49 protein-coding genes and 1 tRNA gene are annotated in these 48521 nt (G+C 67.2%); 32 read left to right on the forward strand and 18 right to left on the reverse strand.

Annotated features, from left to right (window positions below; all coding sequences use genetic code 11):
- Positions 1-54: 54 nt before the first annotated feature.
- A tRNA-Leu gene (locus UC32_RS11055) sits at positions 55-137 on the forward strand.
- Between the two features lie 153 nt (positions 138-290).
- On the opposite strand, the gene UC32_RS11060 is transcribed toward UC32_RS11055, so the two are convergent.
- Positions 291-1241, reverse strand: coding sequence for a 2-hydroxyacid dehydrogenase (locus UC32_RS11060; protein ID WP_082072067.1), 951 nt, complete (start codon positions 1239-1241; stop codon positions 291-293).
- Positions 1242-1548: 307 nt separating this feature from the next.
- On the opposite strand from UC32_RS11060, the gene UC32_RS11065 reads away from it, so the two are divergent.
- Genes UC32_RS11065 through UC32_RS11090 form a run of 6 tightly spaced genes read left to right on the forward strand, consistent with a single transcriptional unit; the run spans position 1549 to position 7971 of the window.
- Complete coding sequence (locus tag UC32_RS11065; RefSeq protein WP_052690566.1) at positions 1549-3111, forward strand: ABC transporter substrate-binding protein; 1563 nt, start codon at positions 1549-1551, stop codon at positions 3109-3111.
- A 38-nt stretch (positions 3112-3149) separates the two neighbouring features.
- A complete protein-coding gene (locus tag UC32_RS11070) occupies positions 3150-4067 on the forward strand; it encodes an ABC transporter permease (protein WP_235423645.1) in 918 nt (305 codons plus the stop codon).
- An 8-nt stretch (positions 4068-4075) separates the two neighbouring features.
- On the forward strand, positions 4076-5080 hold the full coding sequence (locus UC32_RS11075) for an ABC transporter permease (protein WP_045731273.1): 1005 nt from the start codon (positions 4076-4078) through the stop codon (positions 5078-5080).
- Positions 5077-6216, forward strand: a complete 1140-nt coding sequence (locus tag UC32_RS11080) for an ABC transporter ATP-binding protein (RefSeq protein WP_200896370.1) — start codon at positions 5077-5079, stop codon at positions 6214-6216. The genes UC32_RS11075 and UC32_RS11080 overlap by 4 nt, the downstream gene beginning before the upstream one ends.
- Positions 6209-7249 carry an ABC transporter ATP-binding protein gene (locus UC32_RS11085; protein ID WP_045731274.1) on the forward strand — a complete coding sequence of 347 codons (1041 nt, stop codon included), beginning with the start codon at positions 6209-6211 and terminating at the stop codon, positions 7247-7249. Before UC32_RS11080 ends, UC32_RS11085 begins: the two co-directional genes overlap by 8 nt.
- Positions 7246-7971 carry a sulfite exporter TauE/SafE family protein gene (locus UC32_RS11090; protein ID WP_045731275.1) on the forward strand — a complete coding sequence of 242 codons (726 nt, stop codon included), beginning with the start codon at positions 7246-7248 and terminating at the stop codon, positions 7969-7971. The genes UC32_RS11085 and UC32_RS11090 overlap by 4 nt, the downstream gene beginning before the upstream one ends.
- On the opposite strand, the gene UC32_RS11095 is transcribed toward UC32_RS11090, so the two are convergent.
- Both UC32_RS11095 and UC32_RS11100 read right to left on the reverse strand, forming a co-directional pair.
- Positions 7943-8971 carry a 2-hydroxyacid dehydrogenase gene (locus UC32_RS11095; protein ID WP_045731276.1) on the reverse strand — a complete coding sequence of 343 codons (1029 nt, stop codon included), beginning with the start codon at positions 8969-8971 and terminating at the stop codon, positions 7943-7945. The genes UC32_RS11090 and UC32_RS11095 overlap by 29 nt on opposite strands.
- Positions 8968-10269 (reverse strand): glucarate dehydratase family protein, encoded by a 1302-nt coding sequence (locus UC32_RS11100; RefSeq protein WP_045731277.1) that lies wholly within the window; start codon positions 10267-10269, stop codon positions 8968-8970. The genes UC32_RS11095 and UC32_RS11100 overlap by 4 nt, the downstream gene beginning before the upstream one ends.
- A gap of 123 nt (positions 10270-10392) precedes the next feature.
- Here UC32_RS11100 and UC32_RS11105 point away from each other — a divergent pair, with 123 nt between their 5' ends.
- Positions 10393-11331: a LysR family transcriptional regulator gene (locus tag UC32_RS11105; RefSeq protein ID WP_045731278.1), complete on the forward strand. Its 939-nt coding sequence runs from the start codon at positions 10393-10395 to the stop codon at positions 11329-11331.
- Positions 11332-11394: 63 nt separating this feature from the next.
- Here UC32_RS11105 and UC32_RS11110 read toward each other — a convergent pair whose 3' ends face one another.
- The 3 genes from UC32_RS11110 to UC32_RS11120 form a co-directional block, all read right to left on the reverse strand.
- Entirely contained in the window at positions 11395-12123 is a 729-nt protein-coding gene (locus tag UC32_RS11110) for a FadR/GntR family transcriptional regulator (protein ID WP_045731279.1), read from the reverse strand.
- A gap of 23 nt (positions 12124-12146) precedes the next feature.
- Positions 12147-13274, reverse strand: a complete 1128-nt coding sequence (locus UC32_RS11115; protein ID WP_045731280.1) for an L-talarate/galactarate dehydratase — start codon at positions 13272-13274, stop codon at positions 12147-12149.
- A 108-nt stretch (positions 13275-13382) separates the two neighbouring features.
- Positions 13383-14156, reverse strand: a complete 774-nt coding sequence (locus UC32_RS11120; protein WP_045731281.1) for a TetR/AcrR family transcriptional regulator — start codon at positions 14154-14156, stop codon at positions 13383-13385.
- Positions 14157-14208: 52 nt separating this feature from the next.
- Between UC32_RS11120 and UC32_RS11125 the strand changes: the two genes are divergently transcribed.
- From UC32_RS11125 to UC32_RS11145, 5 genes are all read left to right on the forward strand, one after another.
- On the forward strand, positions 14209-15654 hold the full coding sequence (locus tag UC32_RS11125) for a flavin monoamine oxidase family protein (protein ID WP_082072070.1): 1446 nt from the start codon (positions 14209-14211) through the stop codon (positions 15652-15654).
- Positions 15655-15732: 78 nt separating this feature from the next.
- Positions 15733-16215: a pyridoxamine 5'-phosphate oxidase family protein gene (locus UC32_RS11130; protein WP_045731282.1), complete on the forward strand. Its 483-nt coding sequence runs from the start codon at positions 15733-15735 to the stop codon at positions 16213-16215.
- A 182-nt stretch (positions 16216-16397) separates the two neighbouring features.
- Positions 16398-16865, forward strand: coding sequence for a nuclear transport factor 2 family protein (locus UC32_RS11135; protein ID WP_045731283.1), 468 nt, complete (start codon positions 16398-16400; stop codon positions 16863-16865).
- Entirely contained in the window at positions 16865-17449 is a 585-nt protein-coding gene (locus tag UC32_RS11140) for a TetR/AcrR family transcriptional regulator (RefSeq protein WP_045731284.1), read from the forward strand. Before UC32_RS11135 ends, UC32_RS11140 begins: the two co-directional genes overlap by 1 nt.
- Positions 17449-17922, forward strand: a complete 474-nt coding sequence (locus UC32_RS11145; RefSeq protein WP_045731285.1) for a hypothetical protein — start codon at positions 17449-17451, stop codon at positions 17920-17922. The genes UC32_RS11140 and UC32_RS11145 overlap by 1 nt, the downstream gene beginning before the upstream one ends.
- 24 nt (positions 17923-17946) lie before the next feature.
- On the opposite strand, the gene UC32_RS11150 is transcribed toward UC32_RS11145, so the two are convergent.
- Both UC32_RS11150 and UC32_RS11155 read right to left on the reverse strand, forming a co-directional pair.
- Complete coding sequence (locus UC32_RS11150) at positions 17947-18549, reverse strand: DUF6919 domain-containing protein (RefSeq protein WP_045731286.1); 603 nt, start codon at positions 18547-18549, stop codon at positions 17947-17949.
- A gap of 54 nt (positions 18550-18603) precedes the next feature.
- The gene (locus UC32_RS11155; RefSeq protein WP_235423647.1) at positions 18604-19242 is read right to left on the reverse strand and encodes a hypothetical protein; all 639 of its coding nucleotides are present in this window, start codon (positions 19240-19242) and stop codon (positions 18604-18606) included.
- A gap of 208 nt (positions 19243-19450) precedes the next feature.
- Between UC32_RS11155 and UC32_RS11160 the strand changes: the two genes are divergently transcribed.
- Genes UC32_RS11160 through UC32_RS11170 form a run of 3 tightly spaced genes read left to right on the forward strand, consistent with a single transcriptional unit; the run spans position 19451 to position 22851 of the window.
- Positions 19451-21964, forward strand: coding sequence for a molybdopterin oxidoreductase family protein (locus UC32_RS11160; RefSeq protein ID WP_045731324.1), 2514 nt, complete (start codon positions 19451-19453; stop codon positions 21962-21964).
- Positions 21961-22443, forward strand: a complete 483-nt coding sequence (locus UC32_RS11165; protein ID WP_045731288.1) for a hypothetical protein — start codon at positions 21961-21963, stop codon at positions 22441-22443. The genes UC32_RS11160 and UC32_RS11165 overlap by 4 nt, the downstream gene beginning before the upstream one ends.
- Before the next feature lie 27 nt (positions 22444-22470).
- Entirely contained in the window at positions 22471-22851 is a 381-nt protein-coding gene (locus UC32_RS11170) for a VOC family protein (protein ID WP_045731289.1), read from the forward strand.
- A 107-nt stretch (positions 22852-22958) separates the two neighbouring features.
- Here UC32_RS11170 and UC32_RS11175 read toward each other — a convergent pair whose 3' ends face one another.
- Positions 22959-23357: a DUF5997 family protein gene (locus UC32_RS11175; protein WP_043793645.1), complete on the reverse strand. Its 399-nt coding sequence runs from the start codon at positions 23355-23357 to the stop codon at positions 22959-22961.
- Here UC32_RS11175 and UC32_RS11180 point away from each other — a divergent pair.
- Positions 23320-24153 carry a LysR substrate-binding domain-containing protein gene (locus UC32_RS11180; RefSeq protein ID WP_200896371.1) on the forward strand — a complete coding sequence of 278 codons (834 nt, stop codon included), beginning with the start codon at positions 23320-23322 and terminating at the stop codon, positions 24151-24153. The two genes, UC32_RS11175 and UC32_RS11180, sit on opposite strands and share 38 nt — an antisense overlap.
- Positions 24154-24379: 226 nt before the next feature.
- Here UC32_RS11180 and UC32_RS11185 read toward each other — a convergent pair whose 3' ends face one another.
- Genes UC32_RS11185 through UC32_RS11195 form a run of 3 tightly spaced genes read right to left on the reverse strand, consistent with a single transcriptional unit; the run spans position 24380 to position 26486 of the window.
- Entirely contained in the window at positions 24380-25054 is a 675-nt protein-coding gene (locus UC32_RS11185) for a DUF3618 domain-containing protein (protein ID WP_045731290.1), read from the reverse strand.
- Positions 25051-25479 carry a phage holin family protein gene (locus tag UC32_RS11190; RefSeq protein WP_045731291.1) on the reverse strand — a complete coding sequence of 143 codons (429 nt, stop codon included), beginning with the start codon at positions 25477-25479 and terminating at the stop codon, positions 25051-25053. Before UC32_RS11190 ends, UC32_RS11185 begins: the two co-directional genes overlap by 4 nt.
- A complete protein-coding gene (locus UC32_RS11195; RefSeq protein ID WP_045731292.1) occupies positions 25479-26486 on the reverse strand; it encodes a hypothetical protein in 1008 nt (335 codons plus the stop codon). The genes UC32_RS11190 and UC32_RS11195 overlap by 1 nt, the downstream gene beginning before the upstream one ends.
- A 186-nt stretch (positions 26487-26672) precedes the next feature.
- On the opposite strand from UC32_RS11195, the gene UC32_RS20060 reads away from it, so the two are divergent.
- Complete coding sequence (locus UC32_RS20060) at positions 26673-27557, forward strand: hypothetical protein (protein ID WP_052690567.1); 885 nt, start codon at positions 26673-26675, stop codon at positions 27555-27557.
- A gap of 20 nt (positions 27558-27577) precedes the next feature.
- Here the strand turns inward: UC32_RS20060 and UC32_RS11205 are convergent, their stop codons facing one another.
- Entirely contained in the window at positions 27578-28621 is a 1044-nt protein-coding gene (locus UC32_RS11205; RefSeq protein WP_045731293.1) for an NAD-dependent epimerase/dehydratase family protein, read from the reverse strand.
- Positions 28622-28767: 146 nt separating this feature from the next.
- Between UC32_RS11205 and UC32_RS11210 the strand changes: the two genes are divergently transcribed.
- From UC32_RS11210 to UC32_RS11260, 11 genes are all read left to right on the forward strand, one after another.
- Positions 28768-29673 (forward strand): sigma-70 family RNA polymerase sigma factor, encoded by a 906-nt coding sequence (locus UC32_RS11210; RefSeq protein ID WP_045731294.1) that lies wholly within the window; start codon positions 28768-28770, stop codon positions 29671-29673.
- A gap of 164 nt (positions 29674-29837) precedes the next feature.
- Complete coding sequence (locus UC32_RS11215) at positions 29838-30374, forward strand: D-glycero-alpha-D-manno-heptose-1,7-bisphosphate 7-phosphatase (RefSeq protein WP_045731295.1); 537 nt, start codon at positions 29838-29840, stop codon at positions 30372-30374.
- Positions 30374-31462, forward strand: coding sequence for a glycosyltransferase family 9 protein (locus UC32_RS11220; RefSeq protein WP_045731296.1), 1089 nt, complete (start codon positions 30374-30376; stop codon positions 31460-31462). Before UC32_RS11215 ends, UC32_RS11220 begins: the two co-directional genes overlap by 1 nt.
- Positions 31459-32487 carry a glycosyltransferase gene (locus UC32_RS11225; protein ID WP_045731297.1) on the forward strand — a complete coding sequence of 343 codons (1029 nt, stop codon included), beginning with the start codon at positions 31459-31461 and terminating at the stop codon, positions 32485-32487. The genes UC32_RS11220 and UC32_RS11225 overlap by 4 nt, the downstream gene beginning before the upstream one ends.
- On the forward strand, positions 32484-33752 hold the full coding sequence (locus UC32_RS11230; protein WP_045731298.1) for a glycosyltransferase: 1269 nt from the start codon (positions 32484-32486) through the stop codon (positions 33750-33752). Before UC32_RS11225 ends, UC32_RS11230 begins: the two co-directional genes overlap by 4 nt.
- Complete coding sequence (locus tag UC32_RS11235; RefSeq protein ID WP_045731299.1) at positions 33749-34453, forward strand: D-sedoheptulose-7-phosphate isomerase; 705 nt, start codon at positions 33749-33751, stop codon at positions 34451-34453. Before UC32_RS11230 ends, UC32_RS11235 begins: the two co-directional genes overlap by 4 nt.
- A complete protein-coding gene (locus UC32_RS11240) occupies positions 34450-35910 on the forward strand; it encodes a PfkB family carbohydrate kinase (protein ID WP_045731300.1) in 1461 nt (486 codons plus the stop codon). Before UC32_RS11235 ends, UC32_RS11240 begins: the two co-directional genes overlap by 4 nt.
- An 81-nt stretch (positions 35911-35991) precedes the next feature.
- The gene (locus tag UC32_RS11245) at positions 35992-36693 is read left to right on the forward strand and encodes an SDR family oxidoreductase (protein WP_045731301.1); all 702 of its coding nucleotides are present in this window, start codon (positions 35992-35994) and stop codon (positions 36691-36693) included.
- 62 nt (positions 36694-36755) lie between these two features.
- On the forward strand, positions 36756-38189 hold the full coding sequence (locus tag UC32_RS11250; protein WP_045731302.1) for an aldehyde dehydrogenase family protein: 1434 nt from the start codon (positions 36756-36758) through the stop codon (positions 38187-38189).
- The gene (gene rfaE2, locus UC32_RS11255; protein WP_045731303.1) at positions 38180-39730 is read left to right on the forward strand and encodes a D-glycero-beta-D-manno-heptose 1-phosphate adenylyltransferase; all 1551 of its coding nucleotides are present in this window, start codon (positions 38180-38182) and stop codon (positions 39728-39730) included. The genes UC32_RS11250 and rfaE2 overlap by 10 nt, the downstream gene beginning before the upstream one ends.
- A gap of 53 nt (positions 39731-39783) precedes the next feature.
- Positions 39784-40722 carry a spermidine synthase gene (locus UC32_RS11260; RefSeq protein WP_045731304.1) on the forward strand — a complete coding sequence of 313 codons (939 nt, stop codon included), beginning with the start codon at positions 39784-39786 and terminating at the stop codon, positions 40720-40722.
- A gap of 26 nt (positions 40723-40748) precedes the next feature.
- Here UC32_RS11260 and UC32_RS11265 read toward each other — a convergent pair whose 3' ends face one another.
- Positions 40749-41645 (reverse strand): LysR family transcriptional regulator, encoded by an 897-nt coding sequence (locus tag UC32_RS11265; RefSeq protein WP_045731305.1) that lies wholly within the window; start codon positions 41643-41645, stop codon positions 40749-40751.
- Positions 41646-41776: 131 nt separating this feature from the next.
- On the opposite strand from UC32_RS11265, the gene UC32_RS11270 reads away from it, so the two are divergent.
- Both UC32_RS11270 and UC32_RS11275 read left to right on the forward strand, forming a co-directional pair.
- Entirely contained in the window at positions 41777-43159 is a 1383-nt protein-coding gene (locus UC32_RS11270; RefSeq protein WP_045731306.1) for an MFS transporter, read from the forward strand.
- Between the two features lie 46 nt (positions 43160-43205).
- Entirely contained in the window at positions 43206-43955 is a 750-nt protein-coding gene (locus tag UC32_RS11275) for a 3-hydroxybutyrate dehydrogenase (protein WP_045731307.1), read from the forward strand.
- A gap of 67 nt (positions 43956-44022) precedes the next feature.
- Here UC32_RS11275 and UC32_RS11280 read toward each other — a convergent pair whose 3' ends face one another.
- Both UC32_RS11280 and UC32_RS11285 read right to left on the reverse strand, forming a co-directional pair.
- A complete protein-coding gene (locus tag UC32_RS11280) occupies positions 44023-44286 on the reverse strand; it encodes a hypothetical protein (RefSeq protein WP_045731308.1) in 264 nt (87 codons plus the stop codon).
- Between the two features lie 261 nt (positions 44287-44547).
- On the reverse strand, positions 44548-44925 hold the full coding sequence (locus tag UC32_RS11285; RefSeq protein ID WP_045731309.1) for a winged helix-turn-helix transcriptional regulator: 378 nt from the start codon (positions 44923-44925) through the stop codon (positions 44548-44550).
- Between the two features lie 140 nt (positions 44926-45065).
- Between UC32_RS11285 and UC32_RS11290 the strand changes: the two genes are divergently transcribed.
- Complete coding sequence (locus tag UC32_RS11290; protein WP_045731310.1) at positions 45066-45932, forward strand: SDR family oxidoreductase; 867 nt, start codon at positions 45066-45068, stop codon at positions 45930-45932.
- A 127-nt stretch (positions 45933-46059) separates the two neighbouring features.
- On the opposite strand, the gene UC32_RS11295 is transcribed toward UC32_RS11290, so the two are convergent.
- Both UC32_RS11295 and UC32_RS11300 read right to left on the reverse strand, forming a co-directional pair.
- Entirely contained in the window at positions 46060-46695 is a 636-nt protein-coding gene (locus UC32_RS11295; RefSeq protein WP_045731311.1) for a LysE family translocator, read from the reverse strand.
- A gap of 74 nt (positions 46696-46769) precedes the next feature.
- Positions 46770-48257, reverse strand: a complete 1488-nt coding sequence (locus tag UC32_RS11300; protein ID WP_200896372.1) for an amino acid permease — start codon at positions 48255-48257, stop codon at positions 46770-46772.
- Positions 48258-48521 lie beyond the last annotated feature (264 nt).

A 48521-nucleotide genomic window follows, 5' to 3' on the forward strand; every position in this document is an offset into this window, starting at 1 on the left:
CTTTTACAAGACTGCGAACCGGGAAACCGGCGGCAGTGGCGTAGGAGAAGTTGCGCGCGAGTGGCGGAACGGCAGACGCGCTGGCTTCAGGTGCCAGTGTCCGAAAGGGCGTGGGGGTTCAAATCCCCCCTCGCGCACGCAATGGAGAAGGGCCCCGATCTAAAGATCGGGGCCCTTCTCGTTTAAGCCCTGCCGGGGTTTCCCCGGGATGCCCCATCAGTTTTCGCTGCCAAACCCGGGTCTTAAGGGCTTTAACTGATAGGGCAACCGGGGGCCGGCGTGTACCGTCGCTACGGATGGACCGGGGTTACCGCGGAACCAGTCTCCGCGTAGGAGCGAAGGTTGGCCAGGGTCAGGTCCGCCATCGCTGCCCGGGTTTCGTTGGTGCCGCTTCCCAGGTGCGGCAGGAGGACCACGTTGTCCAGCTCCAGCAGGTCCTGCGGAACCTTGGGCTCGTCAACGAAGACGTCCAGCCCCGCCCCGCCCAGCCTGCCGGACAGCAGGGCCTGAACCAGGGCGTCCTGGTCCACCACCGATCCGCGGGCAATGTTAATGAGGTAACCCCGCGGGCCGAGGGCTTCAATGACGCCCGAGTCCACCAGGCCCGTCGAACCCGGGCCACCGGCCGCGGCCACGATGAGTACCTCGCAGCCTGCGGCGAGTTCACGCGGCGAGGCCGCGTACCGGTAATCGACTCCGGCTACCGGGTTCCGGCTGTGGTAGCTGATCTCGCAGTCGAAGCCTTCCAAGCGCCTGGCAATGACTTTTCCAATCCGCCCCAGGCCAAGGATGCCCACCTTCCGGCCGCTGGCCCTGGTGGCGAGCGGGAAGTTGCCTTTGCTGATCCAGTCGCCCCGCCGGACGAACCGGTCCGCGGCGCTGATGCCCCGCAGCACATCGACGTAAAGCGCGACGGCGGTGTCCGCGACGCAGTCATTCAGGACATCCGGGGTGTTGCTGACGATGATGCCGCGCTCGAATGCCTGTGCGACGTCGGTGGTGTCATAGCCGACGCCGAAATTGATGACTGCGCGCAGGTTGGGCAGGGCGCGCATCAGGTCCGTCCCCACCCCGAACTTCCCGGACGTCACCGCGACGTCGAAGGTGCCGCCGTGCTGGCTCAGGAATTCCGCCCGTTCCTCCTGCTCGTCGGGGAGGCGGACCGCGCCGTAATCCTTGGTGATGGATTCCTGGACGACTGGCATGAGGGGCCCCACCTGGAGGACAGCGATGTTCTTCATACACAGCACCCTAGGATTGCGACCCATACAGGTCCAACATGTAAATGGCATGGATCCATGCCTGGACTGTATTGATGGGCCAGCTCCGGCGGAATGACGCGGATCCCCCGCATCAGTGGTGCGCATCACAACCGCCAAAAGCGCCCATGGCCTCCGTAACGGCGCGGGAGGCCGGTGCCAAATCCCTTGTGAGCCACCATCGCCTCAATTAGCTTGAGTCGAGCGCGGCCCCGCAAAGCACCTGTTCAGCGATTGGATCAGAACAGCGGGGGCGGTGCGCATCAAGTTTTCCAACCGGAGGAACCCAATGACGTCTTCTTCAAAGTTTCCCTTCCAGGCCACCGCACTGAGGTGGCCTGCCCTCGCAGCCGTCGCAGTGTTCGGCCTCAGCGCCTGCAGCGTGGCCAACTCCGACAGCGCCGGAGGCGGCGCGGCGGACACTGTCCGTGTAGTGCTGGGCCAGGAACCGCCCACGCTGGAGGCCTGTGAGTCCAACCTGACCTCCACCGGCGTCGTGGTCCGTTCGAACGTGACCGAGCCCCTGATCGAACGCAATCCGCAGAGCGGTGAACTCGAACCCAAGCTCGCCACCGAGTGGAAGGCCACCAGTGACACCGAATGGACACTCAAGCTCCGCGAGGGAGTCAACTTCCAGGACGGAACTCCTTTCAACGCCGAGGCAGCAGCCTTCACGATTGACCGTGCCGTGAACTCCAAACTAGGGTGCAACGTTGAAGGCTACGTCTTCGGCGACGCCGACCTCGACGTCAAGGCCGTTGATGCCACCACCCTGACCGTGACCACCCCGGAACCGGATCCCATCCTTCCGTTGCGGCTCTCCTTCCTGGAAGTGGTGCCGACGTCCACCAGCACCACGGAAAAGGTCCGCGAACCGATTGGCACCGGCCCCTACAAGATCGACAGCTGGGACGCCGGCCAGAAGATCTCGCTCAGCAGCTGGGACGGCTACTGGGGTGACAAGCCCGCCTATGCCAAGGCGGAGTACCAGTGGCGCTCCGAAAGCTCGGTTCGTGCCGCCATGATCACCAGCGGCGAAGCCGACATAGCCATGGGACTGAGCCCTGATGACAACATTGGCGACCTCGGCGTGGACTACCCCAACAACGAAACAGTGGCGCTTCGCATGGACGCGAACGAAGCACCGCTCAACGACATCCGGATCCGCCAGGCCGTCAACTACGCCATCGATAAGGAAGGCATCGTCAACTCCCTCTACCAGGGAAAGCACCAGGTAGCTGCACAGTTGGTCCCCGAGGGAATCGTTGGCCACAACGACGCCCTGAAGGGTTGGCCCTTCGACCTCGATAAGGCGAAGTCGCTGGTTGCCGAGGCCAAGGCCGACGGCGTGGACACCTCCAAGCAGATTTCCCTGGTGGTCCGCAGTGCCCAGTTCCCCAAGATCACTGAACTGGCCCAGGTATTGCAGGAACAGCTCAGCCAGGCAGGCCTGAACGTGAAACTGAAGATGCTCGAAACCAGCCAGCACCTGACCTACCAGGTGCGCCCGTTTGCCGAGGATGAGGGCGCAGTTGCCCTGATGACCCAGCACGGCAACCAGGCAGGCGACGCGGCCTTCACCGTAGACCAGTACATGCTCTCCACCGGTGCCCAGAGCTACTTCGGCACCCCCGAGTTCGACGCCATGATCAAGAAGGCGGACGCTGCCTCCGGCGATGCCCGCAAGAAGGCGTTCGAGGAGATCTTCGCCTACCAGAACGACAAGGTGGTCCAGTTCGCCCACATCTCGCACCAGACCGGCATCCTGGGCAAGGCCAAGTCGGTCACCTACACGCCCAACTCGTCCAGCGGTGACGAGCTGCGCATCTCCGAGATGACCCCGGCCAGCTAACCGCCCCTCCCACAGAAAGGGCGGCCATGCTGACCTACTTGAGAAAGCGCATCATCTCCAGCGCCCTGCCGCTGGTGGTGGTAGTGGTGGGCGTCTTCGCGCTGGCCAGGATGACCGGCAACCCGGCCGCCCTGTACCTGCCGCTGAACGCCACCCAGCAGATGCGGGACGACTTCACGGCCCGCAACGGCCTGGACCAGCCGCTCCTGGTGCAGATGGCCGACTACTTCGGCGGCGTCCTCCGGCTCGACTTCGGGCAGTCCCTCCGGACCGGGCAGGATGCGGCCGCCATGGCCCTGCGCGCCTTCCCGGCCACCCTCCAGCTCGCGGCCACCACCATGGTGCTGGCCGTGGTGCTGGCGGTCATTGTGGGCTGCTGGGCTGCGCTGAAGCCAAACGGCATCGCGGACAGGATCTCAAGCTTCATCTCCATGGCCGCCGCATCGATCCCGGACTTCTGGCTGGCCATTGTGGGCATCTGGATTTTCGCGATCACCCTGGGCTGGGTGCCCACATCCGGTGTGTCGGGGGCCAGCGCCTGGGTGTTGCCCATCGCCACGCTGCTGCTGCGGCCGTTTGGTGTGCTGGTGCAGATTGTCCGCGGCTCCATGGTGTCCGCGCTGTCCGAGCCGTACATCAAACTGGCCCGCAGCCGCGGCGCCGGCGAGCTGCGGGTGGTCACCCACCACGCCCTGCGGAACGCCGCGGCGCCAGCCCTGACCGTCGCCGGTGACCTGACCGTAGGACTCGTCAACGGCGCCGTGGTGGTGGAGACGATCTTCGGCTGGCCGGGCATCGGCAAGCTGATGATCGATTCGATCCTCCAGCGCGACTTCGCCGTCCTGCAGGCGGCCGTGCTGCTGACCGCCGTTGCAATCTTTGCCCTGAACATCCTTATCGACATGGGGTACGCGCTGCTGGATGCGCGCGTGCGTCCCGTAACGGTCAAGGCCTAGGAGGAACCATGACGAGTTCATTGACCGACGGCGCCGCCCGGGAGGGGCAGGACGGGCAGCAACCGGCCAACCAGCCGCCCACCAGGAACGCCCCTCCCAGGGACGGGCAGCCCGGACTGTTCCGCCTCCTGCTCAAGGACCGCTTCGCCACCGTCGCAGCCTTCGTCCTGCTGCTGGTGGGCTTGACCGCCCTGGTGGGGCCGGCCCTCATGGGCGACCTTGCCACCAAGCAGAACCTGCTGTTCGCCAACAAGGCACCCTTCACCATGGCGCACGGCTGGGAGTACTTCCTGGGCAGCGACTCCCTGGGGCGCAGCATGCTGGCGCGCCTGGTGGTGGCCAGCAGGACCACCCTGTCCGTGGCACTTCCCGCCGTTGCCGTGGCACTGCTGATCGGCTCCCTGTGGGGTGTCTGGGCCGGGTACCACCGCGGCTGGCGGGAGAACGTCTCCATGAGGATCGCCGATGTGATCATGAGCTTCCCCTCCCTGCTGCTCGCCGTCGTCGTCCTCTACGTCTTCAACCCCTCAGCTGCCAATATCGTCCTGATCCTGGCGCTGACCCGCATTCCGATCTACCTCCGCACCGCCCGCGCAGAATCGGCCGAACTGCAAAGCCGCACCTTCGTGGACGCGGCCCGGACCTTCGGTGCCAAACCCAACGCCATCATCGTCCGGCACGTCATCCCGGTGGTGCTGCCGACCCTGCTGACCCTGGCCACCCTGGAATTCTGCTATGTCATGCTGGCCGAATCCTCGCTGAGCTTCCTGGGCATCGGCATCCAGCCCCCTGACGTGAGCTGGGGCCTGATGGTCTCGCAGGGGCGGCAGTACCTGCAGACCGCCTGGTGGCTGTCCATCTTCCCGGGCGTCGCCATCGTGGTTACCACCATCGCCGCCAACGTGCTGGCAGCCTGGCTCCGGATCGCCACCGACCCCGCGCAGCGCTGGCGCCTGGCCCTTCCCCGCAAACGGCTGATCGCCCGTATTCCAGTCAAGGAGGCACAGCCGTGAAAACAGCTGCCGACCCATCGACCCTCCGGCGCACCCGCGGAAACGCTGCGACGGAGAGCCAGGCCCACGACGTCGTCCTGCAGGTCAGTGGCCTCGCCGTGGACATCAGGACCCACCGCGGCACCGTCCGTGCCGTCAACAGCGTGGGCTTCGAAGCCCGGGCAGGCGAGACCCTGGCCCTGCTGGGTGAATCCGGCTGCGGAAAATCCATGACCGCAAAAGCACTGGCAGGCATCATGGACCCGGTCTGCGACCTGGCCGACGGACAGATAGTCCTGAACGGGACGGACCTGGCCGCGCTGACCCCGAAGGAACGGCTGAAGTTCGCCGGGCCGGAGCTGGGCATCGTTTTCCAGGACGCCCTCACCGCACTGAATCCCGTATATACAGTCGGCACGCAGCTGGGGGAGGCATTCCGGATCCACCGCGGCCTGAACGCCAAGCAGGCCAAGGCTGAAGCCATTGAGCTGATGAAGCGTGTGGGGATCCCGGAACCAGAATCAAGGGTCAACTCCTACCCGCACCAGTTTTCCGGGGGCATGCGCCAGCGCATCCTCATCGCCATGGCCGTGGCGCTGAATCCGCGGCTGCTGATCGCCGATGAGCCCACCACTGCCCTGGACGTCACGGTCCAGGCACAGATCATGCAGCTGCTGCGCAAGCTCCGCGAAGAGGGCCAGATGGCCGTCATCCTCATCACCCACGACCTTGCGGTGGTGGCCGAGGAAGCCGATTCTGTGGCCGTGATGTACGCCGGAAACGTGGTGGAGAGCGGGCCGGTGGCCGAGGTCTTCGCCGATCCCCGCCACCCCTACACCAAGGGTCTTCTGGAATCCGTGCCCGTGCACCTGGAACGCGGCGACCAGCTCAAATCCATCCCTGGCAGCCCGCCGGAGCTCCACGACATCCCGTCCGGCTGCGTCTACCAGTCCCGCTGCCCCATGGTGCAGGACATCTGCCGTGCCGAGCGCCCGGCACTGCGCCCGGCAGGCCGCCGTCGTACGCAAAGCGGTGCCGCCACCGCTGAAGCGGACCTGGAACAGGCCACGTCCGCAGGAACCAACGACGGCGGCGCAACAGACCGTCCCGTGCGCACGGCAGCGTGCCACTTCAGCGAGGAGATCACCAATGCCTGAACCGCTCCTGAGCATTGAAGGCCTGACCAAGACGTTCCACGTGGCCAAGAGCGCCAGCGGGAACACCCGGCTCAAGGCCCTGGACGGCATCAGCCTTACCGTAGGCCGCGGCGAAACCCTGGGCCTGGTGGGTGAATCCGGCTGCGGCAAATCCACCCTGGCGCGCACGCTGATGATGCTGGAAACTCCGGACGAGGGGACCGTCAGCTTTGAGGGGACCAACCCGTTCGGCCTCAAGGGCAAGGAACTGCTGGCCTGGCGCCGGCGGGTCCAGATGGTCTTCCAGGACCCCTTCGCATCCCTCAACGCCCGGATGAGCGCGGGCGACATCATCGCTGAACCCTGGGCCACCCACCGGAGCCTCTATCCCACGTCCCGGGAGCGGGATGAACGGGTGAAGGAGCTGCTGCAGATGGTGGGGCTGCGGGCATCCGACGCCCGGAAGTCGCCGCAGGAGTTCTCCGGCGGCCAGCGCCAGCGCATCGGCATTGCCCGGGCGCTTGCCCTGAAGCCGGACGTGATCATCCTGGATGAGCCGGTATCTGCGCTGGACCTTTCGGTCCAGGCGCAGGTCCTCAATCTGCTCAACGAACTGCAGAAGGAACTGGGCGTCTCCTACATCTTTATCTCCCACGACCTCACCGTGGTCCGGCACGTCGCCGACCGGGTGGCCGTCATGTACCTGGGCAGGATCATCGAGACAGGGGAGACGGAGGAGGTCTTCGACCACCCCCGGCACCCCTACACTGCGGCGCTGATGTCCGCTTCGCCCAAGCTCGACGTCACCGGCGCCAAGCGGGACAGGATCGTCCTCCAGGGCGAGCTGCCCTCCCCGCTGGATCCGCCGTCGGGCTGCCGTTTCCGCACCAGGTGCTGGAAGGCCCAGGACATTTGTGCCGAGGTGGCCCCTGAGCCGCAGGTTGTGACAGCCCCGGACGGCCGGCGGCACCTGGCTGAATGCCACTTCCCGCTCGACACCATCATGGGACTCACCGGCGCCGCGGCCGCAGCTGCAACCGCCAACGCCTTGTGACCGGCGCCGAATACGCCATCATCGCCGGAGCCATCTTCCTGGCAGCCTGCCTGCAGGCCTCGAGTGGCTTCGGCATGGGCATGCTGGCGGCCCCGGTCATTGCCATCATCGATCCCGAGCTGCTGCCCGCCACCCTGATCCTGCTCGCCCTGCTGGTCACCGTCATGGTGACGGTGACCGAGCGGCAAAGCCTGGACCTGCGCGGTACAGGCTGGGCGCTGATTGGCAGGGTGCCGGGCAGCCTCGTCGGAGCCTGGCTGGTGGCGGCCTCCTCCCGGGAGGGGATGGCCTGGGTGGTGGTGGCCGTGGTGCTCGCCGGGCTGGTCCTGGCGGGCCGGGGCTGGGCGCCGCGGCCCCGGCGGGCCAACCTGGTGGCGGCGGGAGCCGCCTCCGGCATCATGGGCACTGCCACGTCCATCGGCGGCCCGCCCATGGCACTGATCTGGCAGGGCCATGAGGGGCCGCGGCTGCGCGGCACCATGAGTGCCTTCTTCATGGTGGGATCGGCTCTGTCCATGGCCATGCTGTGGCTGGCGGGTACCGTCACCGAGCACATGCTGGTCCTGGCCCTGTGGATGGTTCCGGCGGTGATAGCCGGCTATGCGGCGTCGCGCTACGTCAACAGGTTCCTCAGCCCGGTACGGCTGAAGAAGCTGGCCTTTGCCGCGTCCGCACTGGGAAGTGCGCTGCTGGTCACGCAGCTGGTACTGGGCCTGTCCTGACCACGTTGCGCAGCGGCAGTCCGCTGGCCAGCCGCCCGATGTTTGCGGCGATATCCGCCGCCCGGCGCTCGAACGTCACCCGCGCATGGCCCGAATGGTGCGGAGTGAGGATGGCATTCTCGAGTTCCGTGAACGGCCATTCGGCGGGCGGGATCACGCCTTCGGCAGGCGTACCCCACCACACGTCCAGGCCGGCGCCGGCGATCCGCCGCTCCGCGAGGGCGGCATAAAGCGCCGCCTGGTCCACCACCGCGCCCCGTGCCACGTTAATGAGGACCGCCGAGGACTTCATGGCTCCCAGCTCCGCAGCGCCGATCATGCCGCGGGTGTCCTCACCCAGCGGCACGGTGACTACCACGACGTCGGACCCAGCCAGCAGGGCCGGAAGGTCGGCGTTGCCGCCCACCCAGTCCAGCTGTACCCCGGCGGGCAGCGGCGCGGCCGGGTTGCGGCGGACAGCCCGGACCGTCATTCCCATGGCCGCGGCCACGCGGGCCACCTCGGCCCCAATGGACCCCAGTCCCACCACGCCGAGCACCAGGTCGCTGAGCACGGGATGGAACGGGACGTCCGGGGCGGTGGCGATGGTCCGCCAGAGACCGTCCCTTACCTCCCGGTCCGCCCGGACGACGTTCCGCTGAAGCATGAGGGTCACCATGAGGACATGCTCGGCGATGGGCCGGGCATGGTGGAAGGTGTTGGCCACCGCCGCTCTGGGATTCAGGTGCGGGAAGGAAATCTTGTCGTAGCCGGCCCCGGTGACGTGGACCAGCCGGACGTTGGCCGCGGCTTCGGCTTCAGACGGGGGTAATGCGGAACAAACGACGACGTCGGCACCGGCAAGTGCCGCGGCCCGCCTGTCCGCGGACCAGGCCGCAGCCATGTCCCAGCGGTGCGCGCCGCCGTCGGACCTTAACGCCTCCTCGAACCGGCTGATGATGGGGTCGGTGACGACGATCCGCAGGGACTGTGCGCTGTCCGGGTGCGTCCGAGCGCTCACCAGCGCGGGCTCTGCAGCTGGTAGGAGGGGTGGAGGCGCTGCATGTAGCCGGTGTCGTCACGGCTGCGCAGCCCGCAGTCCAGGTACTGCCGGTGCAGGCGCTCCAGGGCGTCGCGGTCCACCGTGACGCCCAGCCCGGGTGCCGTGGGAACCCCCACGGCACCGTCCGTGAACCGGAGGACTCCGCCCTCGATGACGTCCTCGGCCGGGTCCTTCCACGGCCAGTGCGTGTCGCAGGCGTAGTCGAGGTTGGGGGTGGCCGCAGCAAGGTGGACCATGGCTGCCAGGCTGATCCCCAGGTGGGAATTGGAGTGCATGGACAGGCCCAACCCGAAGGTTTCCGTAATCCCGGCGAGGAATTGGCTGCGGCGCAGCCCGCCCCAGAAATGGTGGTCGGAGAGAATGACGTCCACGGCGCCCGCCGCGAGGGCGGGGGCCACGTCCGCGAAGCTGACAACGCACATGTTGGTGGCCAGCGGCATGCCCACTTCCCTGCGGACCGCAGCCATGCCCTCGATCCCCGGCGTGGGGTCTTCCAGGTACTCCAGCACCCCGTCCAGCTCCTTGCCCACCCGGATGGAGGTCTCCACTGTCCAGGCGGCGTTGGGGTCGATGCGAAGCGGCAGGTCCGGGAACTCCGCGCGGAGGGCGTGGATGGCGGCGATCTCCTCTTCCGGAGGGAACACGCCGGCTTTCAGCTTCAAGGCGCCGAACCCGTAACCGTCCACCATGGTCCGGGCCTGCCGGACGATGCCTTCAGGGTCCAGCGCGGCGCCCCAGGCGTCGTCGTCTTGGCCGGGATGCCCCGCCCATTTGTAGAACAGGTAGCCGCTGAACTGCACGGAATCCCGGACTGCCCCGCCCAGCAGGTCGCTGACGGGACGGCCCAGGAGCTTTCCCTGGATATCCAGTGCAGCGACGTCGAACGCGGACAGGACGCGGTCCGCCGTGCTGGAGCCGGTGACCATGCCGCTCATGCCGTGGCCACCCTCGATGGTGTCCTCGCTGAGGGCCTGGGCGATGCGGCCGCGGATGGTGTTGATGTTGAAAACGTCCACGCCCGTCAGCGAGTCCGCCGCGAGCTGCAGCCGGGCGAGGTGGCCGGCGTCGCCGTAGGTCTCGCCGAAGCCTGAGACGCCGGAATCCGTGAGGACTTCGATGACGGCGCGCAGGGCGAAGGGTTCATGAACGCCCACAGTGTTGAGGAGAGGCGGGTCCTTGAACGCGACAGGCGTGATGGTCACGCCGGTGATTCGTACCTGGCCGAGGTGGTGGGAGGGGTCGAATGCCGTGGTCACTGCGTTGTGCTCCTCGAGTGGGCGAAGGGGTTGCTTTGTGTGGTCCTGTTCACAGACGATATGGGAAGCAATCGATACAGGTCCAAGCTAATTTCTGCACTCGACAATCCAGTAAAGGTATTGATGTTTTCGCTGCCCCAGTTAGAAGCCTTCGTCGCCGTCGCCGAGGAACTGCATTTCGGCGCCGCCGCCGAACGGCTCAACATGACCCAGCCGCCGCTCAGCCGGCAGATCCAGATGCTGGAAAAGAAGCTCAACACCACGCTATTCAGCCGGACAAGCCGCAAGGTGGAGCTGACCGCGGCCGGTGCCACCCTGCTGCCCAGGGCCCGCCAGATCCTGGACATGTGCATCAAGACGGATATGGACGTCCGCCGGGTTTCCTCCGGACAGGCGGGGACCATCACCGTGGGCTACACGGCGATTGCCGGCCAGAGCGCGCTGCCCATGATGCTGCGGAAGGCGGCCGAGGGGATGCCGGGGGTGTCCTTTGTGCTCCGGGAGCTGGTGTCCACTGACCAGATGGACGGGCTGGTAAAGGGCAGCGTGGACATCGGCTTGCTGCGGCCCATCGTGGCCCGGCCGGGGGTGGTGTTCAGGCCGCTGATGCAGGACAGGCTGGTGGTGGCGGTGCCGGAGGGAAGCCCCATGCTCGGCAATACCGGGATCCCCGAAGGCCATTCGCTGCCGCTGGGGTCCCTGGACCGCCGCCCGCTGCTGATGTACTCCACCAAGGAGGCCCGGTATTTCCACGACCTGGTGCTGCGCCTGTTCGCCAGCGCCGGTGCCCATGCCAACATCACCCAGTACGCCAGCCAGGTCCCGGCGCTGCTGGCGTTCGTCCAGGCAGGGCTGGGCGTCACTCTGGTTCCTGCCTCGGCCATGGCGTTTGCCCCGCCGGGCGTGGAGTTCCATGAGATCGATGGCCGCCATGGCATGCAGGAACTGAACCGGGTGGACCTGGAACTGGCATGGAACGAGGAGACGGCAAATCCTGCCGTGCTGCGGCTCCTGGAGCTGATTGGGGAGACCATGCCGGCCACGGGGTCGCCGGCTGGGTGACCCACGCCCGTCAGGATCTTGTTCGCCGATCCATGCCCTGAAGGCGCGGATCAGCGAACAGGATTAGGACTCGGGCCGGGGACCAGGCTCGCTGGACGGCCGTGCGGATGCCTTGAACCGGCGTCGGGAGTTGGCCAGGTGGCTGCGCATCGCGGCGGCGGCGGCAGCCTCGTCTCCGTCGGCGATGGCGTCCAGGATGGACCGGTGCTCCTGGACCACCTGGTCGAAGTGGTCCCGGGCGTAATGCTCGACGCCGGTCATCAGCCGGGTGCGCGGCATGGCGATCATCGTCTGGCCCAGTGCCGCGAGGCAGTCGGAGTAGTACGGGTTGCCGGAGGCCGCCGCCACCGCCCGGTGGAAGTCGAAGTCTGATTTCATGGCATGCGACGGGTGGCCCGCACTCTCGGTGAAGGCCTCCAGCGCAGTGCCCACCGCCCGCAGTTGCCGCTCGGTGTGGTTGCGCGCCGCCAGGGCCGCGGCCTCCGTCTCGACACCCATCCGGAACTCCAGGAGGTGCAGCCGGTCCTCGGTGGTGGCCACCGGACGGGCCCCGGGTACTGCCTGGGGCCCGTCCGACGGCGGGGTGAGGGCGAAGCTGCCGCGCCCCCGTTCGGTTTCCACAAGTCCCTCGGCCTGGAGCCTCGTCAGCGCGGCACGGACCACTGTCCGGCTCACGCCGAAGTCGCTGATCAGGGTGTTTTCGCTGGGAAGCTTCTCACCCGGCTGGATGATGCCGTCAACGATGCGGTTGCGAAGGTCGGCGGCGAGGTCAGCGGTGAGGTTCCGGCTCATGGCTCAAGGTTACGGCTTCAGCGTTACGCGCCGAACTCCACTGAATCGGTGGTCCAGGCGCGGGCCTGGTCGCTGAGCGTGACGCCGAGGCCCGGGCGGTCCGGAACGATCATGCGGCCGTCCTTGGTTTCCAGGCGCTCGTTGAACAGCGGGTCCAGCCAGTCGAAGTGCTCCACCCACGGTTCGCGGGGGTAGGCCGCGGCGAGGTGCAGGTGGATTTCCATGGCGAAGTGCGGTGCAAGGCCCAGTCCGCGTTCGTCCGCGAGGGCGGCGAGGCGGAGGAACTGGGTGATGCCGCCGACGCGAGGGGCGTCAGGCTGGATGATGTCGCAGCCGTTGGCGGCGATGAGGCCCTTGTGCTCTGCCACCGAGGCAAGCATTTCACCGGTGGCAATGGGGGTGTCCAAAACCTGGGCCAGGTGGGCGTGGCCTTCGAAGTCGTAGGCATCCAGCGGCTCTTCGATCCAGATGAGGTTGAATTCCTCGAGGCGGCGGCCCATGCGCAGGGCCGTGGCGCGGTCCCACTGCTGGTTGGCGTCCACCATCAGCGGAACATCCCAGCCGATGTGTTCGCGGATGCCCGCCACGCGGCGCAGGTCCTCGGCGGAGTCCGGCAGGCCCACCTTGATTTTGATGCCGCCAATGCCTTCCTCGATGGATTGGGTGGCCCGGGCCTTGACCTCGTCCAGGGAGGCGTTGAGGAAGCCGCCGGAGGTGTTGTAGGTCTGGACGGAATCGCGGTAGGAGCCCAGGAACTTGGCCAGTGGGAGGCCCGCTCGCTTGGCCTTGAGGTCGTAGAGGGCAATGTCGATGGCGGCAAGTGCCTGGGTGGCGACGCCGGACCGGCCCACGGAAGCCCCGGCCCACAGGAGCTTGGTGTAGATCTTGGCGATGTCATTGGGGTCCTCGCCAATGATGCCCTCGGCTACCTCTTTGGCGTGGGCGTACTGGGCCGGGCCGCCGGCGCGCTTGGAGTAGCTGAAACCGATGCCTGAGTGACCCAGTTCGGTGGTGATTTCGGCGAAGAGGAAGACCACCTCGGTCATGGGCTTCTGCCGGCCGGTGAAGACCTTGGCGTCGCTGATGGGAACGGCGAGGGGAAGGCGGGCGGTGGACAGCTTGACGTGCCGGATGAGGTCGACGGTGCTCATGAGTTCTCCTAAGGGCGGGACTGGGCTCCTTCGCCCACCTTCTTAGGATACAAGTTTAGAACTTGTACTACAAGCATGATTTCGCAACCCTCGATTGTTGCTTTCGGGTCAGTCCGCCTTGCGGAGTCCGCCCAGCCCTGACACCAGGGCGTCCAGGCCCAGTGCAAAGGCGGCATCTGCGGCGCGGAGGGGGCCCGTGGCCGTTCCACTGCCCTCCGGGGCTTGGGGGTGCCCGCGCAGGGCGGCGCCTGCGGATCCGCGGACGGCGGCAGTGAAATACGGCGTGGATTCCGCCATTGTGCCCGGGTCGAAGATGTCCTCCGGCGCTGTGACGTCGTATGCGGAGCCGAAAATGAACGACTCGAGCGCCACGATGGCGGAGATGATCCGCTCCTGGGGGAAGCCGGCGTCGAGGAATCCCTTGCTGACCGTCTCGTACATGGCGAGTGTCTGGGGTGCGTCGGTGACCGGCAGTACGGCAATGACCGGAATCAGCGGTGTGTGCTCGGCGAAGACATTCCGGTAGCTCCAGGCCCACGTGCGGACCGCTTCATCCCAGGGGGCGGCGCCAAAAGAGGAAACATCCACCAGGGACATCAGGTGATCTTCCACCAGCAGCAGTACGTCCTGCTTCGACGACACGTGGTTGTAGAGGGCTGAAGGTGCCACCTCGAGGAGTTTGGCCAGGGCAGCCATGGTCAGCCCGTCGTATCCCTTCCGGCCCACGAGCTCCAGGGCCGCCGAGGTGATGCCCGCCTTGTCCAGTACCGCCGAGGAAGGCCGCCCGGCGCGCCTCCTCCGGATGCCGCCGTCGGTGGCCGGACGTTGCTGTGCTGCTGGTACTGGCGGCAATTTCTGCCCTTTCCTCGGTGTCCTCCGCATTATTGCACCAGGCACTTCCGCTGCCCGGCCGGACGGGCTATAGTTCTACTAAATGAATGCCATTCATTTAGTGGTTTCCATCACCCGGGACCGCAGAGAGGACATCATGCTGAACCTGAACCGCGACGTCGTTGTCGTAGGAGCCGGGCCGTCCGGACTCACGGCCGCCCGCGAACTGAAGAAGGCCGGCCTTAGCGTCGCCGTACTCGAGGCCCGCGACCGGGTGGGTGGACGCACCTGGACCGGAACTGTGGACGGCGCCATGCTGGAAATCGGCGGCCAATGGGTCTCGCCGGACCAGGAGGCCCTCCTGGAACTGCTCCAGGAACTGAACCTGGAGACCTACCCGCGTTACCGTGACGGGGAGTCCGTATATATCGGTGCTGACGGTGAACCCGTGCGCTACACCGGCGACTCGTTCCCCGTGGACCCGGAAACCGCCGTCGAAATGGACCGTCTGGTGGCCATCCTGGATCAGCTCGCGACCGAAATTGGACCCGCCGAGCCGTGGGCGCACCCGAAGGCCCGGGAGCTGGACACCATCTCGTTCCACCACTGGCTGCGGCAGAACTCGGCCAGCGAGGAAGCCTGCAAGAACATTGGCCTCTTCATCGCCGGCGGCATGCTCACCAAGCCTGCACACTCCTTCTCGGCCCTGCAGGCCGTTCTCATGGCAGCTTCCGCCGGTTCTTTCACCAACCTCACGGACGAGGACTTCATCCTGGACCGCCGCGTGGTGGGCGGCATGCAGCAGGTTTCGCAGTTGCTGGCGCGGGACCTGGGTGACGACGTCGTCCTCGAATCCCCGGTGCGGACCATCAATTGGGAATCCGACGCCGAGGGTGGGCACCGGGTGAGCGTTGAATCAGACCGCGCCACCGTGAACGCCCGCTTTGTCATCATGGCCGTTCCGCCCAACCTGTACTCCCGCGTCTCCTTCAACCCGCCGCTGCCGCGCCGCCAGCACCAGATGCACCAGCACCAGTCCTTGGGCCTCGTCATTAAGGTCCACGCCGTGTACGCCACGCCGTTCTGGCGGGACAAGGGACTCTCCGGTACCGGTTTCGGCGCCGATGCCCTGGTCCAGGAGGTCTACGACAACACCAACCACGGCGATACCCGCGGCACCCTGGTGGGGTTCGTGTCCGATGAGAAGGCCGACGCCGTCTTCGAGTTGAGTGCCGAAGAGCGCAGGAAGGCCATTCTTGCGTCCGTCGCCGGGTACCTCGGTGACGAGGCACTCACCCCTGAGGTGTACTACGAATCCGACTGGGGCTCGGAAGAGTGGACCCGCGGCGCCTATGCTGCCAGCTACGATCTCGGCGGCCTGCACCGGTATGGGAAGGACCAGCACGCCCCGGTGGGCCCCATCTACTGGTCTTCCTCCGACCTTGCAGCCGAGGGCTACCAGCATGTGGACGGTGCCATCCGGATGGGCCGCCGCACTGCTGAGCGTATCGCCGAAGTGGCGCGGGTTTCCGTGCCGGTGGGAGCCTAGGCCCGCTGGCAAATAAGCATGCTTACTAATAGGCTGGCGTTGGGGAGCGTCCCCGACTCCAGACGAACGAGGTGAGGCATGACTGACGCCCAGAGCATCAGCAAGGTTACTGAGATCATCAACGATTCCAAGATCGGTATGGTCACCACCATCAACGAAGAAGGCGCGCTCGTCAGCCGGCCGCTGGCCGTGCAGGAGGTCAAGGACGACGGCGACATGTGGTTCTTTACCGGGCTCGGCACCTCGCAGGTTGCGCACGTCCGCGCGGACTCCCGCGTGAACGTCTCCTTTGGCGCGAAGACGGAGTGGGTTTCCGTCGCCGGGACCGCCGAGGTGGTCACAGACCGCGCCAAGATCCACGAAATGTGGAACCAGGTTGTCGAAGCATGGTTCCCGGACGGCCCGGACACTCCTGAGGTTTGCCTCCTGCGGGTGGACTCGGACTCGGCCGAATACTGGACCAGCCCCGGCGGCACGGCAGCCACGGTGCTGCAGTGGGTCAAGTCCAAGGTGACGAACAGCCGGATGAGCGTCGGTGAAAGCGGAACAGTGGAGCTCTAGGTCCGCCTGAACCCGGGGGCGGGGCAGCGATAACGCTGCCCCGCCCCTCTTTTGTGTGCCCCAGAGTGCTTCCAAAGCGCCGTGGGGGCGCGTCGGGGGGTGTTGACACCGGCATTTCGACGACTGTACCTTTAAGTACACTCTGAACCAATCGGTACAAAGTGACGATGAAAGGAACTCCGATGCAGCGACCTCCCCTTCCCCCGTTCAACGAAGCCTCCGCCATCCAGAAGGTGCGCAGCGCAGAGGATGCCTGGAACACCCGGGATCCCGAGCGCATCTCCCTGGCGTACAGAGAGGGCAGCCGGTGGCGGAACCGTTCGGTGTTCCTGACGGGCCGCCCCGCGATCGTGGACTTCCTCTCCGGCAAGTGGGAGCGGGAACTGGACTACCGCCTGATCAAGGAACTCTGGGCGTACACCGGCGATGTGATCGCCGTGCGGCTTGCCTACGAGTATCACGACGCGGCCGGACAGTGGTTCCGCGCCTATGGCAATGAGAACTGGAAATTCGACGATGATGGACTCATGACCCACCGCCACGCGAGCATCAATGACGTTGCCATCGACGAGTCCGGGCGCAAGTTCCACTGGGACACGTCCGGCCCGCGGCCGTCGGACCACCCGGGCCTGACCGAGCTCGGGCTGTAATGCCCCGAACAGTACTTGACCGGGCGGACGCAGTCCGGGCCCTCGCCGGCGTCTTCCGCCGGCGGGGCTTCGAGAGCGGGTCCCTGTCCGTCATCCAGCAGGAAACCGGGATTGGACGGGGAAGCCTCTACCACTTCTTCCCCGACGGAAAAGCGGACATGGCCCGCGCCGTCCTGGCGCAGGTGCGGGCCTGGTTCGACGAGCAGGTGTTTGCGCCGCTCCGCACGGCGGACGATGCCGCCCAGGCGGTGGCCGCCATGTCACAGGTGGTGGAAGAGTATTTTGTCTCCAGGGAGCGGGTTTGCCTGTTCGCAGCCATGACCCTGGGGGAAGAACAGGAAACCTTTGCCCGGGAGGTCCGGGCGTACTTCGCCGACTGGGTGGGCGTGCTCGCAGAGACGCTGCGCCGCGGTGGGATTGTTGAGTCCGAAGCCGCGGACCTCGCAGTGGATGCGGTGGCAGCCATACAGGGTGGATTGATCATGACCCGCGCCCTGGACGACGATGCCGTGTTCACCGGCATCGTGGCCCGCACTGATCGCCGGCTGCAGGCCGCACTGACCCGGAAAGGAATGGGTTCCTGATGATGGACAAGGTGACCTTGGGGAGCTACCCGCGGGATGACGTTTCCTGGGTGAAGGACGGCAAGATCCGGGAAGGCCGCGCCGTGATATCGGTTCGGCAGGCGGACGGGACCCTGAAGCCTTCCGGCGAAGTTAATCTGGGAAACTTCAGCGTTCTGCGTCCTGATGTGGAGGTTGGGGACGAGCTCGTCATAGAGCTTAGGGCCCGTTTCGATTCGGCAATTTTCGAACGCCGGGTGACCTTCATCGCCAGTGGGGACGAAAGCAACGACGTCTTCGTGTCGGCAGTCGGGCCCGGTGCGCACGCTGAACCCAAGGCTGGCGTCTTTAGGCGGACCCGATATTCGGGCTTCGAGTTTGGCGTGCTGGTGATGGGGGCCACGACGGAGCAGGGAACCCGGGTCAGCAGCACGTCAGGCCCGCTCGTCGACCACGGACCCGGCGATGGAGTAGCTGCCCCTTCGTCCTCCTGAAACAGGCAACCGACGTGCGCGCTGCTAGTCCTGCCCGGTCAGCGCACCCAGCACCGCAGGCAGAAGCACGTCGTTGCGGCCCCACACCGGGTCCAGGATCTCCACATACCAGGAATCGGCCAGCAGCAGGGCCAGGGCGTCGTTGGTTTCGTCGGCCCAGGCCTTGATCTGTTCTTCGTCTACAGGGTTCTCGCTGGACCCCAGGACAGTGACCACTTCCGTTCCGTCAAGGGTGACGGGGATGGCCGCGCTGCTCGATTCACCCGGCGCGTGTGCCACCGTCACCAGTTCGGTGCGGGTGGACAATGCCAGCAGTTCGCCCGCGGTGCCGGCGCCGCAGAACCCGGTGACGTACTGCCGCTGGGCTGATGCACCGTCCAGGACGCCGGGCTGGGATTCCTTGGTGAACAGCCCGTTGCGGTTCAGCTCCGCGAGGGCGGGGGCGATCGGGTCCGTCTCGACGTCGAAGCCCGCAGCAAAGTGACCGGGCTGGTAGGAGCTTCCGCCCTCCAGCCAGCGCGCCGTCAGCTCGCCGGCACCCTCAAGGGTGGTGGCCTGCCGCCAGACCCCGCGGTCCTCCAGCAGGCGGCCGTACTGATCACGGGCTGGAATTTCCTCTGGCTTCATTCTGGGATGCTATCCCCGCCGGTGGCGGGCGCTCCACCGTTCCCGACACACCACTTAACTTGACCCCTGTGCCTGGCCTGCCGGAATGCCCGCTGCCCTTTCTGCATTGGCGAGGGAGGCAGCAAGGCTGGTGACGGCGTCGGGATACTCGTTACCTGTGCCGGAGGCGCTGCTGCGGACGGGGTTGTTCCGCAGCTGCTCCGCTGCCCGCATCGCCTTGATGAGTGCGGACGTTTCGGGAAGGCGTACGTCGGTCAGGGCCGGGTACTCGATGCTGCAGGCAGGGTCCAGTTCATAGCGGGTCCATTTGGCCATCAACTCATCATGTTGTGCCCGGGCGGCCAGGTGGGCGGACTCCCGGGCAAGATCATCCCGACGGCGTGAGCGCTTGGACAGGTAGCGCGGGGTCCCGCGGTATGCTCCGATGCCCGCTGCCACCGCGGCACCGGCAAGGAACAGGCCTGTCCAGGGCGAGATCAGTGTGGGGATCAGCAGCGCGGGAAGTGCCACGCAGGAGCCGAGGAAAAGGTCCCAGAAGAGCTGATCCGAACGCTGCCCGCCGGCGTCGGGCGCCAGAAGCGTCCTGCGCCGGACCACGAAGACCGTGGCGGCAACACTGGCCACCAGCACCGGACCGCACAGCACGAGTGCCCAAGCCCCCTCAATGAGTCCCTGCACAAGTCCTTCCGTCACGGCTGCCACCTGGCACCTCCCCTGTGTGCCCGGGCCGCGGAATCCCGGGCTGGTCCTTCCATTGCACCCTGTTCCGGGAGCCTGGTCAATGCCGGCGTTTTGGTGCAGTACGGAAGGGTACGTATCCACTGACGGGCAGGAGTGGCGTTCGCGTGCCGCAGAAAAATGCTCAGCCTGCATGTGCTGCTTCGGGACGGGAGATGAACTGATGGGTCGGATCGACCGGATCGCAGAACCGTGGGGTACCAGGACTCCGTATGGGAGCGGCGGAACATGGCCGGTGCGCGTGGACACCCATCTGGCCGAAGGAGTGGACGCGGAATCGGTGGACCGGTGGGTCCAGACCGCCTCAATCCTTCACTCCAACGGTGATGCCATGGACATTGCCGTCAAGGACAACAGGATTGTCGGCGTGCGGGGCCGGGCGGAGGACCGGGTAAACCACGGCCGGCTGGGCCCTAAGGACCTGTACGGCTGGCAGGCGAACGCATCAAAAGACAGGCTGACCCGGCCGCTAATCCGGGAAGGCGGAAAGCTCGTGGAGACGAACTGGGACACCGCGATGGACCGGGTGGTGTCCCGCTCCAAGGCCCTGCTGGCAGAGCAGGGGCCCAGTGCGCTGGGTTTCTACACCACGGGCCAGCTGTTCGCCGAGGAGTATTACACGCTGGGCACCATTGCGCACGGCGGGATCGGTACCAACCATGTGGACGGCAACACCAGGCTCTGCACGGCCACCGCAGCGGAGGCCCTGAAGGAGTCCTTCGGCTGCGACGGCCAGCCCGGTTCCTACACGGACGTGGACCATGCGGACGTCATCGCACTCTACGGGCACAACGTCGCCGAAACACAGACCGTCCTCTGGACCCGGATGCTGGACCGGCTGGCCGGCCCCAATCCGCCCGCGATCATCTGCGTGGACCCACGGATGACTGAGGTTGCCCGCGCCGCCACCGTGCACCTCGCGCCCCGGCCAGGCACCAACGTGGCACTGATGAACGCCATCCTCCATGACATCATCGCCAACGGCTGGGTGGACCAGGACTACATCCAGGCACACACGGTGGGTTACCAGGAGCTGGAGAAGGAGGTGGCGAAGTACGCGCCTGCCCTGGTAGCGGAGATCACCGGGGTGCCTGCCGAAAAGATCGAGGAAGCGGCGCGGATCCTTGGCCATGCGGAGCGGCTCCTGTCCACGGTGCTGCAGGGCTTCTATCAGTCCAACCAGGGCACCGCCGCCGCCGTCCAGGTGAACAACATCAATATTATCCGCGGCATGCTGGGCAGGCCGGGTTGCGGGATCCTGCAGATGAACGGCCAACCGACGGCTGAGAACACCCGCGAATGCGGGGCCGACGGCGACCTCGCCGCCTTCCGGAACTGGTCCAACGACGCCCACATCAAGGACCTGGCCCGGGTCTGGAACGTGGACCCCATGTCCATCCCGCACTATTCGCCGCCCACCCACCTGATGCAGATGATGCGCTACGCCGAGGACGGGTCCATCCGGATGCTCTGGGTCAGCGGCACCAACCCGGCGGTCTCGCTGCCGGAGCTGCCCCGCATCCGGTCCATCCTGGAGCAGGAGCGGCTGTTCCTGGTGGTGCAGGACATCTTCCTGACCGAGACGGCCCAGCTGGCCGACGTGGTTCTCCCTGCCGCTACGTGGGGTGAAAAGACCGGGACGCTCACGAATGTGGACCGAACGGTGCACCTGTCCGAGAAGGCGGTGGACCCGCCGGGGGAGGCCCGCCCGGATCTGGATATCTTCATCGACTATGCCCACCGGATGGGGCTGAAGGACAAGGACGGCCAGCCACTGATCAAGTGGGACAGTCCGGAGTCGGCGTTCGAGGCGTGGAAGGAGTGCACCCGCGGGCGTCCATGCGACTACACCGGCATCACCTACGCCAAACTGCGGGGCGGCTCCGGCATCCAATGGCCGTGCAATGAGGAGAATCCGAACGGGACCGAACGCATTTACGCTGACGGGAAGTTCTGGGCTCACCCGGAGTACTGCGAGACCTACGGCCGCGATCTCATCACCGGCGCCCCCGTGGACCCCACGGAGTACAAGGCCCTGAATCCGGAGGGCCGCGCCATCATCAAAGCCGCCGAATATGTGCCGCCGCACGAGCTTCCCAGCCAGGAGTTCCCGCTGCAGTTGATCACGGGCCGGACCCTCTTCCACTTCCACACCCGGACCAAGACGGCGCGGGCTCCGGAACTGCAGGCAGCGGCACCGGACGTCTGGGTTGAGTTGTCCGCGCACGACGCCGGCACGTACGGAATTGCCGAAGGGGACCTTGCAGAGGTGGCCACCCCTCGCGGGTCAGTGCAGGCGAAAGTGCGGATCGGCGGGATCCGGGATGGCGTGGTGTTCCTGCCGTTCCACTACGGCTATTGGGACACTTCCGGCGGACACCAGCCCGACGGCGCAGGCCGCGCGGCCAACGAACTGACCATCACGGATTGGGATGCCGCCTCCAAACAGCCCATCTTCAAGACGGCGGCTGCCAGGATCTCCAGGGTGGCAGCCGCGGACGGGCCGGCTCCGGCGCCCACCAACACCGCGTCCGCTCCCTCTGGCGATTTTCCGGCAGGACTCCTGACCAGGGGCCTGCCGTCCGCACTGGTTGACGAGGAAGTCGTCCCGAACGGCACCGGCCCGGCGGGCGGCCGCGGCGGCAGCGGCACCGACGACAGGGAGGCATCGCTGTGAAGACCGGACTGGTACTGGAACAGCTGCATCGGGACGAGAACGATCTCGCCCAGCACCTTCTCCGCATCTCGGAGCGGCACAAAGTGGACCACGAGATTTACCACCTGGCCCGTGACCTGGCGAAATGGTCCCGGCAGCACGTCCGGGAGATCGCCGCCATCGCGGGCCGCTACGGCCAGGAACTGGATCCCGAACCCAAGGGTGAAAACACACTTCTCGAGAAAATCCGCGAGAAGGGCAGCGAACTGGCGGGCCGTGACGCCGAGGCCGGCCTGCTGCTCCTGCGCGACCTCCGGGAGGCCTACATCAAGGCTTGCGGCGTTTCCGCGGACTGGGAACTCGTGGCCCAGGCAGCCCAGGGCATTAAGCACACCGACCTGCTGGAGGTGGCGGAGCGCTGCCACGCCCAGAACCTCCGGCAGATGAAGTGGGCCAACGGAAAACTCAAGGAATCTGCCACCCAGATCCTTGTCAGCTGAGCGCGCGGCGAGGGTAGGTTGGGGTCCATGCGAATCAAAATGTGCAGCATCCACGTTAAAGACCCGGCCCTCGCGCATGATTTCTACACCAAGACGCTGGGCTTCGACACCCTTATGGCCATGCCGGAGTACAACTTGTACATCATCAAGGACCCGGGGGCCCCGGACAACTCAGCGGGACTCCTCCTGGAGCCCAGCGACAACCCCATCGGGGCGGACTACATGAACGCGGTCCATGAGGCAGGGCTTCCGGCCATCGTCTTCGGCGTCCCGGACGTCCAGGCCGAATACGACCGTCTGGTGGCCGCGGGCGTCAGCTTCAAGAGCCCGCCGGCCGAGGACCCGTCCGGCATCAGTGCCGTCTTCGACGACGGCTGCGGGAACTACATCCAGCTGCACCAGGACTGAGCCGCCCGAACACGGAGCGCGCAGAAACAACAGAAGCCTGTCCGCAGATCCGGGTCTTCAAGGTTCGGATCTGAGGACAAGCTTCTGATTAGCTTGGAGCGTTCACGTCAGTTGGCGCGGGCCCGCTTGGCTTCCTTCTTGGCGGCCTCGTCTTTTACCCGCTGCGCCTCGGCGCGGACGGCTGCGTGCGTGGAGCGTTCGGTGACCAGCCACTGCGGCGGGGCCTGCAGCAGCGCGGTGATCTCCGCCGTCGTCAGCGCGTCCTCGACGCCGCCGCGGGCCAGGCCGCTGATGGAGACGTTCAGCTTCTGCGCCACCACCGGACGGGGGTGCGGGCCGTTGCGGCGCAGCTCGGCGAGCCACTCCGGCGGGTTCGCCTGGAGTTCGGCGAATTCCTCGCGCGTGATGGTCGAATCCTGGAACTCCTGCGGTGTTGCGGGCAGGTAGATGCCAAGTTTCTTGGCAACGGTGGCCGGCTTCATGGACTGGGAGTTTGCAGAGGTCATGCTTCAAGGGTATCCGGGCGGCGGGTACTGTGAAGACGTGCCCTCCACAACCTCCTCCCCAGACGACGCCGTTTCCGCCGGCGACATTCCCGCCGACGCGCCGCGCGAGCTGCGCATCGCGTATGTTCCGGGCGTGACGCCGGGCAAATGGATCCGCCGCTGGGAAGAGCGCATGCCGCACATTCCCCTTCACGCGCAGATGCACGACGGCGGCACAGCGGCTGAGGCGGTCCGTGGCGGTTCGGCGGACATGGCCTTCGTCAGGCTCCCGATCGGCCGCGAAGGCTTGAGCGTGATTCCCCTGTACGAGGAGCAGGCCGTGGTGGTGGCTCCCAAGGGCCACGAAATTTCGGTGTTCGAGGACGTGGCGCTGGCGGACCTGGATCAGGAATCCTTCCTGGACGTGGCGGCCCTGGGCGGCCCCGAGCCGGCCCTGCAGGTGGTGGCTTCCGGCGCCGGTCTGATTGTCCTGCCCATGTCAGTGGCCCGTCATTTCAACGTCAAGGACACTGTGGCCCGCCGCGCCACCGATGCGCCCGGCACCGAGATCGCCCTGGTCTGGGCCACGGACAGCACCGATGAGGTCCTGGAAGAGTTCATCGGCATCGTCCGCGGCCGGACGGCACAGAGTTCACGGCAGCCCTCCGCGCAGCCGGTCAAGGAAAAGAAGGCCCCGAAACCCGACCGGCGTGGCGGTTCCGGCGCCAAGAAGGCAGCGCCCAAGGTGGCACAGAGGTATGCCCCCAACCCGGACAAGGGCAGGGGCAAGGGCTCCCGTAAGAAGGGCAAGCGCTAGGCGCACCTCCGTTACGGCCTGTGGGTCAGTACCGGTTCCTCGGCGGGACCTGGCCGGCGCCCGTTTGCCGGGCTTTCCTGGCCCGCAGGATGCGGCCGATGATGGCGGGCAAAAAGGCGAAGAGCAACTTCTTCATGGCAGATCCTTTGCTGTGGCGGATGGAGTCGCCGGGGCCGCCCTTCCGAAATGGAACGACGGCCCCTGCTGCCGACGATTTGGCGCCTGGCTAGGTGTTTTGGATGGTGTCTTTGGCGTTGGTGGCGTGGTCTTTGACGTCGGTGGCGGCGTGTTGGCTGTCGGTTTTGACGTGTTCGATGCCGTCGGTGGCGGTGGTTTTGACGTTGTCCATGGCGTGTTGGGCTGGTTCTTTGAGGTCCTGGACCATGTCTTTGGCGGCGTCGGTGAGTTCGGTGGTGAGGGGTTCGGCGGCGGTTTTGAGCTGGTCGGCTGCCTGGCGTTCCTTCTCGCTGGCGGGGATCAGGGAGGAGATCAGCATTCCTGCGCCGAAGGCGATGAGGCCGGCGGCGAGGGGGTTGCCCTGGGTTTTGGCTTTGACCCGGACCGGTGTGGCGGCGACGGTGTGGCCGGCGTCGGAGAGGGTGGAGGCGACGTTGTCTTTGGCGTCGTGGAGGGTGTCGCCGGTGCTGTGGAGTGCGTTGGTGGTGTGTCCGGCACTGCTTTGTGCACCGTGGTGCAACGTGTCCTGGATTCGGGTGGTGGTGTGGTCTGCTGCTCCCATGATTTTCTCCTTGACGCCGGTGGCGGCGTCTTTGAGTTTGTCGGTTTGGCGGTGGACGATGTTGGACGGTGTGACTTTGTCCGCGACGGCGTCGACGTTGGTGCCCAGGCGTGCCCGGGTGGCTTCGATGTCGGCGCGGATTGCGTCGGGGTTTTCGCTCATCGGTTTACCTCGCCTGGTTTGAGGGTGGGGGGAATTTCGGAGAGTGTTTCGCCTGTTTGGGGCAGGCCCTTGATCTGTTTGAGTTCCTTGCGGCCGATGCTGGCCAGGATGGCGGCTGCGATGCCCCAGATCACGGCGACGATCACGGCGGCCCAGCCCAGGGGCATGAGCGCGCCGAGGGCGAACATCAGGGCCAAGGACAGGAAAATCAGGACGAAGTGGCCTGCGACGCCGGCGCCGGCGAGCATGCCGCCGCCCTTGCCGGCACGGGTGGCGGATTGTTTGAGTTCGGCTTTGGCGAGCTCGACTTCCTGGCGCATCAGGGTGGACAGGTCCCGGGTGACATCACCAAGAAGATCCCCCAGGGAGGCGTTGTCCGCCTTCTGGTGCGCCACATTCGGCGACTCAGGAATCTGGCTACTCATCAGAACCTGCCGGACTCGCCATCCGCGGACCGGTCGCGGGTGCGGGGGTCGTTTGCCATGGGATCATCCGCGAGCTCGCGGTCATAGACGGGGTCTTCGGCGATCCGGTTTCCGGACCAAGGCTCCTCAACCAACTGGGGGCTGTCCAGCCCACTTGCCGGCCGCGCAGGTTCCGGATATCCGCTGCCGGGAGCGCCGCCGTCGTACCCTGCCGTTGTGGTTGCCGGGCCGGGCAGCTGCACCGGCGGAGGCGGGACGGTACCGCCGGCCGGGGGGTAGGACTCGCTGAATTGGTCGCCATAGCCGGTACCCGAATACTGGAGTCCGCCGGAGTGCCTGCCCGGGGTGCCGGACGTGCCGGTGCCGGAGGATGCCTCCGGGGCGCCGGCGGTGAGGCTGCGCGTCAACCTGCCCGCCAGAACGCCTGCGCCTGCCGCAAGCAGCAGGAACGTCCCTGGCTTGTTGCGGGCGAACCGCTGGACGTCTCCCAGCAGGTCGCCGGGTTCCCTACTCTCCAGCCAGGACGCCACGGAAGAGCTGCGCTCGGCCGCCTGCCGGATCAGGTCGCTCGCCACACCCTGCTCCGGGGCGGTGGCCATGCTGTGCAGCTGGTCGGAGATGTTGCGGATCCCCTGCGCGGCCTTCTGCTGCTGAACTCCTGCCTCGCTGGTCAGGCCGCTCTTCGCCTGGTCCATCAGGTCCTTGGCATTGGTCTTTGCCTCCGCTGCGACATTGGCGGCTTCCTCCTTCGCCGTATGCGCCACGTCCTGGGCTGCAGCCGTGGCGTGTCCTGCCACATCCGAGGCCTCCGATTTTGCTGCATCGGTTTTCGAACCACCTGACGGCGTGCCCGCCTGGTAACCGCCTGGAACGTAGTCACCCGTCCCGGGTACAGACGTCTGCGGAGTTGTGGTGGCGGGGAAGGTGGTTGCTGTCCGCTCGCCGGGAATTCCTGTATTGGCCGTGGGAGCCGCGTTGGGGTCCTCGGGCCATTGGTTCTCTGTCATCTTCCATCTCTCTTTCCAAGAAGGCCGGTTGTTGATCAAGAACCAGCAATACTGGCCGTAAAATGATAAGCATGATTACTAATGAAAGGTAAGTACCCTTCGTAAACGAGTTATAACCGAACCCGAAAAGTCAGCCGGACAGCGAGCGCCTGCCCGGTCACAACTCAAGTGGAAGTGGTGGGTAGCGTGGAAACAGCTCCATGGATTTGGATAATCATTGCCGTTGTTGTGGTGTTGCTGATTGTTGTCCTGCTGATGAGCGGGCAGCGCCGCAAGGCCGTCCAGCAAAAACGCGAGCAGGAACACCGCGAAAAGGCAGCAGAAATCCGCAGGGAAGCGGAAACCAAGGAAATCGATGCCCGTGAACGTGAGGCCAAGGCTGCCCGTGCGCGCGCTGACGCCGAGCAGGCGCAGGTCAACGCCGCACGCCTGCGCCAGGAGGCCGATGAGAAGGCCCGCGAGGCAGGTTCGCTCCGCAACGAAGTCGCAGATCACACGCGCAAGGCTGACGAAATAGATCCCGACGTCACCACCGACGCCGGCCGGCGGGGTCGCAGGGCCGACGACGGCGCACAGCGTACGCACCAGGCTGACGTGGCCGGTGGCACAGCAGGCCATGCCCACGATGACCGCGTGCAGGGCGTCCATTCACATGCCACCCAGGATGACCGGGCCGTCGGTAGCCAGGCCGAAGCGGGCCGTGACGGTGCACGCGATGGCCGCGTGCCGAGCGACCATGGCCGCACCACGCATGCGCAGGATGACCGGGCCTTCGGTGGCCAGGCTGACGACCGCCGCGGCAGTACAGGCGATGACAATGCGCACGATGACCGGGCGTATGGCGACCCGGTGTACGGCGACCATGCGGGGAGCGGTCGCGAGGCTGACGCGCGCGGGCCGGTGGCCGGGCGGGGCGCTCCCGGCGCCGACGCCGAGACCCTTGCTGATGAGCGGCGCCCCGGCGAGCAGGATCCGCGCCTGGACGGCCGGGACCGGCAGCCGGGCGGCGCCGTGGACTCCGACGGTGACCAGACACGGCGTGCGGAGCGTAATCCACACGACGGAATCTAGGCCGCGGGGGACCGCAGCGGCTACGAGTGGCTGCGCGGTTTCAGTACGGGGGAGGGAGCTACTCCCTTCCCCGTTCCCATGCCGTCCAACACTTCCCGGACTGCGTCCGCCGCTGAAGTCTTTGCCTCCCACCCCAAAATCCGCTGCGCCCGCCGGGTATCCATCACAGGTGCTCCAGCGGCCATCTCCACCCATCCCGAATCGGTGGGTTGAAGCCGCAGCCGCCACGCCAGCCCGGCGGCCCGGTGAAGCAGCCACATGGGCACGGGGAGGATTCTCCTGGCACCCAGGATCCGGCCCAGCTCCTGGGGATCCAGGACCGGTTCGGCCGCAATGTTGAAGGCGCCGCTGGCCCGCTGGTCCACCACACGCCAATAGGCCTCGGCCACGTCGTCGGCATGCACCGCCTGGAAGACCAGGTTGTCCGGCGCAGGCAGCAGCGGGATCCGCAGCCTGCCGGGGAGCAGCCGCGGAATGACGGGGCCCAGGAAGTACCGGCCGATTTCGCTGCCGGCGTCGCCCTGGAAGATCAGGCCCGGGCGGAGCCTGGCCACGGCAATGCCGGGCTCGGACTCCGCGAACCGGTCCAGCAGCGCTTCCTGCTCAGCTTTGTGCCGGCTGTAATGGGAGCCCTGCATTCCCTCGGCGGGCCAGGATTCATCCCTGCGCCCGTCCTTGGACGACTTGCTGTAAGCGCCCACCGAGGACGCGCAGACCACCTGCTTGACCCCCGCGGTCCTGGCTGCGTCCAGTACGTGCCTGGTCCCGTTGACGTTCGTCCGGTACAGCTGTTCGAGGTCCCGGTTGGGCTGGATCTGCCACGCGAGGTGTACGACGGCGTCAGCTCCTTCCAGCGCTGCTTCCAGCTTTTGGCGGTCCTGCTCCAGCCCCACATCAAGCGTGTGCCAGTCCACCCCTGCGTACGGAGCCTGGCTGGTATCCGGCAGGCGGCGGCTGATGCCGGCGAGCTGGAGGCTTCCCGGCTTCCTGGCGAGCTGGCCCTGCAGGTTCCGCAGGAGGGCCGTGCCGGCGTTTCCGCTGGCACCGGTGATGACAATCCGCATGAGGGTGCTCCTGACACAAGGTGGACGGAACTGCGTACCAGACGAGACTATCGCCAAGAAGGATTGTTTTATAAGCAGGCTTATGATTTGCTGCTTCTAAGTCTTGCCGCAGGCTTTCGGAACCATCCCCGAGGGAACCAACGTCAATGCCAGAATCTTTCTCTCCAGTTGCAGTGGACGCTTCATTCACTCCCGCCCATCAGTCCACGCCAACGCAAGAAACTGCTTCACCCCATGATCTACACGCCAAGTCCGGGCAGTTGCGTGAGACCTTCGAAAACGACCTTGTCCTGGGCTTCCTCGACCTCGCCGAAGCACTGGCGGCGCGCTTCGAAGCCCGCGGCCGTGAACGGGCGGACCTGAATCAAGTGGCCTATCTGGGACTGGTCAAGGCCGCACGGGGCTTCGACAGGTCCAAGGGCGAAAGCTTTCCCGCCTACGCCGCACCCACGATTACCGGGGAACTGAAGAGGTACCTCCGTGACAGGACCTGGGTGGTCCGGCCGCCACGGAACATCCAGGACCTCCGCACCAGGATGTTCAAGGCGGAGCCGGAACTGACCCAGGTGCTGGGCAGGAGTCCCAGCGTGGAGGAGCTCGCCGGGGCACTGGACACAGACCCGGCGGCAGTGCAGGAAGCCATGTCCGCATCCAGCAGCATGCACCCGGACTCCCTGGACGCGGTCAACCCGCACTCGGACGCGCCGTCCATCGGCGATATGCTCGCCTGCCCGGACACGCCCCTGGAACGGCTGGAGGAACTGGCCTGCCTGCGCGAGGCCATGCATGACCTGGAACCGGCCGACAGGGAGCTCCTGTACCGCCGCTACTTCTGCGAGGAAACGCAGGTGCAACTGGGCAAGCGGCTAGGCATGTCGCAAATGCAGGTTTCACGCCGGCTCGCCCGCGTACTGGTGGAACTCCAGCGCCGCCTGGAAAACAGTTCCCGGCTCGACGAACCATCCAGCGAGTGCCGCGGCACCGCGGCTTCCTTGGGCCGGGCCCAGACCCGACGGGCCGGACGCTCCAACCGGAGTCGACGCTGTGATTGACCCGTACTGAACTCAAAACTGCACTGACTTCCGGCCCTGCCGCCGGACGCGCCACACCTTGGATTTCCTATCTTGCCTGTTCAGCGGGCCGGTCACGTTGCTGTCTGACGCCCGGTGCGACGTTGGCCTGTTTAGGAGCAGCAGCAGGAGGGAACAGGACTGACATGGTAAGCACCACAACTGCCAAAATCCGCGCCGTCCTGTTCGACCGGGATGGAACGCTGGTGGTCGATGTTCCCTATAACGGGAACCCGGCCCTGGTACGGCCCATGCCCGGGGCGAGGGAAGTGCTGGACGCCCTCCGGGCCAGCGGCATTGCCACGGGCGTGGTCAGCAACCAATCCGGCATTGCCCGTGGACTCATCAGCGAGGAGGACGTTGCCAGCGTCAATGCCAGGGTGGAGGAGCTCCTGGGCCCCTTCGACGTGTGGGAATTCTGCCCCCATTCGGATCAGGACAAGTGCTCCTGCCGCAAACCGGCACCGGGAATGGTCCACAGCGCCTGCCGGAAGCTGGGCATCGACGAATCCGAAGCTGCCCTGATCGGCGATATCGGCGCCGACGTCTTGGCTGCCGAGGCAGCCGGGGCAACCGGCGTCCTGGTTCCCACCCCGGTGACCAGGGCCGAGGAAGTGGCTGCGGCCCGGCTGGTGGCCCGCGACCTGGCCGGCGCCGTCCGTCTACTCCGGGAGGCACAGTAATGGGCCGGATCCTGGTGGCGCGGCTGGACAGCATGGGCGATGTCCTCCTGGCCGGACCGGCCGTGCGGGCAGCCGCCAACGGCCGGGTCCCGGACGGCAGCGGCGCGAACCATGTGGTGATGCTGTGCGGCCGGCAGGGTGAGGCCGCTGCGGGACTCCTGCCCGGCGCCGCGGAGGTCTACAGCTGGGACAGCCCGTGGATCATGAACCCTGCACCCAAAATGGCGGGCCCCCACGCGGACCGCCTCATCGAATACGTGCGCAACTCCAGGATCACCGAAGCCGTCATCCTCACTTCCTTCCACCAGTCCCCGCTGCCGCTGGCACTCCTGCTCCGGCTGGCCGGCGTCGAGCGGATCACGGGTGCTTCCACGGACTTTGCGGGCTCCCTGCTCGATGTGCGGCTGAAACCCGGCGAGGACTTCCCCGAAGACCAGCCGGAGGCCGAACGTGCGCTGGGCATCGCCGAAGCCGCAGGATTCAGGCTCCCCCTGGGCGATGACGGCAAGCTCCACATCACTCCAGGCCCGGATGTGCATGACCTCGTCGGCGACGGTCCCTACGTAGTGGTCCACCCGGGCGCGGCTGTCCCGGCCAGGGCCTGGCCCCCGCTCCACCACGCCGCCGCCGTCGAACTCCTCCAAGGCGCCGGCCACCGTGTGGTGGTGACCGGCGGTCCCGGCGAAACCTCATTGACGGCAACAGTGGCCGGCCCCTCGGCGCTGGACCTGGGCGGACGCACCGACCTGTCCACGATGGCCGGTGTCATGGCCGGAGCCCAGGCCGTGGTCGCCGGAAACACGGGACCGGCCCACCTGGCCGCGGCCGTCGGCACCCCGGTGGTGAGCCTCTTCTCACCCGTGGTCCCGGCCATCCGGTGGGCACCGTACGGGGTGCCGCTGGAGCTGCTGGGGGACCAGAACGCGGCATGCCGGATGACCCGGGCCCGCATCTGCCCCGTCCCCGGCCACCCCTGCCTGGACTCCGTATCCCCCGAAGAAGTGGTGGCTGCCGTTGAACGCCTGATCAGCGGCGTGAGCTCCTTCAGCACCCACGTCAGCACCCGTAGAAAGGCCCGCAACAGATGAGAATCCTGCTCTGGCATGTCCACGGATCCTGGACGGACGCCTTCGTCCGCGGCAGGCACGAGTACCTGCTCCCAGCCCTGCCCGAAGGCGGCCCGTGGGGCCTGGGCCGCGCCGGCCGCAACTGGCCGGACTCGGTGCGGGAGGTGGACCTGGCGACGCTGGACGCAGGCTCCGTTGACGCCGTCGTGCTTCAACGGCCGGAAGAAATCAGCGAAGTCTCCGGGGTCCTGGGCCGTACCCCCGGAGTGGACCTGCCCGCGGTCTTCGTGGAGCACAACACGCCCAAGGGTGATTTCCCCTTCACCCGGCACCCGCTGGCGGACCAGAACACCATCCCCCTGGTGCACGTAACCCACTTCAACCGGCTCGCCTGGGACAACGGATCGGCCCTGTCCAAGGTCATTGAGCATGGCATCCCGGATCCCGGGCAGCTCTACACGGGGGAGCTGCCGGACCTGGGCGTGGTGGTTAACGAGCCCGTTCGCCGCGGCCGGGTGACGGGCACGGACCTGCTGCCCGCCTTCGCCGAGGTGGCGCCCCTGCAGGTGTTCGGGATGAAGACCGAAGGGCTGGCAGCCGCCGCCGGCATCGGGACGGAACGGCTCACCCCGCGCGGTGACCTGAAGACGCAGGAACTCCACCGCGAGCTGGCACGCTGCCGCGTCTACCTTCACCCCATGCGCTGGACGTCCCTGGGGCTGTCCCTCCTGGAGGCCATGCACCTGGGCATGCCCGTGGTGGTGCTGGCCGCCACCGAAGCCCCGCGGGCGGTCCCGCCGGAAGCCGGAGTGGTATCCGCGGACATCGACGAGCTGCTCCGGTGCGCGCGCAGGCTGGTGGCCGACCCGGAAGAAGCACGACGGCGGGGCGTTGCTGCGCGCGAGGCCGCACTGGCCCGCTACGGCCTGGGCAAATTCCAGGCCAGCTGGGATGGGCTCCTGGCAGATCTCGGGCGCAGGCCCCCTGCCCGCCACCGACCGGAGGAGCAGATCCTTGTTCCGGCGCAAGAAAGGAAGACCGCATGAAGATCGCGATGATTTCCGAGCACGCCAGCCCGCTGGCAGCCCTGGGCGGGGTGGACGCCGGCGGGCAAAATGTCCACGTCGCAGCGCTGTCCGAGGCGCTGGCCAGGCGCGGCCACCAGGTCACCGTGTACACCCGCAGGGACGCGACGGAGCTTCCCGACCGCGTAAAAGTGGGGCCCGGTTTCGACGTGGTCCATGTGGACGCCGGCCCTCCGCAGCACGTTCCCAAGGACGAACTGCTGCCATTCATGGGCGAACTGGCCGACGGCGTGGCCCGGGACTGGGACCGGCGGCCGCCGGATGTGGTCCACGGACACTTCTGGATGTCCGGCCTGGCCGCGCTGGACGCCGGCCGCCGGCCCGGCCCGGGCTACCGGATCCCTGTCATCCAGACCTTCCACGCCCTGGGCACGGTCAAGCGCCGGCACCAGGGCGCCGAGGACACCAGCCCGCAGGAGCGCCGCTGGCTCGAACCCGGCGTCGGAAGGTCCGCAGACCGGATCATCGCCACCTGCTCGGACGAGGTCTTCGAACTCAAGGCCATGGGCATCGACACGGGAAAGATATCCATCGCACCCTGCGGCGTGGACCTTGACGTCTTCGGGCCGGAGGGGCCGGCGGACGCCAAACCCAGGTCCCACCGCATCCTTTCGGTGGGCCGGCTGGTGCCCCGCAAGGGCGTGGACCTGGTGATCCGCGCCCTGCCCCACCTGCGCGCAGCGGGCTTTGCCGACGTCGAACTCCTCATCGTGGGCGGCGGCGGGGACTCCGGTGCCCTTCACTCGGACCCGGAGGTGCGCCGGCTGCTGGGCCTCGCAGAAGAGCTCGGAGTCCAGGACCAGGTGGTGCTGGAAGGCCAGGTGCCCCGGGGGGACATGCCCGGCATCTTCCGCAGTGCCGATGCCGTGGTCTGCGCCCCTTGGTACGAGCCGTTCGGCATTGTGCCCCTCGAAGCCATGGCGTGCGGCGTGCCGGTGGTGGCCGCGGCTGTGGGCGGGCTGCGGGACACGGTGGTGGACCATGCCACCGGCCTGCATGTCCCGCCCCGCGACCCGGAAGCCATCGCGTCAGCCCTGGCCATGCTGCTCGGCAACCCCTCCCTGCGCGCCGAACTCGGCAACGCCGGCCAGCGCCGCGCCCGTGCCCGCTATTCGTGGGACCGGGTGGCCGCGGAATCCGAAAAGGCCTACAAGCTGGCGGTGGCGGGGGCCGCAGCTGGTGCCGCCGGCCCGGCAGCCATCCCCCTGGAAGGAGCGGCACTGTGACTGCTGAATCATCCCTCCGCGACATCGACCTGGCGCACCTGGCCATGGCCCCGGCGCTCCCGGCGGTGCTGCCCGGCGCCGCGTTCGTGGATTCCGCCAGTGCCGACGCCGTCCGGCTGCACCTGGACAACGTGGTTCCCGCCCTGGAATCCCTGCGCAGCCAGTCCGGCCGGCTCGCCGCCTGGGGTGTGGAGCTGGCCCAGCGGATGCTCCGCGGGCAGCGGCTGTTGGCAGCCGGCAACGGCGGGTCCGCCGCCGAGGCCCAGCACCTCACCGCCGAACTGGTGGGGCGGTTCGACGGCGAGCGGGTCCCGTTCTCCGCCATTTCCCTCCACGCAGAAACATCCGCCATCACGGCCATCGCCAATGACTACGGGTACGACGACGTCTTCGCCCGGCAGGTGCGCGCCCACGGCCGCTCCGGTGACGTGCTGGTCCTGCTGTCCACCAGCGGGAAAAGCCCCAACCTGCTGCGGGCCGCGGAGGCCGCGTCCCGGCTGAACATCACCACATGGGCCCTGACCGGTGCAGGGCCCAACCCGCTGGCCGCCGCCTGCGATGAGGCCGTGATGATCGATGCCCTTAACGCGAATGCGCAGGAGGGCCACCTGATTGCCCTGCACGCCGTCTGCCGGGCCTTCGACCTGGAAGTGGGGCGCCGCCACCCGGCCGCCACGCTCCAGCAGGGAGCCCGGCCATGAGGATCGTGGTGGTGGGCGACGTGCTGCTGGACGTTGACCTCTGCGGCGAGGCCACCCGGTTGAGCCCGGATGCACCTGTCCCGGTGGTGGACGTATCCGGGATCCGCAGCCGCGCAGGCGGCGCCGGGCTGGTGGCGCGGATGCTGGCCGGGGAAGGCTGGCCCGTCACGCTGGTGACTGTGTTTGGCGATGACGACGCCGGCCGGCAGCTCCGCGGCCACCTCGCCGGCGTGCGCCTGGTGTCCGGCCCCAGCAGCCACCCCACACCGGTGAAAACCCGGGTCCGGGCCGGCTCCCATGCAGTGGTCCGCTTCGACCAGGGGTGCGGCAAGCCACCGGTACCGGAAATATCGGCCGGCATGCTCCGGGCAGTGGAGGACGCCGGGGCCATCATCGTGGCCGACTACGGCAGGGGAGTGGCGGCCAGCCCGGAGCTGCGGCGCCTGCTTGCCAGGCGGGCGGCCGAAGTGCCCGTCATTTGGGACCCGCATCCGTCCGGGCCGGACCCTGTGCCTGGAGTCGCCGTAGTGACGCCCAACCTGGCGGAGGCCACCAAAGCCGCCACCGCTTACGCGACCCCCGCTTCAGGTGACGGCGACGCCGGTGACCCGGCAGCCGTCGTCGGACGCATCCTGCTTGAACGTTGGCAGAGCACCGCGGTCCTGGTGACCAAGGGCTCGGAAGGGGCCGTGCTGCTGCAGCGGGACAGCGTGTCCCCACTGGATGTTCCGGCGCCGCGGGTGGAAGCCGGGGATCCCTGCGGGGCCGGCGACCGCCTGGTGGCCGGACTGGCAGTCCACCTCCTGGCCGGCAGCACCCTGCCCGAGGCCGCGGAGCAGGCCGTCAATGATGCCGCTGACTTCCTGGGGGCCGGTGGCGTCTCGGCCTTGCCCGACCGGAGCATTGGCCATGGCTTGCTGCGGGAGGACAGCGGGGAGGCGCCGGAACCAGCTGGTGCTCCGGTGGAACGGCCGGCAGACGGCACCACGCCGCTCCGGCGCACCACCGAGCCGCTGCTGCTGGCCCGCGCCGTCCGTGCCAACGGTGGAACGGTGGTGGCCACCGGTGGCTGCTTCGACCTGCTGCATGCCGGGCACGTTCGCTCGCTCGCAGCGGCCCGGAAAATGGGCGACTGCCTCATCGTCTGCCTGAACTCGGACAGCTCGGTCCGGCGGCTCAAGGGCGCGGAACGTCCCATCATCGGCCAGCAGGACCGGGCCGAGCTCCTGCTGGCGATGGAGTGCGTGGACGCAGTGATGGTGTTCGACGAGGACACCCCGGAAGCTGCCCTGGACCGGCTTCGCCCTGACCTCTGGGTCAAAGGCGGGGACTACAAAGGTTCCCGGCTGCCTGAAGCGGAGCTCGTGGAGAGCTGGGGCGGCCGGTGCGTGACTGTTCCCTACCATCCGGCACGGTCCACCACCGGGTTGGCCGATGCCCTCGCGAAAGTGGGCTGACTTTCCTATTGCCCACGGTCCGCATCACACCGTCCAACCACGCAACACCTGAAGATTTGATTCCCCATTGAAAGGAACACCATGACTGCAGATGCCATCAACCCCGGACGCGTACTGGTTACCGGAGGTGCCTCGGGACTGGGGGCCGCCGTCGTCGAAGCCGTCCTGAAGGCCGGGGGAACCCCCGTGGTGCTGGACCGCGATATCAGCAGCGTGTCCAGCGTGAAGGCGTTCGAAGTGGACGTTGCGGACCGGCTGGCCGTGGAAGCGGCAGTCCGGGAGGCCGCTGAAACCGTGGGCGGCCTGGACGGTGTGGTCACCGCAGCCGGCATCGACCGCTGCGGCAAGCTCGCCGACGTGGAGGCCACGGAATGGGAGAAAGTCATCGGGGTGAACCTGATGGGTACCGTCTCCGTGGTGCGCGCCGCGCTGCCCTACCTGAAGGCCAACCACGGCCGCGTCATCACCGTCGCCTCCACGCTGGGCAAGCGCGCCGTGGCCGATGCCACTGCCTATTGCGCCTCCAAGTTCGGTGTGGTGGGTTTCAGCCACGCCCTCGCGGCGGAAACCGGAGGCGAGATCGGCGTGACCACCATCATCCCCGGCGGCATGAAGACCCGGTTCTTCGATGACCGAACCGAACAGTACAAGCCGCAGGACGATTCACGCCTGAACGATCCCGCCAACACCGCTCAGGCCATCCTGTTCGCGCTGAACCAGCCCCGGGGCTGCGAAGTCCGCGAAATGCTGATCTGCCACGAGGAAGAAGGGTCCTGGCCCTAACGCGGGGACCCAATACCGAATCCGGCCACAGGCCACGTCCGCATACGACGGGAGGACCCCCAATGACCACCACAGCGATCGACACACCAGCAGGCCGGGACGCGGCCGGATCCACCGGCCTCACCATCACGGACCCGCGCACCGGAGAGATCCTCTGGACAGTCCCCGAAGCCGCGCCGGAAGCGGTGAACCATGCCCTGGAGGTGGCGCGCCGGGCAGCGCCGGAATGGGCGGCTGCCCCTCCCGCGGACCGCGGGGCCGCGCTCAAGGCTGCGGCCCGGGCCCTGGACACCGCCGCGCAGGAGCTGGCGGGGCTCAATGCCAGCGAAACCGGCCGGCCCGTCGAGGAAGCACTGGCCGGAATCGGAGCGGCTGTTTCCACCCTTGAGCAGTACGCCGAGCTGGCCCCGGTCCACCGGGGGCACAGCCTCCGGGGCAACCGGCTCGCCGCCGACTACACCGTGGCCGAACCACGCGGCGTCGCGGTCCTCCTGACTCCGTGGAACGACCCCGTGGCCGTGGCCTGCGGACTGATCGGCGCCGCCCTGGCCACGGGCAACGCCGTCATCCACAAGCCGAGTGAACGCTGCCCCCGGCTGGGCGAGGCCCTCGGTGAGGTCCTGGCACCGGCCTTCCCGCCCGGCGTGTTCCTCACGGTGTCCGGCGGGGCCGATGTCGGTGCGCTGCTGTCCCAATCCGGGGTGGACGTACTGGCGCACGTGGGCTCAAGCGCATCAGGGGCCCGGATCGCCCGGGCCGGGGCGCTGACCGGCGCACACGTGCTCCGGGAGAACGGCGGCAACGACCCGCTCCTGGTGGACCGCGACGTCGACCCCGCCTGGGCAGCGGAGCAGGCCGCCATCGGCGCCTTCAGCAACAGCGGCCAGATCTGCACGGCGGTGGAGCGGATCTACGTCCACCGGGACATCGCGGAACAATTCACCGCGGCGCTCCAGGCAGAAGCGGCCCGCCGCAACACCGGCGGCTCGGTGGCCCCGCTGGTGGACGGGCGGATGCGTGACGAGGTCCACGCCCAGGTCACCGAAGCCCTCGCGGCCGGCGCCACTGCTGTGGAGGGAGGCGGCCTGCCGGACGGTCCGGGATCCTTCTATCCGGCCACCGTGCTGGTTGGCTGCACCGGACAGATGCAGGTGATGGCGGAGGAAACCTTCGGCCCGGTTGCGCCGGTGCAGGTGGTGGACTCGTTCGACGACGGCCTCCGGCTCGCGTGCAGCGGCAAGTACGGACTCGCGGCCACCGTCCTGAGCAACAACATCGCCCACATCCAGCAGGCCGTGGCGGCCCTGCCGGTGGGCACGGTCAAGGTCAACGCGGTGTTCGGCGGAGCCCCCGGCGGCGCAGCGCAGCCCCGCGGTGACAGCGGAGCCGGGTTCGGCTACGGGCCCGAACTGCTGGACGAGTTCAGCCAGGTCAAGGTGGTCCATATCGCGGCGCCGCCGGCACCCCCAGCCGAACAGGAACGGCCGTGGGCCTGACCCCGGAAACCGCCGACCTTTCCACCCAGCGGGCGCTCGCCGAATGGCTGCCCGGACGCCTGGCGGCAGAGCAACCGAGCGTCCTGGTGATCGGTGACCTCATGCTGGACGGCTGGTGGAGCGGCACCATCGAGCGGCTCTGCAGGGAGGCTCCGGCGCCGGTGGTGGACATCGCCGTCCGGGACTCCTTTCCCGGCGGCGCGGCAAACACCGCCATGAACCTGGCCGCTTTGGGAGCCCGGGTGTCCGTTGCCGGCATCATCGGCACGGACGACGCCGGCGCGGACCTGCGCCGCCAACTCGAGGCGGCGGGCATCGACGTCCGGCACCTGCACACGCACCCGGACATGGTGACCACCACCAAGATCCGGATCAGCAGCGGCGGCCAGGTGATGCTCCGCATCGACGACGCCGCCCGGACCGTGCCCACCGATGCGCTCGCCGGGCTTGCATCGTCGGTGCGCGCCGCCGTCGAACGCCAGGACGCCGTGCTGGTGTGCGACTACGGCAACGGCGTGCTCGCGGACCCCGTGCAGGAAAGCCTGGTGGCAGCACTGGCCACGGTGGGGAACACCGGAAAACGCCGCCCGCTGGTAGTGGTCGATTCCCACGATCCCCGCCCCTGGGCCCCGCTGCGGCCGGACCTGGTGACGCCGAATGCGCAGGAGGCCGCACGGCTGCTCGATGTCCGGCTCCCCGACGGCCCGGACCGGGCGGACACGGTCACCGGGCAGGCGCCGGCGCTGCTGGCAGCCACCGGCGCCGCAGCGGTGGTGGTCACCCTGGACCGGGACGGCACCGTGCTCATCAGGCCCGGCGGCGCCACCCACCGCACGTGGGCACGCCCGGCCGCCGAAAAGCAGGCCTCCGGGGCGGGCGACACCTTCGTGGCGGCGCTGACCCTGGCGCGCTCTGCCGGGCTGCCGCTGACGGCGAGCCTGGACCTTGCCCAGTCCGCCGCCGACGTCGTGGTGCACCAGCCCGGAACCTCGGTGTGCAGCACCAGCCAGCTCAGCCGGTACCTGGCAGCCTTCGCGGACACCGCCCTGGAAGCCGACGAGCTGCAACAGCAACTGGACCTGCACCGGTCCGAGCGCCAGCGCATCGTGCTGACCAACGGCTGCTTCGACGTCCTCCACAGCGGCCACACCCGCTACCTCAACCAGGCCAAGCAACTGGGTGATGTCTTGGTAGTGGCGCTGAACAGCGACGACTCCGTCAGCCGCCTCAAGGGGCCGGGGCGGCCCATCAACGCCGTCGCGGACCGGGCGGCGGTGGTGGCAGCCCTGAGCTGCGTGGACTACGTGACTGTTTTCGACACCCCTACCGCCGAACCACTTATCCGGCAGCTCCGCCCCGACGTCTACGCAAAGGGCGGTGACTACACGCCGGAGATGCTTGCCGAAACACCCGCCGTCGAAGAGTCGGGAGGCAGGGTGGCCATCCTGGACTACGTGGCCGAGCGTTCCACCACGGCAGTGGTCAACCGCATCCGCGGCGGCCAGGGAACTGCCACGGCGCTGCAGGGCTCGGGGGAGTAGCCCCGCTGCAGTTCCACTAGGGTTGAATCCATGACTGAGGCGGGGCACGGGTAATGGCGAAACGCGGAAGGTCGGGAGGCCGCGGGCGTGCTGTGGCCGGTGTGGTGGACAGCCAGGCCCCCGGTTCCAAGGGGCCGGTGGAAGGCGTTTATTACGTCGATACCGGTGACTGCGAGCTGATCGCTGACCAGGACAACTCCACCGGCTGGCTCCTGAAGATCAACGGGGTCATGAGCTCGCACATCGACCTCGCAGACCCCCTGTTCCTGGACTTCGAGTACATGCGGTGGATCGCGGCGCTCATCGAGTCCCGCTGGCCTCCGCAGGACGCTTCGTCCGCCCGGGCCGGCGCCGGTAACCAGGGGAAGCTGCGCGGCCTGCACCTTGGCGGCGGAGCCTGCTCCCTTGCCCGGTACTTCACCGCCGCCTACCCGGACGCGCGGCAGGTAGTGGTGGAACTCGATGGCAAGCTCGCCGGGTACGTCCGCGACTGGTTCGACCTGCCCAAGGCGCCGCTCCTCCGGATCCGGGTGGGGGAGGCCCGGGAAGTCACCGAAACCCTCACCGCGGACACCCGCGACTTCATCATCCGTGACGTCTTCGCCGGCGCTTTCACGCCGCGGCCGCTGACCACCGCCGAATTCAACCAGCACGTCCGCCGGGTCCTGGCCCCGGGCGGACTGTACGTGGTGAACTCCGGCGATGCCCCGGACCTGAAAAATGCCCGCGAGGATGCCGCCACCATCGCCGCGTCCTTCGAGCACACCCTGATCATCGCCGATCCCGCAATGCTCAAGGGGCGGCGCTACGGAAACATGGTGATGGCAGGCAGCGACGTTCCCTTCGGCGACGACCCCAAACTGGCCCGCAGGCTTTTGGGCGGCGCAGTGCCGGCGCACATCTGGGACGACGCCCAGGTCCGGGCCTTCGCTGCCGGCACCCCGGTGCGCCACGATCCTCCGGCGCCGGTGGTTGAGCCCGTCGAAACCTGATTTCGACAGGCTCAATCACCGGAGGGTTAGCCCCGTCCCAGCAGCGCGTCCCGATGCATCGTCACCTGGTCGCGCAGGGCCTGGACGACGGCGGCCACGGCCGGGCGGCGCATCGAATCGGGCCGCAGGACCATCCAGTAGGGGAGCAGCTCGGCGATCCTGTCCGGGAGCAGCCGGACCAGGTCATCGTGCAAGTCGCCCATGAAACAGGGAAGGAAGCCGATGCCAGCGCCGGCGCGCGTCGCTTCGACGTGGACGAAGACGTTGGTGGACGTAAGCCCGTCCCGCATTGCCGGAACCAGGCGCCGCGGGGCGTCCAGGTCGTCCACCTGCAGCATGGAATCCACGAAGTAGACCAGCGGATGCCCGTTGAGGTCAGCCACGGTGGCGGGTGTGCCGTGCTCGGCCAGGTACGCGCGGGAGGCATACATGCCCAGCATGTACGCGCCCAGCCGGACCGCCTCCGCGCGGTGCACCTGCGGCTCGCCCACCACCACTTCGATATCCAGGCCGGAGCGCTGCTGCAGCGCTCGCCGGGTCATGGTGACCACCTCTACGCTCAGTCCCGGATGGGCGCGCCGGAGCCGGGCCACCGCAGGCGCGGCAATGTAGGCGCTGAAACCGTCCGTCGCGGTCATTCGTACGACGCCGGTAATAGGGTCCGGTGCGCGGCCGCCGGGTCCCAGCGTGGCCAGGACCTCCTCTACCTGCTCGGCCACGCGCACCGCCCGCTCGCCCAGTTCGGTCAGCTCCCAGCCGCCCGCCGCCCGCGCCAGGACGCGCCCGCCGAGCGACTTCTCCAGCGCGGCGATCCTGCGCGAGACGGTGGTGTGGTTCAGGCCCAAGGCCTGCGCCGCCGTCGTAAATTTCGCCGAACGTGACACCTCGAGGAGGACTAAAAGGTCATCGGGGTTGGCATTCATATCTGCAATTGTGCACACAGCGGGTGCCGCTTTGGTCATTGAAGGCGCAAGTTTGTGCAGCAATACTCAGGGGAGTCACTTGTGCTGGAGATCACAGCACGTGTCAACGTGGACACTAAAGGAGAAAACCAGTGAGCGTAGGAGAACGCCCGGCCAACCAGGCTGCCGGGACCCCCACCAAGGGTGGGGGACTGAAGAAGATCGTGGCCGCCTCAATGGTGGGCACCGTGGTGGAGTGGTATGAGTTTTTCCTCTACGCCACGGCGGCCACCCTGGTCTTCGGCAAGTACTTCTTTCCCTCCACCGGCAACGAGTTGGACGGCATCATCCAGGCCTTCATCACGTACGCGGTGGGATTCGTGGCCCGCCCGCTGGGCGGCATCGTCTTCGGCCAGATCGGCGACAAGCTGGGCCGCAAGCCCACCCTGCAGCTGACCATCGTCATCATCGGCGTCTCGACGTTCCTGATGGGCTGCCTGCCCGGCTTCGCGGACATCGGCTACCTGGCACCGGCGCTGCTGGTCTTCCTGCGGTTCATCCAGGGCTTCGCCCTCGGCGGAGAGTGGGGCGGCGCCGTCCTGCTTGTGGCAGAGCACAGTCCCAACAAGACGCGCGCGTTCTGGTCGAGCTGGCCGCAGGCCGCGGTCCCGGTGGGCAACCTGCTGGCCACCCTGGTGCTGTACATTATGTCCTCCACCCTCAGCAGTGAAGCTTTCCTCGGCTGGGGCTGGCGCGTGGCATTCTGGCTCTCCGCCGTGATCGTGTTCGTGGGCTACTACATCCGCCGGCACGTTTCCGAAGCCCCCATCTTCCTCGAAGCCAAGGAGCTCGTGGAGAAGGAACAGGCTGTCAGCTACGGCGTGGGCGAGGTCATCCGGAAGTACCCCAAGGGCATCCTGCAGGCCATGGGTCTCCGCTTCGCCGAGAACATCATGTACTACCTGGTGGTCAGCTTTGCCATCGTGTACCTGAAGAGCGTCCACAAGTACGACACCTCCTCCCTCCTCCTGGCGCTGCTGATCGCCCACGTCATCCACTTCCTGGTGATCCCGCAGGTGGGCCGGCTGGTGGACCGCTGGGGCCGCAAGCCCGTCTACCTGGTGGGTGCCATCACCGGCGCCGCCTGGCCGTTCTTCGCCTTCCCCATGTTCGACACCCGCAACGCCGTGATCATCGTGCTCGCCGTGACCATCGGCCTGTGCCTGCACGCTTTCATGTACGCCGGCCAGCCGGCCATCATGGCCGAGCTGTTCCCCACCCGGATGCGGTACGCCGGGGTCTCGCTCGGCTCCCAGGTGACGTCCATCTTCGCCGGGTCGCTGGCGCCGCTGCTGGCCACCCAGTGGCTCAAGGACACCGGCTCCTGGCTCCCCACCGCCATCTACCTGGTGGTTGCCTGCGCCATCACCGCGTTCGCCGTGCTGAGCCTGCGCGAAACCAAGGGGATCGCGCTGCAGGACGTAGACAAGGCCGACGCCGCCCGCGAGGGTCTGCTCAACGCCTCCGCGCGCTGAGCTGCCACGGCCCCACGACAGCCTGCGCGTACGAAGGGATTTTGAGATGGAACACGAACTGAACGGCCTGAAAGCTTTGGTCACCGGTGGTGCCGGCGGCATCGGCGCGGCCTGCGTCCGGGAACTAGCCGCCCGCGGTGCGAAAGTGGTGGTGGCCGACGTCGACGCGGCAGCGGCTGCCGCCCTCGCCGACGAGGTGGGCGGCACCTCCTGGGCCGTGGATCTGCTGGACGTGGACTCGCTCGCCACCCTGAGCCTGGACTGCGACATCCTGGTCAACAACGCCGGAATCCAGCGGATCAGCCCCATCGAGGAGTTCGATCCGGTGCAGTTCCGCCGGATCCTGGCCCTGATGCTGGAGGCGCCGTTCCTTCTTGTCCGCGCCGCTCTGCCGCACATGTACGCCAACAGGTTCGGCCGCATCATCAACCTGTCCTCGGTGCACGGGCTCCGGGCCTCCCCCTTTAAGAGCGCGTACGTTTCCGCCAAGCACGGCCTGGAAGGGCTGAGCAAGGTGACGGCGCTTGAGGGCGGGGAACACGGTGTCACGTCCAACTGCGTCAACCCCGGCTACGTCCGGACGCCGCTGGTGGAAAAGCAGATCGCGGACCAGGCTGCCGTGCACGGCATCCCCGAGTCCGAAGTGCTGGCCAAGGTGATGCTCACGGAGGCGGCCGTCAAGCGCCTGGTGGAGCCCGAGGAAGTGGCGTCATTGGTGGCATGGCTGGCCTCGGACCATGCCGGTATGGTGACCGGCGCCAGCTACACGATGGACGGCGGCTGGTCGGCAAAGTAAGCCTTCCATGGCCCGTGAACCAGTGCGCCAACCACTGGATGCCAGGCTGGGCTGGCCGCTCCGGCGGTCAGTCCAGCCTTCGCAGTTGCCGGTGGTCGTAGAAGAAAAGCCCGCGGACGGTTTTGACGCCAACGGTGGTTCCGTCCTGCGTCACCACAGTCCCCTCGTGCCTGCCGTTAAAGGGATCGTCCCCCAGCACGGCATCCCCGATCCTGTAGGGGCTGCGGGGGCGCAGTGCCTCAACCGCCCTGCCCCAGCCCAGCGCCACCGCCGAGCCAAGGCTGATGGGACGGCCCATGCCGGACAGGTCCTGGACATCATTCGTATCCATGCGTACCAACTCCCAGGCGGCAGCCTGCCGCTCAGTCGCGGTGCCTGGCGCCGGAACGCTCCCCAGCGGAGGATGGTCCTCGTAATCCCGGCGTGCACCTTACGCCAAAGCTATGCGCTAATCACACCAGTCACACCAGTAACAGGTACTCAGTTTTAAAAACAGCACTACCCGAATGAGGGCACGGGAAGGTCACGGTGCGGGCGCCCCGGTGGAAGCGGGCTGCGGGGGAGGCAGGCCAGCCTCTGCCGGTGCGCTGTCTCAGGGCCTGCCGTTGATGATCTCCTCGGCATTATCGAAGGTCCACGCCACCAGCGGCACCAGCAGTGCGCTCAGTTCGTAGCCCTTCTCCGTCAGGCTGTAGTCCACCCGCGGCGGGATGACGGGCTGCGCGTCCCGGCTCACCAGCCCGTCCCGTTCCAGGGTCTTCAGGGTCTGGGCCAGCATCTTCTCACTGATGCCCTCCGCCCTTCGCCGCAGCTCGCTCCAGCGCTGAGACCCCTCGGAAAGGGCAATGAGGATTAGGACGCCCCATTTGCTGGTGACGTGGTCCAGGAGCGTCCGGCTGGGGCATCCGGCCGGGAACACGCCGTCGGAAAAACTGAGCGGAAGGGGAGCGGGCTGCAGGGTTGCGTCCATGTCAGCAGCTTACCGTCTGGGTAGTACCTTGCCGCAAGGTAAGTACCTTACTTCAAAGTGCGTACTCTCTTTCGGGAAGCAATCCCATCAGGGCATGGTTGTGACCTTTGACAGAGCAAACATCCCGAAAGGATCCACCCATGAGCATCGTCGTTACCGGAGCCACCGGACACCTGGGCCGCCACGTCCTCGAAGCACTGCTGGAGCGCGACGTTCCCGCCGGTGACATCGTGGCCGCCGGACGTTCCGTGGACAAGCTGGCAGATTTCGCAGCCAAGGGAGTCCGCGTCGTGTCCGTCGATTACTCGGACGCCGCCTCCGTGGCAGCTGCCCTCAAGGGTGCCACCCGCGTCCTGCTGATCTCCGGCAGTGAAGTGGGCCAGCGGGTGGAGCAGCACCGCACCGTCATCGAGGCCGCCAAGGCCGAGGGCGGCGTGGAACTCCTCGCCTACACCAGCATCGCCAACGCGGACTCCACCGGCATGAAGCTGGCGGACGAGCACAAGGCAACGGAGGAACTCCTGCGCGAATCAGGCGTTCCGTTCGCCCTGCTGCGCAACGGCTGGTACCTGGAAAACTACACAGAGCAGCTGCCCGGCACCCTGGCCCAGGGTGCCATCGCCGGCAGTGCGGGTGATGGCAAGGTCAGCGGCGCGTCGCGGCAGGATTACGCCCAGGCGGCCGCGGCAGTGCTGGTGGCCGACGGCCAGGCCGGCAAGGTCTACGAGCTTGGCGGCGACCATGCCTTCAGCATGGCCGACCTTGCTGCAGAAATTACCGCAGCCACGGGCACTGACATCAGCTACAACAACATGCCCGGGGGCGATTACGCGGGCCTCCTGGCCCAGGTGGGTGTACCCCAGGCGTTCGCTGAGATCCTGGCGGACTCGGACCTGGGCATCGCCCGGGGCGACCTCCTGGTCACCACCGGTGATCTGCAGAAGCTGATCGGACGCCCCACGACGTCCCTCGCGGAGGCGGTCCGGTCCGCCGCAGCTTCGGCGTAGCAAGCGCAAAACGGTGCCCGGTCCCTTTCGAAGGGGCCGGGCACCGTTTGCGTCTCCGGTCCGTTGTGGTTGCTGTGCTTCCATCCGGCCGCTGGTCCGGTAACTAAGCTCAATGGCGGGGTGCCATCTAGGATTTGCTGCCCGTCAGGGCGAGCGTCCCGCCGAGCCCGATCATCAGCGCGCCGCCGGTGGCCTTGACCCTGGAAACCCGGAGCGGCGACCGGGCGAACCATTCCCGGGCGGTTCCGGCCGCCACCGCCCACAGGCTGTCGGAAACCACTGCGATGATGAGGAAGACCGCGCCGAGAATCCCCAGTTGCAGGGGAATCGACCCCGCCGGATAGTCGACGAACTGCGGGAGCACCGCTACGAAGAACACTACGGACTTCGGATTGGTGGCACCCACCACCGCCCCTTCCGCCACCAGCCGCCGCGGGCGGGTGGCGGTTGCGCGGCCTTCGGAACCGGCGGGGACCTTCCGATGCCTGATGGCCTGGACGCCCAGGTAGATAAGGTACGCGGCCCCGGCAAATTTCACTGCGCTGAAGAGCAGCACCGACTGGGCCACCAGCACCCCAACTCCCAGCGCCACAGCGGCCACCTGCAGCAGCTGGCCGCAGGCATTGCCCAGTACTGTCAGGACGCCGCCCCTCCAGCCCAGGGCCAGGGACCGGCCGATGACGAACAGGACGCTGGGGCCGGGGACGGCAATCAGCACCACCGAGGCCAGGGCAAACGCCAGGAGGCTGGAGGCAGGAACCATGCCTGATCTTAGCCCCGGAAGGAGCCCCCTGGCATTGAGCCTGCCGGTGATTGAGCCTGCCGAAACCTGCTGCGTTAGGTGCGCGCGGCCCGCTCCACCACCGGCAGCGGCGACGTTTCGTCGTCAAGGTGGGCCCGCCGTCGTCCGTCACCCTTGACCCACAGGCGGTAGCCGAGGACCAGGAGTCCCAGCCAGGCTGCCCCGACGTAGAGGGCGATCCGGGTGTCCTCGAAGGCGCCCAGCACACCGATGACCAGAACCATGAAAGCGATGGTCAGCACCGATGCTGCGGGCCACCACGGCGAGGGGAATTCCGACGCCGGCAATCCCTTCCGTGCGATCTCCCGCTTCATCGCCACATGGGACGCGAGGATCATGACCCACACCCACACGGTGGCGAAGGTGGCGATCGAGGCGATGACCAGGAAAACGTCCTCGGGGATGACGGCGTTCAGGATCACTCCCACCAGGAGGATCGCGGTCATCATGACCACCGTCATCCACGGAACTCCGTGCCGTGAGACCTTGCCGAATGCGGCGGGTGCATGGCCCTGCCGGGAAAGTCCGAAGAGGATGCGGCCGGCGCCGAAGATGTCGCTGTTGATGGCCGAAAGCGCTGCTGTGATGACCACGGCATTGAGGATATGGGGAGCGGCCGGGATGCCCAGCCCGCTGAAGATCTGGACGAAGGGGCTGCCGTTGGTGCCCACTTCGTTCCACGGGAAGAGGCTCATGAGCACACCGAGGGTAAGGACATAAAACAGCAGGACGCGGACCGGGACGGTGTTCACGGCCTTGGGGATGACCTTCTTGGGGTCGGCCGCTTCGCCTGCAGTGATGCCGAGGGTTTCGATGCCGCCGAACGCGAACATCACCACGGCAAAGGATGCCAGGAGGCCGCCGAACCCGTTGGGGAACAGGCCCCCGTGCTCCACCAGGTTGCCCAGGCCCGGTGCCACGGTGGAACCGCCGGCCTGGAAACCGAAGGCGATGATGGCGGCGCCGCCGGCGATCATCGCGATGATGGCCGCCACCTTGATCAGCGAGAACCAGAACTCGAGCTCGCCGAAGACCTTGACGCTGAGGAGGTTCAGGGCGGCCAGGAAGCAGATGATGGCCAGGACCCAGATCCAGCGGTCAACCTGCGGGAACCAGAAGCCCATGTAGATGCTGAAGGCCGTGACGTCGGCGATGGCCACGATCGCCATCTCGAACACGTAGGTCCAGCCGGTCACGAAACCGGCCAGCGGGCCGAGGTAGCGGCTGGCGTACTGGCCGAAGGAGCCGGATACCGGGTGCCGCACGGCCATTTCGCCCAGCGCCCGCATCACCATGAAGACCGCGGCGCCGCCGATGATGTAGGCCAGCAGGACGGCTGGCCCCGCCTTCTGGATGGCGGAAGCGGAGCCGTAGAAGAGGCCGGTGCCGATGGCCGAGCCCAGGGCCATGAACCGGATGTGGCGGACGTTCAGTCCGCGGTTCAGGACGCTTCCGACGGCGGATGCCGGCGTCTGCTGTCCGGCGCGGCTTTCGTTCCGGGTTGGGGATGGTGCTTGTTGCATACACTTACCTTCTCGTCTTTGGGAGGGGAGCCGCTAACCAGCAGACCACTTCCGGGGACGCCGTGATGAGCCTCACGCAGGCTTGGTGTCTTTGATCTCAGACTGTCCGGGTGGGCGCTGGTGGTTGGACTTGTCGAACCCGTTGCGGTGGTTGAGCTTGTCGAAACCCTTTCGGTCCTTTGAATGTCGTACCCCTTTGCCATAGTTCGGTTATGGGGAAGTCGGCGGTGGTGAGGGCGTTGGAGGAGATCGATGCTGCCCTTG

Source organism: Pseudarthrobacter chlorophenolicus (assembly GCF_000962805.1).
GTDB classification, from domain to species: domain Bacteria; phylum Actinomycetota; class Actinomycetes; order Actinomycetales; family Micrococcaceae; genus Arthrobacter; species Arthrobacter chlorophenolicus_A.

Coding starts and splice junctions, on each gene's coding strand:
- UC32_RS11115 (WP_045731280.1), bottom strand. CDS start 13,274: ATGAGCACCGTCGACCTCATCCGGCACGTCAAGCTGTCCACCGCCCGC.
- UC32_RS11175 (WP_043793645.1), bottom strand. CDS start 23,357: ATGACCTCTGCAAACTCCCAGTCCATGAAGCCGGCCACCGTTGCCAAG.
- UC32_RS11150 (WP_045731286.1), bottom strand. CDS start 18,549: ATGAAGCCAGAGGAAATTCCAGCCCGTGATCAGTACGGCCGCCTGCTG.
- UC32_RS11205 (WP_045731293.1), bottom strand. CDS start 28,621: ATGCGGATTGTCATCACCGGTGCCAGCGGAAACGCCGGCACGGCCCTC.
- UC32_RS11275 (WP_045731307.1), top strand. CDS start 43,206: ATGGAACACGAACTGAACGGCCTGAAAGCTTTGGTCACCGGTGGTGCC.
- UC32_RS11285 (WP_045731309.1), bottom strand. CDS start 44,925: ATGGACGCAACCCTGCAGCCCGCTCCCCTTCCGCTCAGTTTTTCCGAC.
- UC32_RS11160 (WP_045731324.1), top strand. CDS start 19,451: ATGGGTCGGATCGACCGGATCGCAGAACCGTGGGGTACCAGGACTCCG.
- UC32_RS11110 (WP_045731279.1), bottom strand. CDS start 12,123: ATGAGCCGGAACCTCACCGCTGACCTCGCCGCCGACCTTCGCAACCGC.
- UC32_RS11170 (WP_045731289.1), top strand. CDS start 22,471: ATGCGAATCAAAATGTGCAGCATCCACGTTAAAGACCCGGCCCTCGCG.
- UC32_RS11245 (WP_045731301.1), top strand. CDS start 35,992: ATGACTGCAGATGCCATCAACCCCGGACGCGTACTGGTTACCGGAGGT.
- UC32_RS11130 (WP_045731282.1), top strand. CDS start 15,733: ATGACTGACGCCCAGAGCATCAGCAAGGTTACTGAGATCATCAACGAT.
- UC32_RS11195 (WP_045731292.1), bottom strand. CDS start 26,486: ATGACAGAGAACCAATGGCCCGAGGACCCCAACGCGGCTCCCACGGCC.
- UC32_RS11240 (WP_045731300.1), top strand. CDS start 34,450: ATGAGGATCGTGGTGGTGGGCGACGTGCTGCTGGACGTTGACCTCTGC.
- UC32_RS11140 (WP_045731284.1), top strand. CDS start 16,865: ATGCCCCGAACAGTACTTGACCGGGCGGACGCAGTCCGGGCCCTCGCC.
- UC32_RS11190 (WP_045731291.1), bottom strand. CDS start 25,479: ATGAGTAGCCAGATTCCTGAGTCGCCGAATGTGGCGCACCAGAAGGCG.
- UC32_RS11265 (WP_045731305.1), bottom strand. CDS start 41,645: ATGAATGCCAACCCCGATGACCTTTTAGTCCTCCTCGAGGTGTCACGT.
- UC32_RS11260 (WP_045731304.1), top strand. CDS start 39,784: ATGGCGAAACGCGGAAGGTCGGGAGGCCGCGGGCGTGCTGTGGCCGGT.
- UC32_RS11135 (WP_045731283.1), top strand. CDS start 16,398: ATGCAGCGACCTCCCCTTCCCCCGTTCAACGAAGCCTCCGCCATCCAG.
- UC32_RS11230 (WP_045731298.1), top strand. CDS start 32,484: ATGAAGATCGCGATGATTTCCGAGCACGCCAGCCCGCTGGCAGCCCTG.
- UC32_RS11125 (WP_082072070.1), top strand. CDS start 14,209: ATGAATGCCATTCATTTAGTGGTTTCCATCACCCGGGACCGCAGAGAG.
- UC32_RS11060 (WP_082072067.1), bottom strand. CDS start 1,241: ATGAAGAACATCGCTGTCCTCCAGGTGGGGCCCCTCATGCCAGTCGTC.
- UC32_RS11280 (WP_045731308.1), bottom strand. CDS start 44,286: ATGGATACGAATGATGTCCAGGACCTGTCCGGCATGGGCCGTCCCATC.
- UC32_RS11300 (WP_200896372.1), bottom strand. CDS start 48,257: ATGCAACAAGCACCATCCCCAACCCGGAACGAAAGCCGCGCCGGACAG.
- UC32_RS11295 (WP_045731311.1), bottom strand. CDS start 46,695: ATGGTTCCTGCCTCCAGCCTCCTGGCGTTTGCCCTGGCCTCGGTGGTG.
- UC32_RS11250 (WP_045731302.1), top strand. CDS start 36,756: ATGACCACCACAGCGATCGACACACCAGCAGGCCGGGACGCGGCCGGA.
- UC32_RS11185 (WP_045731290.1), bottom strand. CDS start 25,054: ATGAGCGAAAACCCCGACGCAATCCGCGCCGACATCGAAGCCACCCGG.
- UC32_RS11085 (WP_045731274.1), top strand. CDS start 6,209: ATGCCTGAACCGCTCCTGAGCATTGAAGGCCTGACCAAGACGTTCCAC.
- UC32_RS11290 (WP_045731310.1), top strand. CDS start 45,066: ATGAGCATCGTCGTTACCGGAGCCACCGGACACCTGGGCCGCCACGTC.
- UC32_RS11220 (WP_045731296.1), top strand. CDS start 30,374: ATGGGCCGGATCCTGGTGGCGCGGCTGGACAGCATGGGCGATGTCCTC.
- UC32_RS11120 (WP_045731281.1), bottom strand. CDS start 14,156: ATGCGGAGGACACCGAGGAAAGGGCAGAAATTGCCGCCAGTACCAGCA.
- UC32_RS11075 (WP_045731273.1), top strand. CDS start 4,076: ATGACGAGTTCATTGACCGACGGCGCCGCCCGGGAGGGGCAGGACGGG.
- UC32_RS11105 (WP_045731278.1), top strand. CDS start 10,393: ATGTTTTCGCTGCCCCAGTTAGAAGCCTTCGTCGCCGTCGCCGAGGAA.
- UC32_RS11215 (WP_045731295.1), top strand. CDS start 29,838: ATGGTAAGCACCACAACTGCCAAAATCCGCGCCGTCCTGTTCGACCGG.
- UC32_RS11065 (WP_052690566.1), top strand. CDS start 1,549: ATGACGTCTTCTTCAAAGTTTCCCTTCCAGGCCACCGCACTGAGGTGG.
- UC32_RS11145 (WP_045731285.1), top strand. CDS start 17,449: ATGATGGACAAGGTGACCTTGGGGAGCTACCCGCGGGATGACGTTTCC.
- UC32_RS11210 (WP_045731294.1), top strand. CDS start 28,768: ATGCCAGAATCTTTCTCTCCAGTTGCAGTGGACGCTTCATTCACTCCC.
- UC32_RS11225 (WP_045731297.1), top strand. CDS start 31,459: ATGAGAATCCTGCTCTGGCATGTCCACGGATCCTGGACGGACGCCTTC.